Genomic DNA, 54,891 nt, shown 5'->3' with positions numbered 1-54,891 from the left:
ACACCGCCGGCCTGCGCACCACCTACGGCTCGCGGCTGCGCCGGGACTTCGTGCCCGCCGAGGACGCGGTGGCCGTGGAGCGGCTGCGCCGCGCCGGCGCGGTGCTGCTCGGCAAGACCAACGCGCCGGAGTTCGCCCACGACGTCAACACCACCAACGCGCTGTTCGGCACGACGCGCAACCCGTGGCGCCTCGACGCGACCTCCGGAGGGTCGAGCGGCGGGACGGGCGCCGCCGTCGCCGCCGGCATGGCGCCCATCGGCATCGGTACCGACCTCGGCGGCTCGATCCGCGTGCCGGCCGCCTTCAACGGCATCGTCGGCGTCCGCCCGACGCCGGGCCGCGTCCCGGTCTATCCCAACGCCTTCGCCTGGGACACCCTGGTCGAGCATGTCCAGGGCCCGCTGGCCCGCAGCGTCGAGGACGCCGGGCTGATGCTCGCCGCGATGGCAGGGCCGGACGACCGCGATCCCGCTTCGCTGCCCGACGACGGCATGGACCTCGCCGCCGCCGCCCGGCGCACCGACGCCGTGCGCGGCCGGCGGATCCTCTACGTCGAGGATTTCGGCGGGCTGGTGCCCACCGACCCGGAGGTGGCGCGGCTGGCCCGCGCCGCCGCCCTCGCCTTCGAAGACCTCGGCTGCGTCGTCGAGAGCGGCGACCTCGCCGCCGGCTTCGACGTGAGCGGCCTGCGCGAGATCGTCATGGGAACGCGGGCGTTCGGCATGGTCGGGCGCTATGCCGACCTGCTCGACCGCCACCGGGCGGAGATGACGGTGCCGCTGGTCAACCAGATCGAGGACGCGCTCAAACGCTCGGTGCGCGAGGTGGCCGCGGCGGAGCGGCTGCGCGGCGACTACTGGCACCGGGTGCGGCGGGTGCTGGAGCGGTTCGACCACATCATCGCCCCCTCGGTGGGGATCGCGGCGTTCGACCTCGACCGGCCCCTGCCGACCGAGATCGCCGGACGGCCGCTGGAGCGCTTCTACGACGTGTTCCTCGGCACCTACGCCTTCTCCGTCACCGGGCTGCCGGTGGCGGCGGTCCCCTGCGGCTTCACGTCGGCGGGGCTGCCGGTGGGCGTCCAGATCGTCGGCCGGCGCCTGCGCGACGACCGCGCGCTGGAAGCCGCCGCGGCCTTCGCGCAGGCGCGCCCCGAGCATGCCCGCCGTCCGCAGGTGGACACCGCGTGGCGGCCGCCCGAACACGGGGAAACGGGCACGACCGGCTACAAGGTGGCGTGAGGAGGGGACGAACATGGATCTCGACCTGAAAGGCAAGCGCGCGGTGGTCACCGGGGCCAGCAAGGGCATCGGGCGCGCCGTCGCCGAATCCCTTGCCGGGGAAGGCTGCGACCTCACGCTGGTGGCCCGTGGGTCCGCGGAGCTGGAGGAGCTGGCGGCGACGCTGTCCGCGCGCTTCGGCGTCGCGGCGGCGGCGGTGCCCATGGACATGGCCGACGAGCGGGCCCGGCAGGCCCTGGCGGCGGACTGGGCCGGCGCCGACATCCTGGTCAACAACGCCGGCGCCATTCCGGGCGGTGAGATCGGCGAGATCGCCGAGGCGGTGTGGCGCGACGCCTGGGAGCTGAAGGTGTTCGGCTACATCGCGCTGTGCCGGCTGTTCCACGCCGCCATGAGCGAGCGCGGCCGCGGCGTCATCGTCAACGTCATCGGCACCGCCGGCGAACGGCCCAACCCCGCCTACATCGCCGGCACCACCGGCAACGCCGCCCTGATGGCCTTCACCCGCGCGCTCGGCGCGCGGGCGCCGGACGCCGGGCTGCGGGTGGTCGGCGTCAACCCCGGCATGACCGCCACCGACCGCGCCGTGACGATGATGCGGACCTTCAGCGCGCAGAGGCACGGCGACGCCGAGCGCTGGCCGGAGGTGGAGCGCGCCCTCGGCCTGCCGTTCGGACGGATGGGCAGCCCGCGCGAGGTGGCGGACGTGGTGACGTTCCTGGCCTCGCCGCGGGCCGGCTACGTCAGCGGCACCATCGTGACGGTGGACGGGGGGGCCAGCAACCGAAGCGCCTGAACGGAAGCGGACGACGGCGCGGCAGGGCCGCACACAGGGACCGCACACAGGGGCAGCGCCCGAAAAGGGCCAACGAAAAGGGCCGACGAAAATGGGAGGAAGGCACATGCGCACGCTCACGATGACCGGCTTGGCCAGGATGACCGGACTGGCGTCGGTCGCAGCCCTGTCGCTGATGGCGGCGCCGGCCGCCTTGGCCGAGACCGGCGTCACCGCCGACACCATCGTCATCGGCGGCATGGGCGGGCTCACCGGCCCCTCCGCCGGGCTCATCATCCCGCAGCTCAACGGGGTGCAGGCGGTGTTCGAGGAGGTCAACGCCGCCGGCGGCGTCCACGGCCGCAAGATCGTCTACGCCAAGCAGGACGACGAGTGCCTGCCCAGCCGGGGCGTCGGCGCGGTCAAGAAGCTGATCCACGAGGAGAAGCCCTTCATGATCGTCGGCGGCGGCTGCTCCAACGCCGCCATCGCGCAGAAGCCCGAGGTCATCGAGGCGAAGATCCCCTGGGTGATCGTCGCCTCCACCGCCGACTCCCTGACCGAGCCGGTCAATCCGTACGTCTTCACCACCATGTCGGCCGCCTGGATGGAGGTCTACGGCCAGCTCCAGCTCGCCCTCGACCAGGGCAAGACGCGGATCGCCGTGGTCTGGCAGCCGGACGCCTGGGGCAAGGCGCGCCTCGAACCGATGAAGCAGGCCTTCAAGGCCAAGGGCATCGAGCCGGTCTCCATCCAGGAGATCGCCGTCGAGCCGACCGACACCACGCCCACCGTCCTGCAGATCCAGGCCACCAAGCCGGACGCCGTGCTTCTGCTGCTGTTTCCCAAGGCGGCGGTGCCGTTCCTGCGCGACGCCTACAAGGTGGGGCTACAGCCGCTGATGGTCGGCGGCTCGCCGCTCGGCGAGATCGACGTGCTGGCCAAGGGCGTCGGCTCGCCCGATTCCGTGAAGAATCTCCGCGCCGTCACCGCCGCCGGCTACGGCGTCGACGACCCGCAGGTGGCGAAGTGGAAGGGCATCGTCGAAAAGCGGTTCGGCGACCGCTTCAACGTCCTGCACATGTACGGCATCTCGGCCGGGCAGTTCGCGGTCGAGGCGCTCAAGCAGGCCGGCCCCGAGCCGACGCGGGAGAAGATCCTCCAGATCATGTCGAACCTGACGGTGAAGACCGACACCTACGCCGGACCGCTGGAGTGCAAGCCCACCGACCATCAGTGCCACAAGGCGCTGGGCATCTTCGCCTTCCAGGACGGCCGCGTCACCGGCATCGGCGTCACCAGGCCGACCCGCTGATTCCGCATCCCCTGCGCCGGCTTCCCGAGGGGACCGGCGCAGCCCTCCAGAGAAAGGAGCCCGGCGGTGCTGCTCGCCTACGCCTTGTCCTCGGGGATCACCAGCGGCGCGCTCTACGCGCTCGTCGCGGTCGGCCTCGTGCTCTGCTACCGGACCACCGGCCACATCAACTTCTCGCACGGCGAGCTGTTCATGATCGGCGGTTTCCTCGCCTTCACCCTGCATGTGATGTGGGGGTTGCCCTACATCGTGGCGCTGCTGGGCGCGGTGGCCGGCTCGTTCGTGCTGGGCGTGCTCACCGACCGCGTCGTCTACCAGCCGCTGATCAAGGCGCCGCCGATCGCCATGGTCATGGCGACGGTCGGGCTGTCCTTCGTGCTGAAGGGCATCGGCCGCCATTTCTGGGGCGGCCAGGGCGAGGTGGTGCCCTTTCCGCCGCTGGTCAGCCCGGCGCCGGTCCTCATCGGTGGCGTGGCCGTGTTCCCGCAACAGCTCGTGGTCGTCGCCAGCGTGGTGGTGTGCATGCTGCTGCTGACGCTGTTCTTCACCCGGACGCGGGCCGGCAAGATGATGCAGGCCACCGCCGAGAACGCGCACGCCGCCTACCTCGTCGGCATCCGGGTCGAGCGCGTCTACATGCTGACCTGGGGCGTCGGGGCGGCGCTCGCCGGGGTGGCCGCGGTCTTCGTGGCGCCGCTCACCCTGCTCACCCCGGACATCGGGCTCAGCCTGCTGCTGAAGGCGTTCGCCGCCACCATCCTCGGCGGGCTGGGCAGCATGACCGGCGCGGTCATCGGCGGGCTCCTGGTCGGCATCCTCGAAGCGCTCGCCGGCACCTACATCGCCAGCAGCATCCAGGACGTCTCGGCCTTCATCATCATCCTGGCCGTGCTGGTGTTCCGGCCGACCGGCCTGCTGGGCGCGCGCGCCCGACGGGAGGTGTGAAGCGATGGTCACCCTGTCCAACGAGCCCTCGGCGCCCCGCGCCATCAAGCGCCGCAACCTCGGCTGGCTGGTCGGCCGGCGCCCGGCGCTCGCCGTCGGCGTCCTGCTGTTCGCCGTGCTGCCGCTGATGGCCAACCCCTATCAGGTCTATGTCGGCAACCTGGCGCTCATCTACGTGATACTGGCGGTCGGCCTGAACATCCTGCTCGGTCTCGCCGGGCAGCTTTCCTTCGCCAACGGCGCCCTGTTCGGCGTCGGCGCCTACGCCACCGGCCTGCTGCGCCTCGACGCCGGCCTGCCGTTCTGGCTGGCCCTGCCGGTCGGCACCGCCATCACCGTGGCCATCGGGCTGGCGGTCGCGCTGCCGGCGCTGCGCCTGCGCGGGCTCTATCTGGCGCTCGCCACCGTCGCCTTCGCGCAGTTCGCCCTGTGGACCTTCGTGCACTGGGACTCGGTGACCCACGGCACGGCGGGCTTCGTCATGGCGCCGGTCGACTTCACGGCGCTCGGCCTGCGCACCACCACGGGCATCTACTATCTGAGCCTCGTCCTCGCCGTCCTGCTGGTGGCCGCGGCGTATGGCATCATGCGCTCGCGCGTCGGCCGCGCCCTGGTGGCCCTGCGCGAGAGCGAGGTGGCGGCGGAGTCCATCGCCGTGGACATCACCCGCACCAAGATCGTCGCCTACACGCTGACCGCCGTCTACGCCGGGGTGGCGGGCGGCCTGTTCGCCGGCCTGCTGAACGTGGTGGTGCCGGAATCCTTCAACCTGTTCCAGATCGTCCTGCAATTCTGCATGGTCGTCGTCGGCGGCCTGGGTTCGATCGCCGGGTCGGCGATCGCCGCCGTGCTGCTGATCGTCCTGCAGGAGGGGCTGCGCGGCATGCAGGACCTGCAGGAGATCGGCCTCGGCCTGCTGCTGCTGGGCATGCTGCTGTTCGCTCCGGGCGGCCTCGTCCAGGCGCTGCGGCGCTGGCTGCCGGGGTGGACGGAACCGCACAGCCGAGGGGGGGACGAGTGATGGCCGACCTCAGCATCGAACGCCTGTCGCTGTCGTTCGGCGGCCTCGCCGCGCTCAGCGACGTGGACATCGCGGTGCCGGCCGGCGAGATCCGCGGCATCATCGGCCCGAACGGCGCCGGCAAGACGACCCTGCTCAACGTGATCTCCGGGCTGGTGCGTCCGACCGAGGGCGAAATCCGCCTGGACGGCCAACCGCTCACCCGCCTCAAGGCCAGCGAGGTGGCCGCCCGCGGCGTCGGGCGCACCTTCCAGACGTCACTCCTTTTCAAGGGGATGACGGTGCTGGAGAACGTCATGGCGGGGATGCACCAGGGACTGCGCACGTCGGTTCTGGCCGCCGCCGTCGGTCTGCCCGGCGTGCTGCGCGAGGAGCGGCGGGCCCGCGAGCGGGCGCGCGAGGCGCTGGCCTTCGTCGGGATGCTGTCCTTCGCCGAGCGCGACGGCGCGTCGCTGTCGTTCGGCCAGCAACGGCTGGTGGAGATCGCCCGCTCGCTGGTCGCCGAGCCCAAGGTGCTGCTGCTGGACGAGCCGGCGGTCGGCCTCAGCCCGCCGCGCGTCGCCGAGCTGGACGAACTGCTGCGCCGCATCCGCGACAAGCGCGGCATCACCATCATCATGGTGGAGCATGTCATCCGCCTGGTGATGGGCGTGTGCGACCGCATCACCGTTCTGAACTCGGGCCGGAAGATCGCCGACGGCACGCCGGACGTCATCCTCGCCGATCCGTTCGTCAAGGAAGCCTATCTTGGAAAGAGCTCCGATGCTGACCGTGCGTAACCTTAGCGTCTGGTACGGCCTCAGCGAGGTCCTGCGCGACGTCTCCTTCTCGGTCCCGCGCGGCGAGGTCGTCGCGCTGCTCGGCGGCAACGGCGCCGGCAAGACGACACTGCTGAAGACGCTGAGCGGCCTGGTCAAGCCGCGCGGCGGCGCGGTGGAGTTCGACGAGCGGCCGATCGCCGGCCTTCACCCGCACGACATCGTCACCAAGGGCGTGATCCAGGTGCCGCAGGGCCGCTTCGTCTGGCCGAGCATGTCGGTGGCCGACAACCTCGCCCTCGGCGCCGCGGCGCGCCACGACAAGGCCGGCATCGCCGCCGACCTGGAACGCGTCTACGACTTCTTCCCCCGCCTGCGCGAGCGGCGCGGCGTGCCGGCGGGAACCCTGAGCGGCGGCGAGCAGCAGATGGTGGCGATCGGGCGCGCGCTGATGGCGCGGCCGCGCATCCTGCTGATGGACGAACCCTCGCACGGCCTGTCCCCGCGGCTGGTCCAGGAAATGATCGAGGTGATCCGGCGGCTCAACGAGGAGGGCATGACCATCTTCCTCATCGAGCAGAACATCGGTGTCCCGGCGGCGGTCGCCGGCACCACCTACGTGCTCGCCAACGGCGCCATAGCCTTCCAGACCCACGGCTCGAAGGTCGCCGACGACCCGGAGGTGCTGAGCAGCTATCTCGGTGGCGGTCGCCATTGAGCCGCAAGGCTGACCAGGGCTGACGGCCTCGTTGGTGCCAGGTACGCAGGAAGCAAGGTCGTGGAAGTCCGGGCCATATCGGGCCAAGGAGCGGTGGCGGGAGCATGTGCGGGCGTGTCCAACGGGTCGGGACCGCGCCGTACCGGCCCTGGCCGATGAGAGTCAGTCCCGCTTCTTCGCCGGTTGCCGGGAGGCAAGGATCGTCTCGACGGTGACCGGGCGGAAACCCCACACGTCCACACCGACGTCGAATTGCCGGGGCATGCCCTTCAACTGGCCGTGGCTGTGACCGTGCAGGTTCAAAGCGCCCTTGTACATGCCGTTCCAGGTGCGGAAGGCGTAATGGCACAGCACCAGCCGCCGCTCGTCCAGCACAAGTTCCGCGTAGGGCTGCACGCTCGCCCAGCCGGGCAGGGACAGGGTGGCCGGTCCGTCATTGTTGCCGGTGATCAGGTGCTTGGTGCCGCGCAGGCCTTCCAGAAGCGCCGCCATGTCATCCGGCTTGCGGTGCAGGGCGAAGTCGCCGAGGTGCCACACCGCGTCGTCCGGGCCGACCGTGGCGTTCCAGTTGGCCACCATGGCCTCGTCCATGTCCGCGACCGAGGCGAAGGGGCGGCGGAAGCGGCTGATCGCGCCGGCATGGCCGAAATGCGTGTCGCTGGTGAAGAAGACCGCCATCGGGGGTCCTCAACGCGGCGGCGGCGCGGAAGGTTCCCCGCGCCGCCCTGTGCCGCCGTCCGTCAATCGTGCTTGTGCCCGTCCGCCGACGGATCGAGCAGCCGGTGCAGGTGCACGATGAAATAGCGGGTGTGGGCGTCGTCGATGGTCATCCCGGTGGCGCCGCGCCACGCCTTGTAGGCCTCGTCGTAGTTCGGGAAGATGCCCACGATGTGGACCTTCGTCGGGTCGACGAACTGGTCGGAATCGGGGCGGACGAGTTCACCGCCGAAGACGAGGTGGAGAAGCTGCTTGTCGGGCATGGCGCGGGCATCCTTGTGGGACTGGGTGGGACTGGGTTGGGCTGGATTTGATGAAACTCATATCCGCCGTGCCACCGCTTCTTCAAGTGCAATGACAGTGGTGTGGCGTCGCGGCACCGCCCGATGGTCGCTTTTTTTCGGAAATACGGGCAAAAAGCACCGCCTTGAGGCATAGTCTAAGAAAGAACAGAAGAAGCGAGGGGTGATTCATGGTTGTTGGTAATACCACAAATCGGACGAAGGCCCGGCGCGAGGTGACGGTCTGGGACTTGCCGACACGCCTGTTTCATTGGAGCTTGGTCCTTCTGGTGACGGTCGCGGTGGTCTCGGCCAAGACCGACCGCATGACCATCCACATGCTGGCGGGGGAGGCGATCCTGGCGCTCCTGCTGTTCCGGCTCGTCTGGGGGCTGATCGGCAGCCAGACCGCGCGCTTCAGCCATTTCGTGAAGGGGCCGCGGGCCGTTCTCGCCTACGCCTGCGGGATGCTCCGCGCCGGGCGCGGCGGCAACGAGCCGGAGCCGGTCGTCGGGCACAACCCGATGGGCGGGCTGATGGTGCTGGCGCTGCTGGGGGCGCTGGCGCTCCAGGCGGTGGCGGGCCTCTTCACCACCGACGACATCCTGGTGGACGGGCCGCTGGTGGCGCAGGCGTCGGGGGGCGTGGTGGCCGGCTTCAGTACGCTGCACCGCATCCTGGCCGACGGGATCCTGATCCTGATCGGCGTGCATGTGCTGGCCGTTCTGGCCTATCTGGTGGTGAAGCGGGACAATCTGATCCGCCCGATGGTCACGGGGCGGAAGGCGATCCCGACGGACGCGCCGGTCGAGTCGCCGAAGCGCCGTCCGGCGGCGCTGGCCCTGGCGGTGCTGGCCGCGGCGGCCGGGCTGGTGGCGGCGGTGGTGCAGGCGGGCTGAGGGGCGCCGCAAGGGTCCTTCCCCGCAAGCGGCGGGGAAGGACCTGTTTGCGGACCGGCCGGATCAGTCGGCGCGGTAGCGCTCGTGGCAGGCCTTGCAGGCGCCGCCCACGGCGGCGAACTGCTTGGCGGTGGCGGCCTTGTCGCCGGACGCCGCGGCGGCTTCCAGCCCCTTGGCGGCCGCCTCGTAGGCCTGGGCCTTGGCGGTGAAGTCGGCGTTGTTCGCCCAGATGTCGGCCTTGGCCTTGGTGTCGCCCTTGTCGCTGCCCGCCGGGAACAGGGTGGGGATCTGGGCGGCGAAGGCGCTCATGCGCTGGGCGGCCGGGCCGACCTGGGCGACCTTGTCGCTCCCCAGCAGGTCCTTGATCTCGGCCATCGCGTTCTTGCTGGTCTGGAAACCATCCTTGCGCGCCTTGATCGAATCCTGGGCCATCGCCGTGCCGCCGACGAGGAGCAGGGCGGCCGTGGCGGCCAGCGTGACGCGGGTGAGCATGCAGATCCTCCGGATGATGGATATTGATTAGAAAGAGGTAAGATACCCCGTCCGCGGCGCGGGCTGTCAAGCCGGGCCTGTGCGGTGCAGCATCCGGCCTTTGCGCCGTACGATGCGTCCGTCTGCCGGGAAACCGCCCCGCTCGGGGAGTGATCGGCTTGCAAGAGCAATAAGGCGGAAGTAAGGTCCCGCGTCGCGTTCGCGCGGTCATACCAAGTTCTCACCCCAACCTTCCGCCACCTTCGTCATAGGGGCCAGTACGCCATGTCGATCATCGCGTCCCGTCTGTCGCGCATCAAGCCCTCGCCGACCATCGCCGTCACCCAGAAAGCCCGCGAGCTTGCGGCGGCCGGTCGCGACGTCATCGGCCTCGGCGCCGGCGAGCCGGACTTCGACACCCCCGACAACATCAAGGACGCCGCCATCAAGGCCATCCAGGCCGGCGACACCAAGTACACCGCCGTGGACGGCACGCCCGCGCTGAAGAAGGCGATCTCCGCCAAGTTCGAGCGCGAGAACGGCCTGACCTACGCGCCCGACCAGATCACGGTCGGCGTCGGCGGCAAGCAGGTGCTGTACAACGCCCTGATGGCGACGCTGAACCCCGGCGACGAGGTCATCATCCCGGCCCCCTACTGGGTGTCCTACCCGGACATGGTGGAGCTGGCGGAAGGCACGCCGGTCTTCGTCTCCTGCCCGGCCGAGCAGGGCTTCAAGCTGCAGCCCGCCGACCTGGAGAAGGCGATCACGCCGAAGACCAAGTGGCTGATCCTGAACTCCCCGTCCAACCCGTCGGGCGCCGCCTACACGCGCGACGAGATGAAGGCCCTGACCGACGTGCTGGTGAAGCACCCGCAGGTCTGGGTGATGACCGACGACATGTATGAGCACCTGCTCTACGACGGCATCGAGTTCGTGACCCCGGCCCAGGTCGAGCCGGCTCTGTACGACCGCACGCTGACCGTCAACGGCGTGTCGAAGTCCTACGCCATGACCGGCTGGCGCATCGGCTACGCCGGCGGCCCGAAGGCGCTGATCAAGGCGATGGGCGTGATCCAGAGCCAGTCGACCTCCAACCCGACCTCGATCGCCCAGGCCGCCGCCGTCGAGGCGCTGAACGGCCCGCAGGACTTCATCAAGGAGCGCGCGGCGGTGTTCGCCCAGCGCCGCGATCTGGTGGTGTCGATGCTGAACCAGGCCAAGGGCATCTCCTGCCCGAAGCCGGAAGGCGCCTTCTACGTCTACCCGTCCTGCGCCGGCACCATCGGCAAGACGACGCCGGACGGCAAGGTGATCGAGACCGACGAGGATTTCGTCACCTACCTGCTGGAGTCGGAAGGTGTGGCGGTCGTCCAGGGTTCGGCCTTCGGCCTCGCCCCGCATTTCCGCATCTCCTACGCGACCAGCACCGAGGCCCTGGAAGAGGCCTGCAAGCGCATCCAGCGCGCTTGCGGCAATCTGAAGGACTGATCCCCGGCATTTGCGACCGGTGAAAAAGGAAGAGGGGGCCGGAAGGCCCCCTCTTTTCGTTTGTGCGCTTTTGCTTTACGCGCCGCGGTCGACGCCCGCGGCCTGCAGGGCCGGCGCGGCGTCCTTTCCCGACACCAGCCGCAGGACCACGGCGCCCGCCGTCGCCGACAGGATCGAGCCGGCGAAGACGCCCACCTTCACCGCGTCGCCCAGCTCCGGCGAGGTCGGGAAGGCCAGCGCGCCGATGAACAGGCTCATGGTGAAGCCGATGCCGCACAGCAGGGCGACGCCATAGAGCTGCGCGGTGTTGGCGCCGGCCGGCATGTTCGCGAAGCCGAGCCGGATGGTCAGCCAGGCGGTGCCGAACACGCCGACCATCTTGCCGAGGAACAGGCCGAGCGCGATGCCCAGCGGCAGCGAACCGGTGAGGATCGAGGGGCTCATGCCGGCGAAGGACACGCCCGCGTTGGCGAAGCCGAAGACCGGGACGATCAGGAAGGCCACCCAGGGGTGGATGCCGTGCTCCAGCCGCAGCAGCGGCGCGTGCGGGTCCGCCGCTTCGCCGGAGTTGGGGCGCAGCGGGATGGTCAGGGCCAGGGTCACGCCGGCCAGCGTCGCGTGCACGCCGGAGAGCAGGACCGCGCCCCACAGCCCCGCGCCCAGGATCAGATAGGGCAGGAGGCTGCGCACGCCGAACCGGTTCAGCCCGATCAGCGCCGCCAGGATCAGCGCCGCCACGCCGAGCGCGGGCAGGGACAGGTCGGCGGTGTAGAACAGGGCGATGATGATGACCGCGCCCAGATCGTCGATGATCGCCAGGGCCGTCAGGAAGATCTTGAGCGAGACCGGAACGCGCGGCCCGAGCAGCGACAGCACGCCGAGCGCGAAGGCGATGTCGGTCGCCGCCGGGATGGCCCAGCCGTTGACCGTGGCCGGGTTGCCGGCGTTGAAGGCCAGATAGACCAGCGCAGGCACCAGCATGCCGCCCGCCGCGGCGACGCCCGGCAGGATGCGGCACGACCATGTGGAGAGCTGGCCGTCCAGCATCTCCCGCTTGATCTCCAGCCCGACCAGCAGGAAGAAGATCGCCATCAGCCCGTCGTTGATCCAATGGCCGATGCTGAGCCCGAGGATGTAGGTGTGGAGCGTGTCGAAATAGGCGGCGGAGAGGGGGGAGTTCGCCACCACCAGAGCCAGCGCCGCGGCGACCATCAGCAGGATGCCGCCCGACGCCTCGTTGCTCATGAACTCCCGGATGAAGGCTGCCGGGCGCCGGCCGGCGGGTTGCCTGTGAGCATCCATGGCGCTTGTTTCCTTTTCTGGTTTGGTCGGAGGAGCGGGATTGTCGGAAAGTTCGTGAGGGAACAGTTTGTGAAAAGAATGTGGCGTCATGGCGGCTTCGCCATGACGCCAACGCAAGTTTCTTATCCGTCGCGCATCATTTTCAGCCGCGCGTCATCACATGAAGAACTTCGTGATGAGGACGTAGAGCGTCAAGCCGACCAGGCTGATCGTTCCGCCCCAGGCCCAGGCGAACTGGACCTTGCTCGGCAGCAGATCGCGCTCGAAATCGCTGGTGAAGTTGTCCTTGACCGCCTTGATGGTCAGCCAGAACAGGACCGGCGAGAAGACCAGCGCCATGACCGAGGCGAGCTGGACCACGAAGATCGGCTCGGGCAGGCCGTAGACCACCGCGATGCCGGCCACCAGCCACACCACCTGCATGCCGCGGTAGAGCAGCTTGCGGATCGCCGCGGTGTCCCAGTCGCGCTTCAGACGGACCACGCACTCCTCGAACAGGCGGGCCTGACCGTCGAAGTAGGTGAAGACGGTGGAGAACAGAGCGGCCACGCCGCCGGCGATGATGACCGGGAAGATCCACGCGCCGAAGGTGTCGGTGTAGATGCTGGCGATGGTCACGCCCATTTCCGAACCCTTGGGCACCAGACCCTGCGGGTGCAGCACCACAGCGCCGACGATCAGGAAGATCATGCCCGACAGCATCGAGATGATATAGCTGATGTTCATGTCGCGCTTGAACAGGATCAGGCTGTTCTTCATGTAGTTGGGGTCCATGTGCACGGTGTGCCCCTGGGCCCGCATCTCGTTGACCTTCACCATGCCGGCCTTCTTGTCGACGGCCCAGTTCGACTGCATGGGCGCGACTTCCAGCGTGGTCGGGAAATAGCCGAACATGGCGCCGAACAGCATCATCGACCCGATCGGCGGCAAGGTCGGCAGCAGACGCGACAGATACTCGCCCGGCGGCGGGGCCTGGAGCGCGAAGGCCACGAAGCAGGACACGGCGAAGACGATGATGAGGATCTTGCAGATGCCTTCGACCGCCTTGTAGCTGCCCATCCACAGGATGCCGACGGTCAGCAGCAGGATGGCCACCGCCCAGAGCTGCATCGACATGAAGGGGAAGGCCGCCCACATCAGCGCCGCGCAGCCGAGCGCGCGGCCGGCGATGCCCACGGTGTTGGCGAAGCCCTGGAAGATCATGAACCACAGCGGCCAGGTGCCGACGCGGTGGTAGGCGTTGATGATGGATTCGCCCTTCACCATCGTGTAGCGGTGGGCGAACTCGAAGGCGCAGTATTTGATGATGTAGGCGGCCAGGATCACCCACAGCAGATCGTAGCCGTAGAGCGCGCCGGCGGTCGGCGCGTGCATGATGTGGCTGGCGCCGATGCCGGTCATCGCCGCGGCGATGCCGGGGCCCATGGCCTTCCAGGTGTCCATGAAGCCGGTGCCGGGGGCTTCCAACCGGATGACCTTCTTGGCGCTGCCGTCCGCGGCGGCGCCGTATGGGCCATCGGCGTCGATGGCCGCGCTGTTCGTCGAGCTGACGCTCATTCCCGTTCCTCCCTAGGATTGGCCTGTCGATTGGCGTCGGGCCGTTCGCGACATTTTCGGCCCGGTTCCGTCCGGCTCCTTTTCCGATCCGTGCTTTGCTGCAGGGGCTGGTTTCCTGCACGCCATAGTTTGGTATGCCAAATATCAGCGGAACGTAGGAAAAAAAATCTGGGAAGGCGGGGCGTTTTTCAGCCTCAGGAAAAATGCAAAAATCGGGGACTAAAACCGCCACTACCCATATTGGATATGATCGATTCCTGAGTTATGAAAATGAATTCATGATCAAGTTGGTCGGTTGCGCAGGGCAATGGACGCATCCATATGCGGCTTGACTCAGCGATCTTGGGCCGCACGCTGCGTCGCCTCCCCAAAGGCTGTCCCTGTTGAGTCAGGGGCAGCCTTTTCTCGTCTCAGTATTATGAAGGCGAGGATTTTTTGATATCTTCAGGGATGAAAACTGATCGTCGCTTCCACGGATCTCCGCGGCGACGGAGGCGCGGGAGACGCATCAGCTAGGTTTTTAATCCACAGCCTGCACGAATTTTAAAGCCGCGCCGCTCGGCGCGAAGAAACCGCACCGATGTGTGTGGTTTGCCGCTCTGTGAAAAAAGCGGGGGTCCTGAGGAACTGAAAGCACCTATGCTGAAGGGCAAGGCGAGCGGGAAGTCGTGCAACGCGCGCCGGCCAATCTGTTGTCGGGGCGTCGCCTCAGAGGATTGCGCTGCCCGACGCCGGCGCGCGACCAGTTTGTGCGGGAGCTTCCATGGTTCTGGAACCGATCTCACTCGCCGTGGCGCTGTGCCTCGCCACCTTCGCCGCGACCGGCATCGCGTCCATGCTGACCGCGGTGTGGGGAAGCCACCGGGACCCGGGCGCCTTTGTCGCTCCCGTGCGGCCCTGGGGGCGTCCGGCCAACATGAACCGGCCGCCGCGCGGAACCCGCCGTCATCTGTGGATCGCGACGGACACGTCGGATTGACGCCGTATCGGTGTGACGGCGTCGAACGATAGAAAAAGCTTGGATTCACATGGCGCTGGAATCAGAAAGGGCCGCGACTGGATCGCGGCCCTTTCGTCGTCCGGTGTCGTCCGGCTGCCGGCGAGGCATGCTCACAGGACGCCGTACAGACGGGACTTCTCGCACCAGGCTTCCATGAAGGACTTGAAGGCCTGCAGGAAAGTCGAACCCTTCGTGCCGTTCTGGTTGGCATGCAGATGGGTCACAGTCGCGTAGGTCATGATCATCTCCGTCGTTCGATGAAGACACTGTATCCTGGTATACCAAATACCAGAAGCGCAATCGATGCATCGCTCTCTTGTCCTCATCACATGGCGGGTTATGAAAGACTTACTTATTGTTTGGCGTGCTGATTTATTGTTGGGCTGATTTTCTTTCTCCGGTCTTGGGTTCAGACGAGCGCCGTGCGCCACCCGTCCATGAAAAAGGGGCCGGAGGGCGCTCCCCCGGCCCCGCGCCCCCGCACACCGCCAGCTATTGCGCGGCCAGCGTCTCCTTGCGGATCTCCACCGCCTTGTCGGCGGCCTTGCCAGTCAGCTCCTGCAACCGCTCGAAGCTCCAGGTGAAGGTGCCGACGCCGAGCGACAGCGAGCGCAGCTCGACGATCAGGTCGTGCATCTCGGCCTGCGGCAGATAGGCCTTCACCTCGTCCCAGCCCTGCCAGCCGGGGCGCGCGTCGTAGCCGAGGATCTGCCCGCGCCGCCCGCTGACCAGCCGCTGCACCTTCGAGGTGAAGTCGCTGGGCACGGCGATGGAGACGGTCAGGATCGGTTCCAGAAGCACCGGTTCGCAGGCCGGAAGCGCCTCGGCCATCGCCTGCCGCGCCACCGTCTTGAAGGCCATTTCGGAGCTGTCCACGGCGTGGAACTGGCCGCCGGTCAGCCGCACCGCGAAATCGACCACGGGGAAGCCCAGCGGCCCGCGCACCGCGTAGTCGCGCACGCCGGTCTCCACCGCCGGAATGAACTGGCGCGGCACGACGCCGCCGACGACGCCGTCCTCGAACTGGAAGCCGGTGCCGCGGGGCAGCGGCTTGACCTCCACATGGATGTCGGCGAACTGGCCGTGGCCGCCGGTCTGCCGCTTGTAGCGGGCGTGGTGGGACGTGCCCTTGCGGATCGATTCACGATAGGGCACCTGCGGCGGCACGCCCTTGACCGAGACGTTGAACTTGTTGCGCAGCCGGTCCATGGCGATCTGGAGATGGATGTCGCCCTGGCCCCACAGCACCAGCTCGCCGGTGTCGGTGGACTGGTCCAGCCTCAGCGACGGGTCCTCCTCGACCAGCTTCTGGATGGCCGCGGTCAGCTTCACCTCGTCGTTGCGGTTCTGGGCGTGCAGGGCGAGGCCGAAGACGGGCGGCGGCAGCTCCGGCCACGGCGCCGACCGGCCGGCGTTGCCCTTGTCGGTCAGCAGGTCGCCGGTCGCCGCCTTGTCGAGCCGGCCGAGCGCCACCACCTCGCCGGCCGCCGCCTGGGACAGCTTCTCCTGACTGTGGCCCATCATGCGGAAGACGCCCGACACCCGCTCCCCGCCCAGCGTCATGCCGTCGTTGACCGTTCCGCGCCAGACCCGGACGAGGCTGATCTTGCCGGCGTGGGAGCCGTTCAGCGTCTTGAAGACCTGGGCGGCCACCGTGGCGTCCGCCGGGATGCCGGCGCGCTCCGCCGAGGTGGCGACGTCCGGCCCCTCGTGGCGCAGCGCCTTCAGCAGGCGGCGGATGCCGTTGTCGTTCTCCGCCGAGCCGAAGAAGACCGGGACGATCAGGTCGTCGGCCAGCTCGCTGGCCAGCCGGTCGTAGACCTCCTGCGTGTCGGGGGCGACGTCCTCCAGCAGCTTCTCCAGGAGCGCGTCGTCGTAGTCGGCGACCGCCTCCAGCATCTCCTGCCGGGCCTCGTGCTCGCGGTCCTTCAGGCTGTCGGGGATCTGGACGAGGTTGGACGGCTTGTGCGGGTTGAAGTGCCAGGCGCGCTCGCTGACCAGATCGACGAAGCCGGTGATCCTGCCGCCCTCGCGGATCGGCACCTCGCGCAGCACCAGCTTGCGCGCCGACACCGCCTGATAGGCCTGCACCACATCGCGCACCCTGAGGTCGCCCAGGCTGTCCACCTTGTTGATGAACAGCAGGTGGGGGATGCGGTTGTCGTCGAGGAACTTGAACAGGGGGGCGAGCAGCACGGCCTTCTCCGGCGCCGCCTCGGCCACGATCACCGCTACGTCGGCCACCATCAGGGCGCTCTGCGTCTCGCAGGCCAACTCCACCGAGCCGGGGCAGTCGAGCACGCTCCAGCGCTCGCCCAGGAACTCGAAGGAGGCGACGTTGACCTCGACGCTCATCTGCCGGGCCTTGGCCTCGGGGGAGCTGTCGCCGACCGCGTTGCCGTCGCGGACGCTGCCCTTGCGCGTGGTCGCCCCGGCGGCGGACAGCAGGCTTTCCAGAAGCGATGTCTTGCCGCTGAGATAGGGGCCGACCAGCGCGGCGCAGCGGGCCGTCTGGATCTGTGAATGGGGCATGCACACCTCCCGTATGGCGTCTTCCCGTGTGGGCATCGGCCGGAACGCCGGGTGGCCTGGGTGGGCCGGGTGGGACGCTGTGGCCGGAAGCACCGGCGGCGCGCATGGCCCTGACAGGGTGCCGGACTGGTCCGGTGCTTTGAAAACAGTGCCTTTTCAAGGTTATGGTCCACCCGTGGCGGGGGACCTGTCGATGGAAAAAAGGGGCGGCATGACGTCACGCCGCCCCCGCTGGGGTGTCACTCCTTAAGGCGGTCCGTCGGCGTAGGGCGCCAGGGCCGCCGCGATCACCCGGTGGACGGGCGTCGGCACCCCCAGCTCCGATCCCAGCTGGACCACCGCCCCGGACAGCCAGGGCAGCTCCAGCCGTCCGCCCCGCGTCAGGTCGTTCAGCATGGACGAGGTCATGGCGGGCGGCACGCCGTCGAGCAGCGCCTCGACGCGGGCGACGATGCCGGTGCCCAGATCGATGTCGCGGGCGCGGGCGAGCCGGGCGACCTCGGCCACCGCGTCGAGGAACAGGGCGCGGCTTTCCGGAACGCGGCGGATCACCCCGGCGGGCTGTCGGGTCAGGGCGGTGACCCCGCTGAAGGGCGCCAGGAAGGCGAACTTCTCCCACTGGGCGCGCAGGATCGCCGCGGACAGCACCCCCTCGAAGCCGGCCGCCTCGGCCAGCGCGTGGAAGGCGGTCAGCCGGGGGGAGGGACGCCCGTCCAGCTCCCCGTAGGTCAGGCGGGCCAGCGTCCCGGTGTGGCGGATCACGCCGGGGGCGGCGATGGTGGCGCCGATGTGCGCGACGCCGCCCGCCACATGCTCCCGCCCCAGGATCTGGCACAGCGTGTCCATGCCGGTGACGCCGTTCTGCACGGTGACCACCACGGTGCCCGGCTTCACCAGCGGGCGGCAGGCCTCCGCCGCGCGGTCGGTGTCCCACAGCTTGACGGCGAACAGCACGAGGTCCACCGGCCCGATCTCCGCCGGGTCGTCGGTCGCGCGGACATCGGTCAGGTGCAGGGGGGCGGCCTCGCTTTCGATGCGCAGGCCGTCGCGACGGATGGCCTCCAGATGCGCGCCGCGGGCGATGAAATGCACCTCGGCTCCGTGGGTCGCCGCGAGGCGCGCGCCGAAATAGCCGCCGACCGCGCCCGCCCCCATGATTGCGATGCGCATGCGTTGCTCCTCCCAAATGCGGTCCGGGCCGGCGCGCACCGTTGAATGGGGCCGGGGAATCGGCGGTGGCCGGGCGGGCCTTTGGTGCCGGACGCTGGGGACAGTGTGGCCCGCGCGGAACTTTGCGGCAATAGGCCGCAGGATTGCGGATTGCCGGAGGGCGGCTTTCTTTCGACAGTGGGCGGACCGATCGGCGCCCATTTTCCTGCATCGGCCGGTCCAGGGGATTTGCCATGAGCGTCTTCGTCCGAACGCCGCCGCTCCGCGTCTTGTGGGTTTTGCTGGCCGCCCTTCTGGTGGCGCCGGTCCACTTCGCGGGCGCCCGCGCCCAGCCCGCCGATCCGGAGCGGGAGCAGGTCCGCGCCATCGCGCTGAAGGCGGCGGAGCTGATCGCCGTGCGGGGGCTGGACGCGGCCGCGGCGGCGTTCAACCGCGACGGCGAGTTCCGGCACGGCGCGCTCTACGTCACCGTCATCGACTTCGCCGGGGTGTGGAAGGTCTATCCGCCCCGGCCCGCCGGGGTCGGGATGAGCGTGATCAACGTGAAGGACCCGGACGGGCGCGACATCGTCCGCGACATCCTGTCGGTGGCGCGCGATGCCGGCGAGGGCTGGGTGGACTACCGCTGGCTGAACCCGGCCAGCGACCGGATCGAGGCGAAGACCACCTTCGTGAAGCGTGTGCCGGGCCAGGATCTGGTCGCCTATGTCGGCCTGTACCATTGACGCCGCGGGGCCGGGCCTTCGGAGCGCTTGATACGGATGCTGTTGCGGCGCACATCTTGATCCGCACCGGGCGCGGCCAAGCTTGTCGGGGGTGGCCTTCACGGCATGCCGGGGCATGCGGGTTGCGCAGGGCTGCTTTTTAGAAAGTTTCTAAAGTAGGGTCTTTACCCGAGGCGCAGCGGGGCGTAGCCTCGATTGCAGCCAAGAATGGAAGACAACCCCTCGGAGGACAGAGAAACCATGCAGATCGACATCGGGATCGCGGAAGCCGACCGCAAGGCCATTGCCGACGGCCTGAACAACGTGCTCGCCGACACCTTCGCCCTGTACCTGAAGACGCATTCCTTCCACTGGAACGTCACGGGGCCGATGTTCAACACGCTCCACACCATGTTCATGACCCAGTACACGGAGCTGTGGACCGCCCTGGACGAGGTGGCGGAACGCATCCGCGCCCTCGGCTATCCGGCGCCGGGCAGCTTCTCGCAGTTCACCAAGCTCGCCTCGATCAAGGAGGAGCAGGGCGTTCCGAACGCGCAGGAGATGCTGCGCCAGCTCGTCGAGGGGCACGAGGCCGTCGCCCGCACCGCCCGCAAGGTCTTCCCGACCGCCGAGGAGGCCAACGACCAGCCGACCGCCGACCTGCTGACCCAGCGCCTGCAGATCCACGAGAAGACCGCCTGGATGCTGCGTTCCATGCTGGAGTAGTCGTCATCACGGCGGTTCGCGATTCGGCATTGTGATTTGGCGGGGCGCCGTCCTTCGGGGCGGCGCCCCGTCCTTTTTGGGCCGAACAAAACAGCAGGGCGAAACAAGCGGGCGGGGCCGCGCGTTCTCCTTGGATGTCCGATGGACGCGGGAGAGGGCGCCATGGCCTCCTACAATTACGACCGAGCGCGCGGGGCTGACCGTGCGGCGACGGGCGCGCAGGACGCGCTGCTGCTGGCCGCGAGGCTGCTGATCGGGGCGATCTTTGTGCAGAGCGGCTTCGGCAAGCTGATGGACCTCGGCGCCTTCGCCGGGAGCCTGGAAGGGCAAGGGCTGCCCATGCCGATGCTGCTGGCCGCGCTGGGCGGTGCGGTGGAATGCTTCGGCGGTCTGGCCGTGGTGCTGGGGGCCTGGACGCGGCTGGCCGCGGCGGCGGTGGTGCTCTTCACCATCATGGCGACCCTGATCGCCCACCGCTACTGGACCTACCCGCCGGAGGCCCAGGGGATGCAGCGCATCCAGTTCATGAAGAACCTCGCCATCATCGGCGGCTTCCTCGCGCTGATCGCCGCCGGAGCCGGGCGGTTCAGCGTCGACGGGCTGATGAACCGGCGGTAGGCGGGGGCCGGTCGCCCGGCCCCCCGCTAAAACAGACTTACCAGTTGCCCGCCGGGCTCGGCTCGCCCTCGTGGTGGGCCAGCCAGCGCTCGGCCTCCAGGGCGGCCATGCAGCCCATGCCGGCGGCGGTGACGGCCTGCCGGTAGATCTTGTCCTTGACGTCGCCCGCGGCGAAGACGCCCGGCACGTTGGTGGCCGTCGAATCGGGGGCGGTGACGATGTAGCCCTCGGTGTCGGTCTCCACCTTGCCCTGGAAGACGGCGGTGGCCGGGACGTGGCCGATGGCGACGAAGACGCCGGCCACCGGGATCACCCGCTCCTCGCCCGACTTCACGTTCTTCACGCGCACGCCGGTGACGCCGCGCGGGTTGCCCAGCGAGCCGTCGCCCTCGCCGACGATCTCCTCGACGACGCTGTCCCACACCACCTCGATCTTGGGGTTGCGGAACAGCCGGTCCTGCATGATCCGCTCGGCGCGGAAGCTGTCGCGGCGGTGGATGACCGTCACCTTGGAGGCGTGGTTGGTGAGGTACAGCGCCTCCTCCACCGCGGAGTTGCCGCCGCCGATCACCGCGATCTCCTTGCCGCGGAAGAAGAAGCCGTCGCAGGTGGCGCAGGCCGACACGCCGAAGCCGCGGTAGATCTCCTCGCTGGAGATGCCCAGCCAACGGGCCTGCGCGCCGGTGGCGATGATGACGCTGTCGGCGGTGTAGGTGTCGCCCGAGTCGCCCTTGCAGACGAAGGGGCGCTGGCTGAAGTCGACGTCGGTGATCAGGTCGAAGACCATCTTGGTCCCGACATGCTCCGCCTGCTTCTGCATCTGCTCCATCAGCCACGGCCCCTGGATGGGGTCGGCGAAGCCGGGATAATTCTCGACGTCGGTGGTGATCATGAGCTGGCCGCCCGGCTGCATGCCCTGCACCATCAGCGGCTGCAGGTTGGCGCGCGCCGCGTAGATGGCCGCGGTGTAGCCGGCAGGACCGGCGCCGATGATGAGAACCTTGGTGTGGTGGGTGCTGGGCATCGCTCTGTCCGTCACGATCTGGTCTGGTGCGGACCATAGGGCCGCGCCGAACATATGGTCCAGATCCGGCGCGCTGTCATCGGAAAGCCTGCCATGCCGCCCCCTCATGGGGACGATGTTTCACCCCGGCCGCCCGGGAAACGCCCCTCAATACTGCGCCGGAGCGCCCCCGTCCGGTTCTTCAGCCAGGCGCCGACGCGGTGGCGCCATTGCTCGTGCCAGATGTAGACGCTGTTGCGGACCCAGTTCATCTGCACGGCGCGGCGCCGGCCCTCGAAGGAATGGTGCCCGTGCCAGGAGGTGTCGCAGCGGCGGAAGCACAGCAGCGTGCCCTCGTCCGGCGGCACCTCGGCGGCGTAATCCTCCAGGTTCGGGCTGCGCAGGACGCGCAGGCGCCCGCCCGACGCCTCCCAGGGCGGGTTCATGTAGATCAGCACGGTGACGATCTTGCTGGCCGAATCGGGATGGATCTTGCCGTCGGTCGCCCGGCACATGCCGCGGGCGGTGAACATGGTCGGGTAGCGCGACAGGTCCAGCCCGAACTTCTCCGAGAAGGCCTGGCAGACCGCCGCGCCGCGCAACTCCTCGATCAGGGCGTCGAAGGCCGGTCCCTGCGGGAAGACGCCGAGCGGGATCGAGCCGGGCTTGTCCACCTTGGGGTAGTCGCGGTGCAGGGCCTCCAGATGCTCCCGCTTCACGAAGCCGGGGACGCAGAGGAAGTCGAATGGCTCGTGCTGCAGCGGGGTGGCGCGGAAGCGGTCCAGATCCAGCATGGAGGTGGGCGTGGACATGGGGTGGTCTCCAGACGGCAGCAATTCAGGCCACGGCAATTCAGGCGAGGGCAAATCAGGTGACGGGCGTGTCGGGGAAGGCCAGCTCGTGGCGGGCGCGCCATTCCGGGCCGACATAGTTCACGATGATCGACTTGCGCACGCCGCGGATCGGGCGCGGGGCGAAGCCGTGCCACGTGTTCGGCGCGGGCACGAAGACCAGTCCCCCGTTGAAGGCGTAGGGCGCGCGGGTGACGACGGTGCGGGTGTCGTCCAGCACGTCGGTGCCCCAGTCGGCGCAGTCCGGTCCCTTGGAGAGATAGATCAGCATCGTGAACTTCTTGACGCCGATGTCGGTGTGCGGCTCCAGCCAGAAGCCGTCGGTGTCCTGGCAGTACTCGATGCGCAGCGAGGTGCCGGCCAGATCGACGCCGCAGGTGCGCCCGATCGCTTCCGTCACCGCCCGCCGCTGGAAGGCCGTGGCGACCGCGTCGCAGACGGGATGCTCGGCCCGGCTGCGGGCGCAGAAATAGCTGCGGGTGGCGTTGTTGGTGTCCCGCTTGCCCATGGTGTCGCCGACCGGCGGCGGCGCCCAGGGCAGGGCGGCGATGCCGTCCGCGGCCTCGTCGGTGAGAGCGCGCGACAACAGCCAGTGGCGATACGGGTCATCCTTGGTCGGGGCGTTGTCCAGGCAGCGGATGAAGGCGTCCTGGACCGCGTCAGGCGAAACCATGAGAAAAGATCCAATGCGTCCCAGCGGTAAAAGCGAAGTACCACAGGGCTGCACACGCGCTAAATGAAATAACGTTCATGAAGCGTTTGACAGAATTCCTCTCCCTGAACAGCGCAAGCATACGATGATGCGTCGCGGCATTACGGAGCGCTTGGTTCCGCAGATTTCAGGCGCCATGCTTGGCGCGGTGGGCCAGAAGACGATGGCGCAACTCTTCGGCGACTTGCCGGGTGTCGTCCAACGTTGGGTAGCTCCAGTGATCCAGGGCGCCGGTGAAGGGCCGGGTGATGCCTTCTTTGTAGAGTTCTTCGTGGAAGCTGCGGAACTTGGGCGAGCCGCCCTCCAGCTCGATCACGTAGACCGGCTTTCCGGTGGAGCAGGCCTCCGAGGTCATGGACACGCTGTCGCAGGTCACCACCACCGCGTCGGCCAGCCCGAGATAAGCGAAATAGGGGTTCTCGCCGGTGCCGTCCCACACCTCCGCCGGCAGGCCGTTCAGGCGGGCGCGCAGGATCGCCTCGTTGTCGGCGCCGGTGCGGCGCGACGGGGTGACCATCAGCCCGGCCCCCTTGCCGCGGGCCAGTTCCGACAGCTTCTCCGCGACGTCGCCCATGATGGTCGGGGTCAGGGCGTAGACGCCGTTGGTGCCGCCGATCAGAACGGCGACGCGCGGGTGCGGCAGGTCGGCGAGCCGGGGGGCGTGACGCTGCGCGGCCTCGGCCAGCAGCTTGGGCGTCACGCGGTGCAGGGCGCCACGGGTGGCCATGACATTGGGGCCGCGCAGCCGGTCGTGGCGGGGCACCACGACGAGGCCGAAATGGCGCGGGTTGATCTGGGGGTCCTGGATGTAGACGGTGAAGGTCCGCCCGCGCGACTGCGCGCTGGCGGCCAGCAGCGGCGCGATGGCCTGCCGTCCGGAACCGATCATCAGGTCGGGCCAGGGCGCGCGGATGGAATCGCCCTCCGGCCCGGCGGCGAAGCGGTTGCCCAGCCGCAGGAAGGGGCTGAGCTGGCGCCACGGGCTGCGCAGCCGCACACGCTTCACGACGGGGGCGAGGCCCAGCGCCTCGGCGAGGCCGATGCACTGGTTTTCCATGCCGGGCTTGCCGTCCGAGACGACCCAGCAGGTGAGGGAACCGGGAAGGGAGGACTGCATCGTCACACGAATGGTTTTGAGGGTGCGGCGGGTTGTCGCGCCCAGATGGGCGTCGGGGCCGGATGCATCGATAGAAAGTTTTTCCACCGACGCCGATACGGGTTTCTTGCTTGGCGTGGATGGCTGCGCCGTGTAATATCCTTTCTTCAAATCACCCCCGGAGCGACCGAGCAAACCATGCGGCGGGTCAAACTCGACCGAATTGACCGGCGGATTTTGCGCGACCTGCAAAATGACGGCCGGATGACCAACGTAGAACTCGCGAGGCGTGCCGGCATCTCTGCCCCTCCGTGTTTGCGGCGTGTCCGCGCCTTGGAAGAGGCGGGCTTCATCCGCGGCTACCACGCTGACATCAACCCCGACGCGCTCGGGTTCGGTGTCACCGTGTTCGCCCAGGTCGGCCTGTCCAGCCAAGCTGAAGTGGACCTAAAGAAATTCGAGGAACTCGTCAACTCCTGGCCCATGGTGCGTGAATGCAACATGCTGGCGGGCGAATATGATTTCCTGCTGAAGATCGTGGCGGAGGACTGGGACGACTACCAGCGCTTCCTGACGACGAAGCTGACGGCGGCGCCCAACGTGGCGCACGTCAAGTCGGCCCTGTCGATCCGCACGTCGAAGCACACGCCCGGTGTGCCGATCGATGTGGATTCGCCGGACATCCCCGACTCGCTGGAGGATGACGACGAGGAGGACGAGGACGAGTCCTCCACCCGTGTGGCGCGCCGCTGACGCGGCTCCACACCGACGCGAAGCCTTTTCCAGGACAGCCGGCACCGCACCCCGCGCATGGGATGTGGTGCCGGCTGTTCGCGTTTCGGGAGCGCGGCCCTCGTGCAATTTTGTGACGCCGAGCGTTTCCAAAAACGGATTCCTGCCCGTCTTCGCACGTGCGATGCTTTCACACGGCGAAGGTGCTAAACTTGCGCGCAACCGACTTCGCCGATTTTCCCCGTGATGATTTTGCCCGTGACCGGGAGACGATGATGGCCTCACCCCGCCGCCGTGCCCTTCCGCCGCGCCTGTTCCTGCCGACGCTGGCGCTTGCCGCCGCCTTGGCCCTGCCGCCTCTGCTCGGCTCCCCGCCGGCCGTTGCGGCCACGCCGGGCGTCCATGCGGAGGAGATCGTCCGCTTCCCCTCGCTCGACGCCGACCTGACCAGCGGCGCCCCGACAGCCCTGACCGGTCGCTTCCTGCGTCCCAAGGCCGACGGCCCTTATCCCACCGTCGTCCTGCTGCACGGCTGCAGCGGCCTCTACGCCAACACCGGGCGGGTGTCGGCCCGGCACATCGACTGGGCGCTGACGCTGCGCGAGCAGGGCTACGCGGTGCTGATGGTGGACAGCTTCGGCCCGCGCGGCGTGGCGGAGGTCTGCACGGTCAAGGACCGCCCCGTCCGGGCCACCGAGGAGCGCAAGCGCGACGCCTGGGCGGCGCTGGCCTATCTGCGCGCGCGCAGCGACGTGGACAGCGACCGGATCGCCCTGATGGGCTGGTCGCAGGGGGCGGGCACGGTGCTGGCCGCCTATGGGCCGGGCGGGCAGGGGAACGGCTTCCGCGCAGCCATCGCCTTCTACCCCGGTTGCCGGACGCCGCTGGGCGACGCCGATTGGCAGCCGGAGGGTCCGCTGCTGATGCTGCTGGGCGGCAAGGACGAGTGGACCCCGGCGGAGCGCTGCCTGGAACTGGCGAACCGCGAGCCGGTGAAGGAGCGCACCGAGGTGGTGGTCTACCCCGACGCCCATCACGGCTTCGACTCCCCCCATTCGCCGCTGCGCAAGCGCCGCAATCTGGCGACCGCCCCGGCGGGCGAGGCGACGGTCGGCACCGACGAGTCCGCCCGCAAGGACGCCATTGAGCGGGTCACCGCCTTCCTGGCGGAACGGCTGCGGGGGTAGAGCGGATCGCGTAAAATCGGGATCGGTTTGAGGCGTGAATCCGCTTGCTATCAAAAGGCTGGAGTTTCGTGTGTTTCTCAATTAAACGCACGAAACTCACGCTTGGTCGGCCTCATCAGGATCTGCACCCTATGCGCATCAGTCGTCGGAACTTTCTGGCCGGTGCGGCCTTTCCCGTTCTCGCGTCCTGCGCAAGTAACATCATAGAGCTTCGCGAGCGCCCCGTTTCCGCGCTTGCGGAGGAGTTGGACGTCTGCTCTGCAGTCTATGCCACGTTACAGTCCGGCATCCCTGCGGCCCCAGTGGCGCTTTCAGGATGCGGCGAGAACACCACGCGGGCCGACACCGTCTTTCAGGCGGCTTCGCTCACCAAACCCGTCGTCGCGTTTGCGGCGCTGCAACTGGTTCTCGACGGCCGGCTGGACCTCGATGCCCCGGCGTCTCACTACCTGCCCGCTGGGTACAAGCACTTTCACAGCGTGCTGGCCCGATCACCCGGCGACCCCCATGACGTCATGCTCGGAAATGCGCTCAGTCGAATTTCCGTGGCCCAACTGCTCAATCACACCTCCGGCCTTCCGAACTGGTCCAGTGAAACGCTCTCTTTCGAGTCCGAACCGGGTGAGCGTTGGGGGTATTCAGGCGAGGGCTTCGTCATTCTACAGGCTGTGATCGAGGCCATCACGAACACGGAACTCTCAGCCTATCTCGATGAGAACGTGTTCGGGCCGCTTGGCATGGCCAGCACCAGCCTGATCTGGCGCGACGCCTTCGCGGAGCGCGCGGTCGTCGGTACCACGGCCTTCGGCTTCAAGCGGCAAGTCCGGTTCAAAAGCGCCGTGGCCGCCGCATCGCTGTACACCACGGCGGCCGACTATGCGAGGTTCATGTCGGCGCTGCTGACCAATGATCGGCTCTTGTCACTGGTGCTCGCAAAGCCGGTGGAGGTAGACCGCAAGCTTGGACTCGCCTGGGGTCTCGGCTGGGGAATCGAACGCGCACCGGGCGGCCCTTACATCTGGCAATGGGGCAACAACCCTGGATTCCGTGCCTTTGCCATGGCCTCCGTCCTGTCCAAGGACGGATTCGTCATCCTGACGAACAGTGACCACGGCATGCCACTCGCCGCCTCCGTCGCGCGATCGGTCCTGCCTGCGGAGCACAACGCATTCCGGTTCTCCTGGGTTGCCTAGATGTTCAGCTCAAGGGATGAAAACGAAACGCCCCGCACCGGCTGTCGGTGCGGGGCGTTTCGTTTCGCGGTCGGTGGCGGGGCCGATCTTGCGAACCGGCCCCTGAAGCGTGAACCCGCGCTTACTTGAAGGCGACGGTGACGATCTCGTAGACCTTGGAGCCGCCGGGGGTGGAGACCTCCACGCTGTCGCCGACCGACTTGTTGATCAGCGCGCGGGCCAACGGCGCCTGGATCGACAGCATGCCGTTCTTGATGTCGCTCTCGTCCTGGCCGACGATCTGGTAGGTGATCTCCTCGTCGGTGTCCTCGTCCGCGAGCGTGACGGTGGCGCCGAACTTCACCGCACTGCCGGACAGCTTCGTCGGATCGATGACCTCGGCGCGGCTGATCTTGTCCTCCAGCTCCGCGACGCGGCCCTCGATGAAGCTCTGGCGTTCACGCGCGGCGGTGTATTCGGCGTTCTCCGACAAGTCCCCGTGCTCACGCGCCTCGGCGATCGCCTTGATGACGTTGGGCCGTTCGACAGTCTTGAGGTGCTTCAACTCCTCTTGCAGGCGGTTGTATCCCGCCGCAGTCATTGGAACTTTTTCCATCGTTCAATCCATCACCATGCCGACGCAGCGCCCTGGGAAAGCTACGGCGCGGCGGAGGAGGTCCGCCGCGCCGTAAACCGTCCTAATAGGAACCGCTAAGGTACGACTGCAACGGCGCGACTTCAAGGCTGCCGTTCCGGAGTGCGGCAATCGCTTCCACCGCCGCGCGTGCACCGGCCATGGTCGTGTAGTAAGGCAGGTTGTAGGTCAGCGCCGTGCGCCGCAGGCTGAAGCTGTCGGACAGGGCCTGCGCGCCGTCCGTGGTGTTGATCACCAGATGCACCTCGCCGTTGATCATCGCGTCGACGATGTGCGGCTGGCCTTCCACCACCTTGTTGATCGACTCCGCCGGGACGCCGGCCTGGCGCAGCGCCGCCGCGGTGCCGGTGGTCGCCAGGACGCGGAAGCCCATGGCGTGCAGCTTCTGCCCGATCTGCACGGCCGACGGCTTGTCGCGCTCCTTCACCGAGATGAAGACGGTGCCCTGGACCGGCAGGGTGACGCCGGCGCCGAGCTGCGACTTGGCGAAGGCCAGCGCGAAGTTGTGGTCGAGGCCCATCACCTCGCCCGTCGACTTCATCTCCGGGCCGAGCACGATGTCGACGCCGGGGAATCGAGCGAAGGGGAACACGGCCTCCTTCACGGCGGTGTGCGGCGGGGTCGGGCCGTTCAGCGTGAAGTCGGCCAGCTTTTCCCCGGCCATGACGCGGGCGGCGACCTTGGCGATGGCGGTGCCGGTGGCCTTGGCGACGAAGGGCACCGTGCGGCTGGCGCGCGGGTTGACCTCCAGGATGTAGACCGTGCCGTCCTTCACCGCGAACTGGACGTTCATCAGGCCGACGACGTGCAGGGCGCGGGCCAGCGCCTCGCCCTGACGGCCGATCTCGGCGATGGTCTCGGCGGGCAGCGAGTAGGGCGGCAGGGCGCAGGCCGAGTCGCCGGAATGGATGCCGGCCTCCTCGATGTGCTCCATGATGCCGGCGATGTAGACCTGGCCGGTGGCGTCGGCCACCACGTCCACATCCACCTCGATGGCGTCCTGCAGGTAGCTGTCGATCAGCACCGGGTTCTTGCCCGACACCTTCACGGCGGTGCCCATGTAGCGCTTGAGCCCGGCCATGTCGTGGACGATCTCCATGGCGCGGCCGCCCAGCACGTAGGACGGACGGATGACGACGGGGAAGCCGATCCGCGCGGCGACCGTCTCCGCCTCCTCCAGCGACCGGGCGAGGCCGTTGGCCGGCTGGAGCAGGTTGAGCTGGTGCAGCAGCTTCTGGAAGCGCTCACGGTCCTCGGCGAGGTCGATGGCGTCCGGCGAGGTGCCGAGGATCGGGATGCCGGCCTTCTCCAGAGCGTCGGCCAGCTTCAGCGGCGTCTGGCCGCCGAACTGCACGATGCAGCCGAGCACCGTGCCGTTGCGCTGCTCGACGCGGACCAGCTCGATCACGTCCTCGGCGGTCAGCGGCTCGAAATACAGGCGGTCGGCGGTGTCGTAGTCGGTGGACACCGTCTCCGGGTTGCAGTTGACCATGATGGTCTCGATGCCGGCCTCGCGCAGCGCGTAGACGGCGTGGACGCAGCAATAGTCGAACTCGATGCCCTGGCCGATGCGGTTCGGCCCGCCGCCCAGGATGACGACCTTCCGCTGAGCGGTCGGGTCCGATTCGCACTCGGCGGCACCCGTGCCGTCGGTCTCGTAGGTGGAGTACATGTAGGGCGTGCGCGAGGCGAACTCGGCGGCGCAGGTGTCGATGCGCTTGAAGACCGGCGTGACCCCGGCGGCGCGGCGGGCCTCGGCGACCTCGCCCTCGGACTTACCGGCCAGCTCGGCCAGACGGGCGTCGGAGAAGCCCATCTGCTTCAGCGCCTGCCAGCCGGCCTTGTCGGTCGGCAGGCCGCCGCTGCGGATCGCCTGCTCGCGGTCCACCAGCGCCTTGATCTGCTCCAGGAACCACGGGTCGTACTTGGAGACCTGCTGGACCTCGGCGACGGTGAAGCCGTGGCGGAAGGCCTGGGCGATGACCAGCAGGCGGTCCGGCGTCGGCCGGGCCAGGGCGCCGCGGATGGCCGAGGCGTCCGGCGTGTCGCTGTCGCCGATGCGCACCTCGTTGAAGCCGGTCAGGCCGGTCTCCATGGAGCGCAGCGCCTTCTGCACCGACTCCTGGAAGGTGCGGCCGATCGACATGGCCTCGCCCACCGACTTCATCGAGGTGGTCAGCAGCGGCTCGGTGCCGGCGAACTTCTCGAAGGTGAAGCGCGGCATCTTGGTGACGACGTAGTCGATCGTCGGCTCGAAGCTGGCCGGGGTGGTGCCGGTGATGTCGTTGGTCAGCTCGTCCAGCGTGTAGCCGATGGCCAGCTTCGCGGCGATCTTGGCGATCGGGAAGCCGGTGGCCTTCGAGGCCAGCGCGGAGGAGCGCGACACGCGCGGGTTCATCTCGATGACGATCAGGCGGCCGTTCGCCGGGTTCACCGCGAACTGGACGTTGGACCCGCCGGTCTCCACCCCGATCTCGCGCAGCACCGCGATCGAGGCGTTGCGCATGATCTGGTATTCCTTGTCCGTCAGCGTCAGCGACGGGGCGACGGTGATCGAATCGCCGGTGTGGACGCCCATCGGGTCGATGTTCTCGATGGCGCAGACGATGATGCAGTTGTCCGCCTTGTCGCGGACGACCTCCATCTCATACTCCTTCCAGCCCAGCACCGACTCCTCGATCAGCACCTCGCCGACCGGGCTGGCGCGCAGGCCGCCGCGCACGATGTCCTCGAACTCGGCGCGGTTGTAGGCGATGCCGCCGCCGGTGCCGGCCAGCGTGAAGCTGGGGCGGATGATCGCGGGCAGGCCGACGAACTCCAGCGCCTCGGTCGCCTCCTGCATGTTGCGCACGAGGCGCGAGCGCGGCGATTCCAGGCCCAGCTTGTCCATGGCGTCGCGGAACAGGATGCGGTCCTCGGCCTTGGCGATGACGTCGCGCTTGGCGCCGATCATCTCCACGCCCAGCCGTTCGAGGGTGCCGTCGTCGGACAGGGCCATGGCGGTGTTCAGCGCGGTCTGGCCGCCCATGGTCGGCAGCAGGGCGTCGGGGCGCTCCTTCTCCAGGATCTTCGCCACCACGGCCGGGGTGATCGGCTCGATGTAGGTGGCGTCGGCCAGACCCGGATCGGTCATGATGGTGGCCGGGTTGGAGTTGACCAGGATGACGCGGAAGCCTTCCTCGCGCAGCGCCTTGCACGCCTGGACGCCGGAGTAATCGAACTCGCAAGCCTGGCCGATGACGATCGGCCCCGCGCCGATGATGCAGATGGATTTGATATCAGTGCGCTTGGGCATGGGTCCGCTTCTCGACGTTCGTGCAGCAAAAGCCCCCTCGCGCCATTGGCCCCTTTCGGGGCGCGGGTGTGAGAGGGCACGGATCAATATGTCGTTGCGAGGCCCCTTTATAGGGAACAAGGCGGCGCGGGGGAAGGGGTGGGATGATGCGCGGGCCACATGTCTGAAACATCGCCAGCGGGCGGCGAGGCAAGGCTTGAACCCGCGCCGAAAGGGCGTCATCAATCGGGGTGCGCCGGAAACCCGGCGTGTTCCGAATTCGTCCAGCGGGAGAAGCCCGCACACCCGTCCTGACCGCCTCCGGAGTTCGCGTCCAACGATGACCCACGCTTTCGCCAAGGACAGCCGCGCCTGCGCCGCCTGCGTTTCGTGGGGGGGCGACCGCGCCCTGTCGGACGACAACACGCTCGTCCACGTCGACCGCTACAGCGCGGAAGGTGAGTGCCGGACGGCGACCAGCCAGGATTACCGGAAGGTCACGCGCTCCTACCACACCTGCCAGACCTGGGCGCCACTGCCGATGCTGAAGAAGCATGGCGGGCGGCCGGAGCGCCAGCCGGTCTTCGCCAGCCGCCCCGCCGCCGCGAAGCCGGTGCCGGAGGTCGTGGCGGCCGCAGCGCCGGTGCGCGCGGTTGCGGCCGTGGCGCCCGCCGTTCCGCCGCCGCCGCCCGCGCCGCCGGTTTGCCGGTCGGAGCCGCTCGACCTCGACCAGCTTCCGCAGATCGCCAGCCTGCTTTACGTCCACTGGCGGCGCGTCCTGCGCGGACGCCCGATGCCGGAGGCGCGCGACATCGACACCGCGCAGATCCGCGAATGCGTGCCGCGCCTGTGTCTGATGGAGCCGCTGAACGGCGGCGAGGATTTCCTCTACCGCGCCTGCGGGCGGGCGGTGCAGCGGCGGATCGGGCAGCGCGTGGTGCCGCGTCCGGTCCGCGACTGCCATCCCGCCGAAGCGGCGGAACGCTTCAACGCCGACCTGCGCGCCTGCCTGGAGACGGGGGAGCCGCGCGGCCTACTGGTGCGCGACGATCCGATGCTGCCGGGCGCGCGCTTCGTCGAACTGCTGCTGCCGCTGTCCGACGAGGACGGCCGCCCGGCCCGCGTGCTGGCCTTCCGGCACGTGCCGGGGGGCTGACGGAGGCCGCGGTGCCCTGGAGCGCCCAGCCCCCACCTGCGGGACTGTACCCCAAGAGGCCGGAGCCGGTCAGTGCCGTCGACATAGCAGGTGTCTGATTGGCTCCTCTATAGGAGCCCGGGGCAGGTAAGCTGCAGGCCGGTAATTGCGAGGGCAGGGCGACCTGTTTCAGCCGCAAAAAAGAAGTTCGCTAGAGGGTCCTGTTGGCGGCGCTGTTTTCGGCTGTGGCTGCAACACGTCTTTAGTCCTGGCCTGGATGAGCGCCGTCTAAGCATCTTTGCGTCGCATCTTTGCGTTGTCGCATGCCTGCTCGCGCCAAGCGGTGATTATCGCGAACTTTTTCCCTTTTCTGTCCGGAGGTGCGGCGAATTTACGCCTTCCGGTTTTGGTGCTGCCATGTTATGGAGCTCGCGTGGTGAGGATAATGGATTTTTTAACAAATCCCCTCTATTGAAAGGGAGTTCTTATGGCATATCGTCCTGATGAAGATTTGAGCTTTCTTGAAGCTGTTGATTCGAAGGATTTGGATGATCTTGTTTATTGTCTTACTCACGATCGTGACGGAATTGCTCGAATTACCGAAGAGCTGACGACGGCTTCAGAATATAAGGAGCACTATCCCGATCATAAAAAGTATTGGGAACTCATTGCTGCGGAGATTCAATGTTTTGGCGCGAACACCCTTGCGACCATGCTTCGTGGCGGTAAAGGTGTTCTGTATAAGGAAGTGTTAATGGATATCTGCGATAAAATGAAAGTTAATTACAATAAAAACTCTAGCGTAGAGATCATTGAATCCAATCTCTTGATGAAGATTTTATCGGATGCTATTGAAAAAATGAAGCCAGACGAGTTGAAGGAGCTGGCTATTTCTGCGGGCATAAAAAATACCAACAATATTACTCCGCAGGCAATGATCGGTGCTTTTCAAGCTATCTTTCGGGCTGGTGGGTTTACGTCTTATAAGCTGACGGTTATCGTCGTTAATGCTGTGCTGAAGGCGCTGATTGGGCGTGGGCTTAGCTTTGCGGGCGGCGCGGCTCTCACGCGAACCATGGCCATTCTGACTGGTCCTATCGGATGGACCATCACTGGACTGTGGACAGCCATTGATATTGCCAGCCCTGCGTATCGTGTTACGATACCGGCGGTTATTCAAGTTGCCGCTCTTCGCCAGAAGCAGTTATACGCAGGGGAACCCGAAACACTTGCTTTTAGCTAGGGAGGCCCGCGACATCGACACAGCGCAGTTCCGCGAGTTCGTATCCCGTCCGGTCGGCGACTGCCATCCCGCCGAAGCGGCGGAACGCTTCAACGCCGACCTGCGCACCTGCCCGGAGACAGGGGAGCCGCGAGGCCTTCTGGTGCGCGACGACCCGATGCTGCCGGGGGCGCGCTTCGTCGAACTGCTGCTGCCGCTGTCCGACGAGGACGGCCGCCCGGCCCGCGTGCTGGCCTTCCGGCACGTGCCGGGGGGCTGACGGGAGGTCGCGGTGCCCTGGAGCGTGCAGCCCCCGCCGGAGCCCCCACCGGAGCCTCCGATGCCCGCCCCCGGCGGGGCCAAGCCGGCCGGGGGCGCCGACATGGTGGGGGTCTGGCCGTCCGCCGTCTGGATCGTCGTCGGCACGCTCTTCTATCTGGAACACCCGCAGAGCTTCGCCGGCTGGAAGGGCGCGCTCTATTACGTGGTCGGCACCGCCGTCGTGGCGCTGGTGATCGGGCTGGTCAGCCTGAACCTGCGGCGCGCGGTCGCCGGCATGCTCGCCGAGGTGTTTCCGCGCCGCGACCGCGTCTCCGACCTTGTGGGCCTGATGCTGCGGCTGATGCTGGCCACCGCGGAGGGCATGCTGGTGGCTCTGTTCGCCCGCTGGACGCTCGGCGCACTGGGGTAGGGCGCGCGGGGGCAGGGTGACCCTTCGCTAACCAATCGGCGCTACACTGGGCGTCCCGGGACCGCTCGTTCCGGGGAGGGAGCGTCATGCAGAACCTGTCCGCCTACTGGTCACCGGCCGAGTTGGCCGCCAACGGCATCATCCTGCTGCATCTGGTCGGGGCGCTGGGGCTCGGCATTCTGATGGGCTACGAGCGCTCCTTCCACGGACGGGCGGCGGGGATGCGGACCTACGCGCTGGTCTGCCTCGCCGCGACGGCGCTGACCGTCGTCAACGCCTATCCCGGCCTGTGGTACGGCGGCATCGGCGGCGGCACCGGCGGGGGCGGCGACCCGACGCGGGTCGTCCAGGGCATCGTGACCGGCATCGGCTTCCTCGGCGCCGGGGTTATCATGCGGGAGGGCTTTTCCATCCGCGGCCTGTCCACCGCGGCGTCGATCTGGACGGCGGCGGCGATCGGGGTGACCGTCGGGCTGGGCTTCTATGCCGCGGCCATCGGCGCGGCCTTTTTGGTCATCCTGGTGATGAGCGGCTTCCGCAAGCTGGAGGCGGCGCTGCCTCACCACACGGTGGTCCAGGTGATGCTGGTCTTCGAACGCGACCAGGCGCCTCCGGCGGAGGTGCTGCGCGTCAAGGCGCTGGAGCATGGCTATGAGATCGTGTCCTGGGCCTTCCACCTGCGCAACGGCAGCGGCCATCTGGAGTATCAGCTCACGCTCCAGGCCAACGGCACGCCGGACCCGATGGAGCTGATCGACAAGCTCGCCCGCACCAGCCCGGTGGTGGAGTTCCGCCTGTCGCCGTCGCGCATGTGACGCGACGAGGCTTCTTACTTGTCCAACAGAAAATAGGCGAAGTCGATGCTGGGCGCGGCCAGCCCGAACTGCGTCAGCAGGGTGTGCGCCTGACCGCGGTGGTGGGTCTGGTGGTTGAAGACATGGGCCAGCACCGCGGAAAAGGGCATGGTGAAGGCCTGCCCGCCCAGCGAGTGGTAGTGGAGGTCCGTGGCGAAGCGCGCCTCTTCCTGCTCCGCCACGACGCGGATGAGGCGCTCGTCCTCCGCTTCGCGGGCGGCGCGCAGTTCGTCGAAGCCGTCATAAAGGATCTCGTCGAGGGCGAAGGGCGTCGGCCCGTCCCCCGCGATGCGGCGCAGCCAAACCCGGTCGGCCACCAGGATGTGGTTCAGCGTGCCCCGCACCGAGCGGAAGAAGGCGCTGCGGTCCTTGCGGTACTGGGCATCCGACAGCTCGGCCGCCACCGCGTAGAGGCGGCGGTTGGCCCAGCGGTTGTAGCGCGCGAACCGTTCGAAATGCGCCTTCATCGCCCTCTCCCCTGTTCCTAGACCCCGGCGCGCTTGGCCGACAGGCCGGCGGGCGACAGCAGCACCTCGCGCTTGCCCTGGTGGTTGGCCTGGCCGACCACGCGCTCCGTCTCCATCCGCTCGACCAGACGGGCGGCGCGGTTGTAGCCGATCTGGAGCTGGCGCTGGATGAAGCTGACCGACACCTTGCCCTCGCGCACCACGAGGTTGACGGCCTGCATGTAGAGGTCGTCGCCGGAGTTGCCGCCGCCGCTCTCGTCGTCCTCGTCGGCGACCGCCTCGTCCTCTTCCTCGGTGATGGCGGTGACGTAGTTGGGGGCGCCCTGCGACTTGATGAACTGCACGATCTCCTCGACCTCCGAATCGGAGACGAAGGGACCGTGGACGCGGGTGATGCGGCCGCCACCGGCCATGTAGAGCATGTCGCCCTGGCCGAGCAGCTGCTCCGCCCCGGCCTCGCCCAGGATGGTGCGGCTGTCGATCTTGCTGGTGACCTGGAAGCTGATGCGGGTCGGGAAGTTGGCCTTGATGGTGCCGGTGATGACGTCGACCGACGGGCGTTGCGTCGCCATGATGAGGTGGATGCCGGCGGCGCGGGCCATCTGGGCGAGACGCTGGATCGCCGCCTCGATCTCCTTGCCGGCCACCAGCATCAGGTCGGCCATCTCGTCCACGATGACCACGATGTAGGGGAGCGGCGTCGGCTCCTGCGGGGTCAGGTCGAAGACGGCCTCGGCCTCGCCCGGCACATGGCGACGGGGCATCGGCTCGCCGTTGGCGATCATCTCGGCGATGCGGGCGTTGTAGCCCTCGATGTTGCGCACGCCGAGCTTGGACATCGCCTCGTAGCGGCTCTCCATCTCGCGCACCGCCCAGCGCAACGCGATCACCGCCTTCTTCGGGTCGGTGACGACCGGCGTCAGCAGATGCGGGATGCCGTCATAGACCGACAGCTCCAGCATCTTGGGGTCCACCATGATGAAGCGGCAGCGGTCGGGCGGCAGCCGGTAGAGCAGCGACAGGATCATCGTGTTGATCGCCACCGACTTGCCCGACCCGGTGGTGCCGGCGACCAGCAGGTGCGGCATGCGGGCGAGGTCGGCCACCACCGGCTCCCCGCTGATGTCCTTGCCGAGCGCGATGGCGAGATGGGCCTGCGACTCGGCGAAGGCCGTGTGGTCGAACATCTCGCGCAGATAGACCATCTCGCGCACCGGGTTCGGCAGCTCGACGCCGATCACGCTGCGGCCCGGTACGATGGCGATGCGGGCGGTGACCACGCTCATGGAGCGGGCGATGTCGTCGGTCAGGTTGATGACCGTGGCCGACTTGGTGCCCGGCGCCGGCTCGAACTCGTAGAGCGTCACGACGGGGCCGGGGCGCACGTCCATGATTTCGCCGCGGACGCGGAAGTTCCGCAGCACCGTCTCCAGCATCCGGGCGTTGCGGGCCAGGACGGTCTCGTCATGCTGCTGCGGCGGGCGCGGCGGCGGGTTCTGGAGGAGCGTGGTGCCGGGCAGGGCGTAGGGATCGTCCTCGCCGATGGGCGGCGCATCCTCGTCGGATTCGTCGCCATCCTCGTCGCCATCCTCGTCGAGGTCGTCGATGTCCTCCGCATCGCCCCCATGGGCCAGGACGTCGTCCTCGGCCTCCTCCGACTCCGCGTCCTCGGACAGGGCCTCAGGCAGATCCTGGGGCAGATCCTCGGGCAGATCCTCGGCGTCGGGAATGAGGACATCCTCCACCTCCTCCGGCGCGTCCACGGCGGCATCCGACGCCGGGGGCGGGACGGCGGTGTCCGCGGGGCGTGCCTCGTAGGCCCATTCAACGCCGGACAGGAAGGCGAAGCCGGCGACCACCGCCAGCGCCTCGTCACCAAGGTTGGTCGAATAGACCGTGCCGGCGCGCGGGGTTCCGGGGAGCACCTCCACGTCCCACAGCAGCCGCCCGTCCGGGCGCGCGTTGGGGATCAGGTTAAAGGGGCGGCCGTTCAGCGCGCACCACAGATTGAACTCGTCGGCGGTGACGACTCCCGACTGGGTCACGGGCGCGGTCAGGTGGGGCGTGCGCGGCGTCATGCCGGGGCTCCCGGTTTCTGTTCGGTGGATAGGGACTCGCCGTCTTCGTCTTCGGCGTCGTCGGGGGCGTCGCCGTCGGAGACATCGTCGCTCGGATCGTCGTCGATGCCGGCGCCCTCGTCCGCAAGCGACTCGGATTCGCCGTCCGCCGTGTCGTCCGCCTCCGGCCCGTCATCGGCAGGCCCACCATCGGCAGGCCTGTCGTCGACAAGAACGTCCGGAATGTCGATCTCGAACTCCGCCTCATCCTCCGCCGTGTCGGGGGTGAGCGCGGCGCTGGGCGGTTCGTCCGGCGGCAGTTCGTAGGCGGCGACCAGGATCTTGTCGATGGTTTCGCCGTCGCTGGACATCGGCAGCGCCAGCCGCTCCCAAGTCCGCATGACGCCGCTGAAATCGGCGGTGTAGACGCGGGCGACCGGCAGCCGTTCGCGCAGGAGCGAGGCGTATTCGGGGCGCAGGATGGCCCGCTGCTCCTCCGGCAGATCGTCCAGCGTGGCGCCCAGGCGCGAATGCCCGAAGGCCGCGGCGAGCGACTGGCCGTAATAGGAATAAACGAAGTCGTCGTCGCCGATGACCTCGAAAATCACAATATTATCCTTCCACGGCCTTAAGTCGGCCGGGGCGATGCTGCTGGACACCGGCGGCTTCCCGCCGATGCATTTGGTGAGCCAGAAGTCAAGCAGGCCGCTCAGGTGCGGCGTCGCCAGCTCGGTTCTTTCCTTGATCATGGATTGGGCGCGGAATTCTCGGGCGGCGCCCCGCGGGGCTACCCCCTGGAGCTTTCATGGACCGCCGGAACCATACCCGCAAGGGACGGGCAGGCGCAACCGCAAGGGACCGCCCCGTTCAAGCCGGCTTAACCCTGTCGCCCGGATGCCGCACCCGGAAGCCGCAGTGGGGGGCGGGAACCGTCTCCATGGTTCAGCCCCGCACCGCAAGAGCGCGTCACGCCGCGCAGGTCACCCCGGTCCCGCCCAGCCCGCAATAGCCCGCGGGATTCTTGGACAGATACTGCTGGTGATAGTCCTCGGCGTAGTAGAAGGGCGGGGCCTCGCGCAGCTCCGTCGTCACCGGGCCGAACCCCGCCTGCTCCAGGCGGTCCTGATAGGATGTGCGGCTGGCCTCGGCGGCGGCGCGCTGGGCGTCGGTGTGGGTGTAGATGGCCGAGCGGTACTGGGTGCCGACATCGTTGCCCTGGCGCATGCCCTGGGTCGGGTCGTGCGCCTCCCAGAAGACGCGCAGCAGCTCCTCGAACCCGACCTTGGCCGGGTCGTAGACGACGCGCACCACCTCGGTGTGGCCGGTGCGGCCGGAGCAGACCTCCTCATAGGTCGGGTTGGGGGTGTGGCCGCCCTGATAGCCGACCATGGTCGACCAGACGCCCGGCACTTTCCAGAACTTGCGCTCCGCCCCCCAGAAGCAGCCGAGCCCGAAGTCGGCGACCTCCAGCCCCTCCGGGTAGGGCGGAGTCAGCGGGTTGCCGTTGACATGGTGGCGCGGCGGCACGGGAACCGGCGTGTCGCGTCCGGGCAGCGCCTCCGCCGCGCTGGGCAGCGCCAGGGGCTTGCGCATGAACATTCCGAGCATCTCGGCCTCTCCGATGGCGTAAGAGTTGGGTATGGGGAGTTGGGGATTATGTCGGGTCGCCCCGCCCCGGAGGCAAGTCGCCGCCTTTGCACGGGAGCCTTCGGCCGTCCCGCCTGTTTACCCTTCGGAATGTTCAGTCCAAGGTGGAACCGCGGGAGAATACGATGACGATCGACGACGCCACCCTCCAGCGCCTGATCGGCAAGGGGCGCACGCACGGCAACCGGCTCAGCGTCGAGCAGCTCGGCCAGGACGTGCCGGTGGAGACCATGACCCCGGAGGAGGTCGCCGTGGTGGTGGAGCGACTGGAGGCCGCGGGAATCGATGTGGAGCTGACCGACGCACGGCTGAAGCGCCCGCGCGGCAATGGCGACTACGAGCGCGGGGCCGGGGTGGTCACCATCGCCAGCCCGGCGGCCCCCGCCGTGTCCGCTCCCGGCGCCCGCCCGTCCGTCCATGGCTGGGCCGACGAGGGGATGGGCCATGCCCACGGTGGGCAACACGGCTCGCGCCGGGCGCCGACCTGGGACCGCGACGGTGTGGACATGCTGCCCATCGTCTCGGTCCTGGTCGTGGCGCTGGTGCTGATCTTCGCCCTGGGCGGCTGAACCTGAGCGTTTATCCCGGCTTGGCGAGCGCGTGGATGAGGATGGCCGCGGTCGCCGCGACGTTCAGCGACTGGACGCGGCCGGTGCCGGGCAGGGTCAGGATGTCCTCGCAGGCGGCGAGGGTGGCGGGGGGAAGCCCGTCCTCCTCGTTGCCCAGCACGACGGCGGCCGGCCGATCCCCCATGGCGAGGACCGCCGGGTCGGTGACCACCGCCCGGCCGCGGCCCAGCGCCGTTCCGGCCACCCGGTGGGACTCGCGCAGCCGCTTCAGCACCGCCGGCAGGTTGGCCGCCCGGTACAGCTCCACCCATTCGAACCCGCCCTCGGCGACGCGGTAGGCGGATTCCGACGGCAGGGCCTGTCCGGGATGGTCCGACACCACGACGCGCCGCAGGCCGAAAAAGGCGGCGGTGCGCAGGATGGCGCCCAGATTGTGCGGGTTGCCGACCCCATCCAGGATCAGCAGCGGCTGCCCGTCCACTGCCCAGCGCTTCGCCGCCTCGACGTCGAAGGCGGGGACCGGGCGCGGCGCGATCAGAGCGACCACTCCGCCGTGCAGCACCGTCCCGGCGACCTTGGCCAGCTCGTCGGCCTCGACCATGCGGTAGGGTTTGCGCGCCGCCGCCATCGCCTTGCAGAAATCGCCGGTCTTCGCCTTCAGCCGCTCCTCGAAGAACAGCCGCTCCACCCGCGCCGGGTCGTGGGCGAACAGGGCGGAGACGGCGGACAGGCCGGCGACGCGGAACAGCTTTCCCGGTTCCTCCCGCACGTCCTCCCGGCGGACGTCCTTGCCGGCCTGGGCCGGACGCGGACGGGGGGAGCGGGCAGGGGACGGGACGGGCGGACGGCCGCGCGGGGTCGTCGGCTTCGGCATGATGGACTCGGGGGCTTGGGGGAACGGGCCGGCATTCTGGACCAACCCACTCCCGAACTCAAAGCCCTCAGTGGTTTTCCTGGAGCCATCGCTTGGCAAGCTGCGCCACGTGATTGTGAAACAAGATCGACACGGATTTCACGGACCTGGGCACGGATTTCACGGAGTCTTCGATCCGGGCCGGATGTCGGGCGTATCGCAGGAGCCCTTCCGTGAAATCCGTGTTTGATCCGTGAAATCCGTGTCGATCGTTGCCCGCGTTTCCTGCGCTGCCTTGGTAAGGACCGCGCTCAATCTCCGCCGTTCCTGCTCCGCGCGTAGCCGGCATAGGCCGCCGCCGCGGCGGCCGCGACCCCGGCGACGAGCAGGGGCGACACCCAGCCGGGCGGCGGGGTGCGGAAGCCGCCGGTGACGCCGCGGCCCCGCTCCACCGGGGTGAACAGGTTGCCGTCGCTCGGCGCGGCGGGCGGGGTGCGGCTGAAATGACGGTGGGCGCCGTGGCCGGCGATCGTCTCCATCAGGCGCGGCGCCACCGCGTGCCCCAGCCGGGTCAGCGGCGTCATCGCCCCGACCATGGCCTGGGCACGAGGACGCAGGGCCACGGACAGGATGGTGTCCGCCACGTCCTGCGGGTCGCCGTAGAAGGGGCTTTCCGCGTCCAGTTGGTGGCCGGTGTAATTGGCGCCGTGGGACATGCCCGGCGTGTCGGTGAAGAAGGGATAGACGCCGCAGACATGGACGCCGGGCGCGTCGACCAGCTCCGCCCGCAGGCTTTCCAGAAGCCCCTCCAGCCCGAACTTGCTGGCCGCGTAGGCGGCGGCGTAGGGGGCGGGCGCCCAGGCCCCGACCGACACCGTGTTGATGAGCACCCCGTGGCCCTGCCGGCGGAACAGCGGCAGCACGGCGTGCGCGGCGTGCAAGGGGCCGAACAGGTTGGTCTCGACGACACGGCGGTGCGCCTCCAGCGGCGTGTCCTCGAACCGCCCGACGGCGCCGACCCCGGCGTTGCTCACCCAGACGTCGATGCCGCCGTACAGCTGCATCGCCCGGTTGGCCAGCCGGAGGACCGCCTGGGCGTCGGTGACGTCGGTGGGCACCGCCTCGGCCTCGCCGCCCAGCTCCCGGCATTCCTCGGCGACCTCGCCGAGCAGGGACTCCCGCCGGGCGGCCAGAACCAGCCGGGCGCCCTCCCGCGCGAAGGTCAGGGCGGTGGCCCGCCCGATCCCGCTCGACGCGCCGGTGATGACCACCACGGCCCCGCGTGCGCTGTCCATCCATCCTCTCCCGTCAATGCCTCGCTGCGGCATCAACAGGACAGGACGGCCCGGCGTCGCGGTGCCGTGATTGGGTTGCCGTGGATCAGATCAGCTTGATCGCCAGGAAACCGCCGATCAGCGCGACGGCGAAGGCGGTGGTGACCAGCGTCAGCCGCTTTTCGATGAAGGCGCGCACCGGCTCGCCGAACCAGTAGAGCAGGGCGGCGACCAGATAGAAGCGGATGGCCCGCGACAGGATCGAGGCGCCAATGAACACCCAGATGTTCAGCTTCGCGACACCCGCGGTGATGGTCAGCAGCTTGTAGGGGATGGGCGTCATGCCCTTGATGATGAGGATCTCCGCGCCGTATTCGACGAAGGTATGGCGCAGCGTCTCGAACTGGGCTTCCAGGTGATAGAAGTCGATGACCGCCTTGCCGATGGCCTCGTACAGGAAGTAGCCGATCATGTAGCCGGCGACGCCGCCCACCACCGAGGCCAGCGTGCAGATCGTCGCGATCCGCCATGCGGCCTGCCGGTTGGCGAGCACCATCGGCACCATCAGGATGTCCGGCGGGATCGGGAAGAATGAGCTTTCCGCGAAGGAAACCCCCGCCAGCCAGGTGGTGGCGTTCTTCGAGGCCGCCTTGGCCATCGTCCAGTCGTAAAGGCGCTTCAGCATGCCGGTCGCAGCCTGTGTTGTGCCGGTGAGGAAGCCCCTGTTTTAGCGGGGGACCGGGCCAGCGGCTACGACCAATTCGGGGCGGCCCCGGAAAGGCTAAGCCATCGGCCTAGCGGGGCGCGGGCTTGCCTCCGGACTCGGCGGTGTCCGCCTCCGCCTTATCGGGATCGGCGCGCGCCACCGGATCGCAGTCGCCGTCGCGCGCCCCGCCGGGATGGCCGCCCGGCATGCCGCGGTAGCGCGTGTCCGGGTTGGACCCGCCGCCGCCGCTCTGCTCGTCGCACAGCCGCCCGATGTCGGTCTTGTGGATGTCCTTGGGTTCGGCGCCCTTGCGCCCTGCGGCGTCGTCGGTCATGGCCGGTCTCCGGTTGCGGGAGTGGAAACCGGGCAACAGGCTGATCGCCATCCCGGTTCCCGTCCCGCTGACGCTCACTTGGTCGCGGCTTCCAGATAGGCGATCAGGTCGGCCCGGTCCTCCGGCTTCGCCACCCCGGCGAAGGCCATGCGGCTGTCGGCGATGACCGCCTTCGGGTTGGCGAGGTACGGGTCGAGCGTCTTGGCGTCCCACGCGATGCCCGACGCCTTCAAGCCTTCGGAATAGTTGGCGTAGCTCTCCACGGTGCCGGCCTTGCGCCCGAACAGCCCGTGCAGCGTCGGGCCGACACGGTTCTTCCCCGCTTCCACCGTGTGGCAGGCCTTGCACTGGCGGAACAGCTTCTCGCCGTTCGCGGGATCGCCGTCGGCCAGGGCCGGGAGCGGCGCCGCGGCGAGAAGGACCAGGGCGGCCAAGGCTGTACGGGCGGCTGCGGGGGCGGCGGAGCGGGCGGCGGTGCGCATGGGGCGGGGGTCTCCTTCGTTTCGCCGCGGCGGAAGGTCGCGGCGTCGAGGGGAGACTTTACGGATCGCCGGAGTCCGGGCCATTGGACTTTGGATCAGCGGAGTCCGCGCCTTTTTCGGACGCCGCCTCCGGTTTCAGCGCCTCGTCAAGCCAAGCGAGGTGGGGGGCGGCGGCGCGGCGGGCCTCCTCCTCCATGCGGCGGTAGCGGGCGATCACCTCCTGCCCGAAGGCGGTCAGGCCGGTCCCGCCGCCCTCCCGCCCGCCGACGTTGGTGCGCACCACCGGCTCGCGGAAGGCGGAGTTCATGGTCTCCACCAGGAACCACGCGCGGCGGAAGGACATGCCGAGCGCCCGCGCCGCCGCGGAGATCGAGCCGGTGCGGTCGATCTCCTCCAGCAGGGACACCTTGCCGGGTCCGATGGCGCCGGAGGGGTGGAGGAAGCGCAGCCGGATGTCGGTCGTCATGTCCTGAAGTCTCGCCGGGAAACGGATGGATCTCCGCCCAAGGTATCATCGGACGGGCATCGGTCAGTCCCGAATCTGGGGGGCGCGGCGTCTGCAACCAAAGTCGAATTTACCGGCCTTCCCCGAAACCGCGATAACGACGGGGCGCTGTGACGGATACCGATCATCGGTCGAACGGACACAGGGCGCACAACCCCGCCAAACGTCATTCCACGACTTTCAGTTTGGGCAATCCGCTTCGGGAGGAAACCGCCGTGATCCATCAGGCCCTGGAAACGCTCAGCAAGCAGGTCGCCATCCGGCCGCGCTACGACAACTTCATCGGCGGCCAGTGGGTTCCGCCGACGAAGGGCCAGTATTTCACCAACCTGACCCCGATCACCGGCAAAGTGCTGTGCGAGGTCGCCCGCTCCACCGCGGAAGACATCGAGAAGGCGCTGGACGCCGCCCACAAGGCCAAGGACGCCTGGGGCCGCACCTCCCCGGCGGAGCGCGCGCGCATCCTCAACAAGATCGCCGACCGCATGGAGGAGCGTCTGGACGTCCTGGCGCTGGCCGAGACGCTGGACAACGGCAAGCCGATCCGCGAGACGACCCACGCCGACCTGCCGCTCGCCATCGACCATTTCCGCTACTTCGCCGGTTGCGTCCGCGCCCAGGAAGGCACCATCGCGGAAATCGACCACACCACCTACGCCTATCATTTCCATGAGCCGCTGGGCGTCGTCGGCCAGATCATTCCGTGGAACTTCCCGCTGCTGATGGCCGTGTGGAAGCTGGCCCCGGCGCTGGCCGCCGGCAACTGCGTCGTGCTGAAGCCCGCCGAGCAGACCCCGATGGCCATCATGGTGCTGATGGAGATCATCGGTGACCTGCTGCCCGACGGCGTCCTCAACGTCGTCAACGGCTTCGGCATCGAGGCCGGCAAGCCGCTGGCCCAGAGCCCGCGCATCGCCAAGATCGCCTTCACCGGCGAGACGACGACCGGCCGCCTGATCATGCAGTACGCGGCGGAGAACATCATTCCGGTCACGCTGGAGCTGGGCGGCAAGTCGCCGAACATCTTCTTCAACGACGTGATGGCCGACGACGACGAGTTCCTGGACAAGGCGCTGGAAGGCTTCGCCATGTTCGCGCTGAACCAGGGCGAGGTCTGCACCTGCCCGTCGCGCGTCCTGGTGCAGGAGAAGATCTACGACAAGTTCATGGAGAAGGCCGTCGCCCGCGTCGCCGCCGTCAAGCAGGGCAGCCCGCTCGACCCTGCGACGATGATCGGCGCCCAGGCGTCCATCGACCAGCTCGAGAAGATCCTCTCCTACATCGACATCGGCAAGGCCGAGGGCGCCAAGGTGCTGATCGGCGGCGAGCGCGCCCATCTCGGCGGCGAGCTGGAGAGCGGCTACTACGTCCAGCCGACGGTCTTCGAAGGCCACAACAAGATGCGCGTCTTCCAGGAGGAGATCTTCGGGCCGGTCGTGTCCGTGACGACCTTCAAGACCGAGGAGGAGGCGCTCGCCATCGCCAACGACACGCTCTACGGCCTGGGCGCCGGCGTGTGGAGCCGCGACGGCAACCGCGCCTTCCGCATGGGCCGGGCGATCCAGGCCGGCCGCGTGTGGACCAACTGCTACCACCTCTACCCGGCCCACGCGGCCTTCGGCGGCTACAAGCAGTCGGGCATCGGTCGCGAGACCCACAAGATGATGCTCGACCACTACCAGCAGACCAAGAACCTGCTGGTCAGCTACAGCCCGAAGGCCCTGGGCTTCTTCTAAGCGTTTTGTCTCCTCCCTGACGACCTTGGGCCGGCGGCCATTCGGCCTCCGGCCCTTTTTCTCATCCGACGGGCCATTCACTCGGGAGTGTCCGCCCATGGTCGAACGAGTCGTCGCCACACCGGCGGCCCTGGCGCTGATCGAAAAGCTGCGCGGGCTCTACGGGCCGCTGTTCTTCCACCAGTCCGGCGGCTGCTGCGACGGCAGCGCGCCGATGTGCTTCATGGACGGGGAGTTCCGCCCCGGCGGGCAGGACGTCCGGCTGGGGGAGATCGGCGGCTGTCCCTTCTACATGGGGGCGGCGCAGTTCGAATACTGGTCGCACACCCAGCTCATCATCGACGTGGTGCCGGGCCGCGGCGCCAGTTTCTCGCTGGAGGCGCCGGAGGGCGTGCGCTTCCTCACCCGCTCCCGCCTGTTCTCCGATGGCGAAGTGGAGGCGCTGCGCTCCGATCCCAGCGATATGACGAAAAAGACATAGCGCTGTTCCGTGGAATGCGGTATTCAGAATTCGACTTTGGGACTTTCCCAGTCGGCACGGCCTCCGGGCGGTCTGATCCGTGTTCAGACCGGCTCCCCCGCGTGGTGGTGCATATGGAACCGAACTCAGGCGCCTTCCGCGACGGCGGAAGGCGCCTTTTTCGTTGGGTGGGAGATTCGGGGTAGGAGGGAAGCGGCCCGGCGGACCTCAGCCGCGCTTCCAGCTCGTGCCCTGCGGGCCGTCCTCCAGGACGATGCCCAGCTCGGCCAGCTCCTTGCGGATGCGGTCGGCCTCCGCGTAGTTCTTGGCCTTGCGGGCGGCCAGACGGTCCTCGATGCGCTGCTGGATGTCGGCGTCGGACAGGGCGGCGGCCCCCTTCGGCGCCCAGCGGAACCACGCCTCCGGGTCCTGCTGGAGCAGGCCCAGCGCCTCGCCGGCGGCGCGCAGCGCGCCCTTGGCGGCGGCCTTCCCGGCGTCCCCCGCCGCCTTGTTCACCGCGGACGCCAGCTCGTGCAGGTGGGAGATGGCGAGCGGGCTGTTGAGGTCGTCCTCCAGAGCGGCCAAGACATCGAACGGCAGTTCGGCGTCGGCCGGGGCGGGCTCGCCGCGCAGCGCCTGGTACCAGCGGTCGAGCGTCGCCTTGGACTGCTTCAGCCCCTCGCGGGTGAAGTCCAGCGGCTGGCGGTAATGGGCGCTCATCAGCGTCAGGCGGATGGCCTCGCCGGGGAACTCGTCGAGCAGCTCGTGCACGGTGAAGAAGTTGCCCAGCGACTTGGACATCTTCTCGCCCTCGACGGTCACGAAGCCGTTGTGGACCCAGTAGCGGGCCAGCGGCTCGCCGCCGTGGGCGCAGCGGCTCTGGGCGATCTCGTTCTCATGGTGCGGGAAGATCAGGTCCAGCCCGCCGCCGTGGATGTCGAAGGTGACGCCCAGATGCTCCTTGGCCATGGCCGAGCATTCGATGTGCCAGCCCGGCCGGCCGCGGCCCCACGGGCTGTCCCAGCCGGGCTGGTCGGCGGCGCTCGGCTTCCACAGCACGAAGTCGGAGGAGTCGCGCTTATAGGGGGCGACCTCGACCCGTGCGCCGGCGATCATCTCGTCCAGCGAGCGGCGGGAGAGCTGCCCGTACTCCGCCATCGACGGCACGGAGAACAGCACATGCCCTTCCGCGGCGTAGGCGTGGCCGCGCTCGATCAGCAGGCCGATCAGGGCGACCATGTGGGAGATGTGGTGCGTGGCGCGCGGCTCGATGGTCGGGCGCAGCGCGTTCAGCGCGTCCATGTCGGCGTGGTAGAGGTCGGCGGTGCGCTTGGTCAGCGCCTCGATCGGCTCGCCGCTGTCGCGCGAGCGGTCGATGATCTTGTCGTCGACGTCGGTGATGTTGCGGACGTAGGTCACCGCCGGGTACAGCCGCCGCAGCAGCCGGAACAGCAGGTCGAACACCACCACCGGACGGGCGTTGCCGATGTGCGCGGTGTCGTAGACCGTGGGTCCACACACATACATGCCCACCCGGTCCGGACTCATCGGCTCGAAGCGTTCCTTGCGGCGGGTCAGCGTGTTGTAGAGGTCCAGCGGCACGGCGCCCTATCTCCTGTGAAAGGTTCATCCCCCTCCCCCGCCCAGCGGGGGAGGGCCGGGGTGGGGGAAAGGACTCTAGGCCGTCTCTCCCGCGAGGCGTTTTTGCGCGCGGGTTCGGCCGATCAGGGGTAGCAGGTTCTTCAATTCCGGTCCATGGTCCCGCCCGGTGAGGGCGCGGCGCAGGGGGAGGAACAAATCCTTGCCCTTCCGACCCGTCTTCGCCTTCACCGCACCCGTCCAGGTGCCCCAGGTGGAGAGGTCCCACGGCTCCTCCGGCAGCAGGGCCGCCGCCTCGGCCAGGAAGGCGGGATCGTCCGCCGCCGGGACGACCGGGGCGTGGGTCACCGCCCACCAGTCGCGGGCCTCGGCGACGCGCGACAGGTTGGGGCGCACCGCCTCCCAGAAGGCGGCGTCGGCATCATCCAGACCGAGCGCGGCCAGTTCCCCGGCGACCCGCTCGAAGGGCAGCAGATGGAGGATGCGCGCGTTCAGCCGCAGCAGCTCCTCCGGGTCGAATTTCGGGGTGCCGCGGGACACCTTGGCGATGTCGAACTCGGCCACCAGCTCGTCCAGCGTCAGCCGCGGCTCGATGGCGTCGGAGGTGCCGAGCTTGGCGAGCAGGCTGGCCAACGCCATCGGCTCGATCCCCTCCTCCTCGCGCAAGGACGCCACGGACAGGCTGCCCAGCCGCTTGGACAGGCCCTGTCCCGCCGCGTCGGTCAGCAGCGGCAGATGGGCGAAGACCGGCACCGCCCCGCCACCCTCAATATTCGTGAGCGCTTCAAAAATTTGGATCTGCACCGCCGTGTTGGCGACGTGGTCCTCGCCGCGGATGACGTGGGTGATGGCGAGGTCGGCGTCGTCCACCACGCTGGTCAGCGTGTAGAGCGGCCGCCCATCCTCGCGGATCAGCACGGGGTCGCTGAGAGCCGACCCTTCGAAATGCACCGGGCCGCGCACGAGGTCGGTCCATTCGACCGGCGTGTGCTCCAGCTTGAAGCGCCAGTGCGGCTTGCGCCCCTCCGATTCGAGGCGGGCGCGGTCGGCGTCGGTCAGGCGGAGCGCCGCGCGGTCGTAGATCGGCGGGCGGCCCTGCGAGACGAGGCTGGCGCGCTTGAGGTTCAGCTCCTCCGGCGTCTCGTAGCAGGGATAGAGCCGGCCGCTGGCCTTCAGCGCCGCGGCCACCTCGTCATAGCGGCCGTAACGGTCGCTTTCCCGCGCGAAGCGGTCCCAGGTCAGGCCGAGCCAGGTCAGGTCCCGCTCGATCCCCTCCGCGTATTCCGGCTTGGAGCGCTCCTCGTCCGTGTCGTCGAGGCGCAGCAGGAAAGTGCCGCCGGCCTTGCGCGCGAACAGCCAGTTGACGAGCGCGAGGCGCACATTGCCGACATGGAGGAGACCGGTCGGGCTGGGGGCGAAGCGGACGGCGACGGACATGCGGGCATCATTCGAAAGTCGGGAACAGGGCGGCAGTCGTAGCACGCCGCGCGCCCGTCCGAAAGACGCCCATCGGGCGCCAAGGCGGACGCCGTGGGGCCTATCGCGTTCGGCATTGAATCCCTCTCCCGCCCCGGGAGAGGGGGCCTGCGAAGCAGGCGGGTGAGGGTCGGGCGAGGATCAAGCCACCGATCCTTGGCGGCACCCTCACCCTTCCCACGCTGCGCGCGGGCCCCTCCCCTCTCCCGGGGCGGGAGAGGGGTTTTTAATTGCCACTCCCACCCCTCCACAATTTCCGGCGCATATGAATTGTTTCGAATGAAACAATTCTTGCGCGGAGCGGAGGCGGAGGCGATGCTGTCCCCCTGTGCGGGTTTTCGGCCCGCGAAACCAATTGGAACGGGAGAGCGGCCATGAAGCTGGCCGAAGCCCTGCTGCGCGCGCTGAAGGATCGCGGCGCACAGGCCATGTTCGGGATTCCGGGCGATTTCGCCTTGCCCTTCTTCAAGGTGGCGGAGGAAACGCAAATCCTGCCGCTCCACACGCTGAGCCACGAGCCGGCGGTGGGCTTCGCGGCGGACGCGGCGGCGCGCTACAGTTCGACGCTGGGGGTGGCGGCGGTCACCTACGGGGCGGGCGCCTTCAACATGGTGAACGCGGTGGCCGGCGCCTACGCCGAGAAGTCGCCGGTCGTCGTCATCTCCGGCGCGCCGGGCACGACGGAGGGCAACGCCGGCCTGCTGCTGCACCACCAGGGCCGCACGCTGGACACGCAGTTCCAGGTGTTCAAGGAGATCACCGTCGCCCAGGCCCGGCTGGACGATCCGGCCAAGGCCCCGGCGGAGATCGCCCGCGTGCTGGGGGCCGCCCGCGCCCTGTCGCGCCCGGTCTATCTGGAAATCCCCCGCAACATGGTCAACGCCGAGGTCGAGCCGGTGGGCGACGACCCCGCCTGGCCGGTGGACCGCGACGCGCTGGCCGCCTGCGCGGACGAGGTGCTGGCGGCCATGCGCTCGGCCACATCGCCGGTGCTGATGGTCTGCGTCGAGGTCCGCCGCTACGGGCTGGAGGCCAAGGTGGCGGAACTGGCGCAGCGGCTGGGCGTGCCGGTGGTGACCACCTTCATGGGGCGCGGCCTGCTGGCCGACGCGCCGACCCCGCCGCTCGGCACCTACATCGGCGTCGCCGGCGACGCGGAGATCACCCGGCTGGTCGAGGAGTCGGACGGGCTGTTCCTGCTCGGCGCGATCCTCAGCGACACCAACTTCGCGGTGTCCCAGCGCAAGATCGACCTGCGCAAGACCATCCACGCCTTCGACCGGGCGGTGACGCTGGGCTATCACACCTACGCCGACATCCCGCTGGACGGGCTGGTCGACGCGCTGCTGGAGCGGCTGCCGCCGTCCGACCGGACGACGCGCGGCAAGGAGCCCCACGCCTATCCGACCGGCCTTCAGGCGGACGGCGAGCCGATCGCCCCGATGGACATCGCCCGCGCCGTCAACGACCGCGTCCGCGCCGGGCAGGAGCCGCTGCTGATCGCGGCGGACATGGGCGATTGCCTGTTCACCGCCATGGACATGATCGACGCCGGGCTGATGGCGCCGGGCTATTACGCGGGCATGGGCTTCGGCGTGCCGGCGGGCATCGGGGCGCAGTGCGTGTCGGGCGGCAAGCGCATCCTGACCGTGGTCGGCGACGGCGCCTTCCAGATGACCGGGTGGGAGCTTGGCAACTGCCGACGGCTGGGCATCGATCCCATCGTGATCCTGTTCAACAACGCCAGTTGGGAGATGCTGCGCACCTTCCAGCCCGAATCCGCCTTCAACAACCTGGACGACTGGCGCTTCGCCGAGATGGCGGCGGGCATGGGCGGCGACGGCGTGCGCGTGCGCACGCGGGCGGAGCTGAAGGCGGCGCTGGACAAGGCCTTCGCCACGCGCGGGCGATTCCAGCTGATCGAGGCGATGATCCCGCGCGGCGTGCTGTCCGACACGCTGGCCCGCTTCGTCCAGGGGCAGAAGCGCCTGCACGCCGCGCGCTGATGGGACTGCTCCGCTAAGCTCTTGTCGCGCCTGCGCTAAGGGCGGTGCTGCCGAAGCGGGATACCCCCTTCGGCAGCACCGCCGCGCAACAATTCGTTAACCATAAAAGCCCACCCTGTCCCTGCTTTCGGGCGAAATTTATTCAGGGACGAGGACGGCGATGACCTGCATTGTTGGCTTGGTGGACGGCGATCGTGTGTGGATGGGCGGTGACAGCGCGGGCGTGAACGGCCTCGACATCACCGTGCGCGCGGACACCAAGGTGTTCCGCAACGCCGACCTGCTGATCGGCTTCACCAGCAGCTTCCGCATGGGCCAGCTTCTGCATTACCGGCTGGAGCCGCCGCACCGCGACCCCGAGGCCGACGTCTTCCGCTACATGGTCGTCGATTTCGTGGACGCCGTGCGCGGCTGCCTGAAGGACGGCGGCTATGCCCACCGCTCCAACGACGTGGAGACCGGCGGCACCTTCATGGTCGGCTACGAGGGGCGTCTCTTCTCCATCCAGTCCGACTATCAGGTGGGCGAGGCGGTGCGCGGCTATCACGCCATCGGCTGCGGGTCCGACTACGCGCTGGGCTCGCTCGCCTCCACGGTCGGCCTGCCGGCGGAGGAGCGGGTGCTGAAGGCGCTGGAATGCGCCGAGCTGTTCAGCGGCGGCGTGCGCGCCCCCTTCACCATCCAGTCGATGGTCCGCCGCCCGCATCTGGCGCTGACCGAAGCGGCGTAAAGCCACAATAAAATTCAGGACTTCTCGCGCCGTTTTCGCCATCCGGCAAGACGGCGCGAAGTCGTGTCCGCGCCACGGCAAGCTGTGTTATAGAGGCTGCGCTCCATCTTCCAGTGATGGAGAAGAAAAAGACCATAAATGCAGTGGGTGCTAGAGAATGGTGGATCAAACTGTTGGTGATGCGGATCGTTTGATTGGCGAAGAGTCGCGTGATGTCTCGGATCGGGTCTCGGGCCGGGTGCATGGCCTGCCGGCTTACTGCAATTCGCCTTATTTCGTGTTCCCGGCGCTGATCCTTCTGCTGATCATGCCGTTGTCGATCCTTTTCCACCCGTCCTGGATCGTTCCGCTGGCCGAGCTGTACGCGGTCGGCATGATGGTGACGATCATCCGTCTGACGCGCTGAGTCTCCGGGTCTTTCGCCACCCCGGCCCTTCGCTTCCGCTTCCCGGGGAGCGGCCGGGGTGGGGCCCCATCGCGTCCCCTTACGCCAGCAGGCCCGTCATCACCGCGCGCAGCTGGGCCGGGCGCACCGGCTTGTTCAGCACATGGCAGCCCCTGGCCTGCGCCTCCTCGACCACTTCGGCGGTGCGGTTGGCGGTGATGAGGACCGACGGCAGGTCCGCCCCGCAGCGTTCGCGCACCCGCGCGATCTCGGTGAAGCCGATCACCCCGTCGTCCAGATGGTAGTCGGCGAACAGCACGTCCGGCGCCACCGCCCCCAGCCCGGCCAGCGCCTCGTCGCCCGACGCCGCCGTGGCGACGCTGCACCCCCAGCCTTCCAGAAGCGCGCGCATCCCGGCCAGCACCGCCGGCTCGTTGTCGATCACCAGCACCCGCGTGCCGGCCAGCCGGTTCGAGGCGGTCTGCACCGGCGCCTCCAGAGCGCGCACCGGGCGGGCGTAGCGGCCGAAGGGCACCGTCACCGCGAAGACCGACCCCCGCCCCGGCTGCGAGCGCACGGTGATCGGGTGGTCGAGCATCCGCGCCACCCGCTCCACGATGGCGAGGCCGAGGCCCATGCCGCGCACCCGCTCGTTGGCGCAGGGGGTATCGAGGCGGCGGAACTCCTGGAAAATCTCGTCCAGCTTGTCGGCGGGCACGCCGGGGCCGGTGTCCCACACCTCGATCCGCAAGCCTTCGGGCGTCCGCCGGCAGCCGACCAGGACACGCCCCGCGCCGCCCTTCGTCGCCCTTTTTGCTTGTGTGTAGCGCAGGGCGTTGGACAGGAAGTTCTGCAAAATCCGGCGGAGCAGGCGGATGTCGCTGCGCACCACGGCGTGGCTGGGAACGACGCTCAGCTCCAGCCCGCGCTCCTTCGCCACCGCCGCGTATTCGGTGGCCAGCGCGCCGAACAGGCTCTTGATCGGGAAATCGGCGATCTCCGGCCGCACCGCCCCGGCGTCCAGCTTGGAGATGTCCAGCAGTGCCGACAGCAGGTCCTCCACCGAGGCCAGGGCGACGTCGATGTTGTCGACCAGCCCGCGGTTCGGCTCCGGCTGCTCCAGATCGCCCAGCGCCGAGACGAACAGCCGTGCGGCGTTCAGCGGCTGAAGCAGGTCGTGGCTCGCCGCCGCCAGGAAGCGCGTCTTGGACAGGTTGGCCTGCTCCGCCTCCGCCTTGGCCAGCCGCAGCGCCTCCTCCGCGGCGATGCGCTCGGCGATCTCCTGCTGGAGCTGGCTGTTGAGCCGGGTCAGCTCGGCGGTGCGCTCGACGACGCGGCGCTCCAGGCTGTCCTTGGCGTCGGCCAGCGCCTCCGCCGCCATGCGCCGCTCGGTGATGTCGTGGATCAGGCCGAAATAGCCCAGAACCTCCGGCTTGCCGCCGCCGCGCCGCTCGCCGAAATGCGGGATGTAGGTGGCGACGGCGTAGCGCGGCGCGCCGTTCTCGCCGGGCAGCTCCAGGTCGAAGGTTACCTCCTCGCCGGCCAGTGCCCGCAGCACGTAGGAGCGCCGCACCTCGTAATAGAGGTCGCCCAGCGCCGCCCACATGGGCTGGCCCTCGATCTCCTCGCGCTTGCGGTTGAACCAGCCCTCGTAGGCCTTGTTGACGAAGCGGAAGCGCTGCTCGGCGTCGACATAGGCGATCAGCGCCGGCACGGCGTCGGTGACCAGCCGGATGCGCTCCTCGCTGTCGCGCAGGGCCTGCTCGGCGCGCTTGCGCTCGGTGATGTCGGTGAAGGTCAGGACGAAGCCGCCGCCCGGCATGGGGTTGCGGCTGATCTCCAGCACCGTGCCGTCCAGCCAGGGCTGCTCGACGAGTCCGCTCGGCATCATCAGCGCCTTCAGCGACAGGCCACGCTCGCCCAGCGCCGCGTGGTGCAGCACGAAGTCGGCGAAGCCCGCCCCGCGCTCCGCCACCTTGGCGGGCAGGCGCAGCAGGCCGGTGAAGCGCTCGTTCCAGGCGACCAGCCGCTGGTCGCGGTCGTACACCCCGACTCCCTGGGCGATGTTGTCCAGCGTCGCCTGGAGGAGCGCCGACTTCTCGGCCAGCTCGCGCTCGCGGCGGCGGGTCTCATGCTCCTTGATGTCGGTGATGTCGGTGTAGACGCCGACCACCCCGCCGTCGCGGGTCCGCCGTTCGTTCACCTGGACCCAGCGCCCATCGGCCAGCCGGTAGACGTAGGGGCCCTTCAGCGCCCGGTGCTGGGCCAGCCGTTCCGACAGCCAGCGGTCGGGCCGCGGGTAGGCGTCGGCGATGGTGCGCGAGGAGGCGGCCAGCTCGGCGATCTCCTGGAAACGGATGCCCGGCAGGATGCGGTCGCGGATCTCCGGCCACAGGGCCAGATACTTGCTGTTGCACAGCACCAGCCGGTCGTCGGCGTCGAAGATGGCGAAACCCTCGTTGACCGACTCGATGGCCTCCGACAGGCGGCCGCGCATGGTGTCGGCCAGCTCCTTGGCGCGGGCGAGCGCGCGGTGGCTGTCCTCCAGCTCGCGCAGGGCGCGCTCCAGCTCCAGCGTGCGCTCGCGCACCTTCTGCTCCAGGACGATGGCGGTCTGGAACAGGGAGAAGGCGCCCCCCTGCACGTCCATCGACCGCTCCACCCGGTCCATCAGCACCTGGTTGATGCGGCGGAGCTTGGCGTTCTCGCGCTCCAGCGCCTCCAGCCGCTTGTCCCGGTCGGCAGCCGGAGGGGGGGGCGGGAGGGTGGCGGAC

General features: G+C 68.5%; 54 protein-coding genes (1 of these 54 only partly in view). 27 read left to right on the top strand and 27 right to left on the bottom strand.

Translation table 11 applies throughout. From position 1 onward, the window contains the following. The 7 genes from DXK32_RS15410 to DXK32_RS15380 form a co-directional block, all read left to right on the top strand. Positions 1-1,244, top strand: the 3' portion of a protein-coding gene (locus DXK32_RS15410; protein ID WP_114859312.1) for an amidase. The gene continues 247 nt to the left of window position 1, outside the view; 1,244 of the gene's 1,491 nt are visible here — the last part of the coding sequence; the start codon falls outside the window, past its left edge; its stop codon occupies positions 1,242-1,244. Between the two features lie 13 nt (positions 1,245-1,257). Then, positions 1,258-2,040: a short-chain dehydrogenase/reductase gene (locus DXK32_RS15405; RefSeq protein WP_114859311.1), complete on the top strand. Its 783-nt coding sequence runs from the start codon at positions 1,258-1,260 to the stop codon at positions 2,038-2,040. A 106-nt stretch (positions 2,041-2,146) separates the two neighbouring features. Next, positions 2,147-3,334: an ABC transporter substrate-binding protein gene (locus DXK32_RS15400; RefSeq protein WP_162801188.1), complete on the top strand. Its 1,188-nt coding sequence runs from the start codon at positions 2,147-2,149 to the stop codon at positions 3,332-3,334. A 66-nt stretch (positions 3,335-3,400) separates the two neighbouring features. Further along, entirely contained in the window at positions 3,401-4,279 is an 879-nt protein-coding gene (locus DXK32_RS15395) for a branched-chain amino acid ABC transporter permease (RefSeq protein WP_162801187.1), read from the top strand. A 4-nt stretch (positions 4,280-4,283) separates the two neighbouring features. Further along, positions 4,284-5,300, top strand: coding sequence for a branched-chain amino acid ABC transporter permease (locus DXK32_RS15390; protein WP_114859308.1), 1,017 nt, complete (start codon positions 4,284-4,286; stop codon positions 5,298-5,300). Beyond that, positions 5,300-6,079 (top strand): ABC transporter ATP-binding protein, encoded by a 780-nt coding sequence (locus tag DXK32_RS15385; protein WP_114859307.1) that lies wholly within the window; start codon positions 5,300-5,302, stop codon positions 6,077-6,079. The genes DXK32_RS15390 and DXK32_RS15385 overlap by 1 nt, the downstream gene beginning before the upstream one ends. After that, the gene (locus DXK32_RS15380; protein WP_114859306.1) at positions 6,063-6,776 is read left to right on the top strand and encodes an ABC transporter ATP-binding protein; all 714 of its coding nucleotides are present in this window, start codon (positions 6,063-6,065) and stop codon (positions 6,774-6,776) included. Before DXK32_RS15385 ends, DXK32_RS15380 begins: the two co-directional genes overlap by 17 nt. A gap of 162 nt (positions 6,777-6,938) precedes the next feature. On the opposite strand, the gene DXK32_RS15375 is transcribed toward DXK32_RS15380, so the two are convergent. Together DXK32_RS15375 and DXK32_RS15370 are read right to left on the bottom strand one after the other, a co-directional pair. After that, positions 6,939-7,454, bottom strand: coding sequence for a metallophosphoesterase family protein (locus DXK32_RS15375; protein ID WP_114859305.1), 516 nt, complete (start codon positions 7,452-7,454; stop codon positions 6,939-6,941). Between the two features lie 62 nt (positions 7,455-7,516). Then, on the bottom strand, positions 7,517-7,756 hold the full coding sequence (locus DXK32_RS15370) for a DUF4170 domain-containing protein (RefSeq protein ID WP_035675610.1): 240 nt from the start codon (positions 7,754-7,756) through the stop codon (positions 7,517-7,519). Between the two features lie 209 nt (positions 7,757-7,965). On the opposite strand from DXK32_RS15370, the gene DXK32_RS15365 reads away from it, so the two are divergent. Further along, positions 7,966-8,673, top strand: coding sequence for a cytochrome b/b6 domain-containing protein (locus tag DXK32_RS15365; RefSeq protein WP_114859304.1), 708 nt, complete (start codon positions 7,966-7,968; stop codon positions 8,671-8,673). Between the two features lie 63 nt (positions 8,674-8,736). On the opposite strand, the gene DXK32_RS15360 is transcribed toward DXK32_RS15365, so the two are convergent. Then, positions 8,737-9,165, bottom strand: coding sequence for a c-type cytochrome (locus DXK32_RS15360; RefSeq protein WP_038529411.1), 429 nt, complete (start codon positions 9,163-9,165; stop codon positions 8,737-8,739). Between the two features lie 264 nt (positions 9,166-9,429). Here DXK32_RS15360 and DXK32_RS15355 point away from each other — a divergent pair, with 264 nt between their 5' ends. After that, entirely contained in the window at positions 9,430-10,635 is a 1,206-nt protein-coding gene (locus DXK32_RS15355) for a pyridoxal phosphate-dependent aminotransferase (RefSeq protein ID WP_114859303.1), read from the top strand. 75 nt (positions 10,636-10,710) lie between these two features. On the opposite strand, the gene nhaA is transcribed toward DXK32_RS15355, so the two are convergent. Together nhaA and DXK32_RS15345 are read right to left on the bottom strand one after the other, a co-directional pair. Then, the gene (nhaA, locus tag DXK32_RS15350; RefSeq protein WP_114859302.1) at positions 10,711-11,937 is read right to left on the bottom strand and encodes a Na+/H+ antiporter NhaA; all 1,227 of its coding nucleotides are present in this window, start codon (positions 11,935-11,937) and stop codon (positions 10,711-10,713) included. 156 nt (positions 11,938-12,093) lie between these two features. Then, complete coding sequence (locus DXK32_RS15345) at positions 12,094-13,494, bottom strand: Nramp family divalent metal transporter (protein WP_114859301.1); 1,401 nt, start codon at positions 13,492-13,494, stop codon at positions 12,094-12,096. A 763-nt stretch (positions 13,495-14,257) separates the two neighbouring features. On the opposite strand from DXK32_RS15345, the gene DXK32_RS15340 reads away from it, so the two are divergent. Then, positions 14,258-14,473 (top strand): hypothetical protein, encoded by a 216-nt coding sequence (locus DXK32_RS15340; protein ID WP_114859300.1) that lies wholly within the window; start codon positions 14,258-14,260, stop codon positions 14,471-14,473. Positions 14,474-14,604: 131 nt separating this feature from the next. On the opposite strand, the gene DXK32_RS33495 is transcribed toward DXK32_RS15340, so the two are convergent. From DXK32_RS33495 to DXK32_RS15330, 3 genes are all read right to left on the bottom strand, one after another. After that, complete coding sequence (locus tag DXK32_RS33495) at positions 14,605-14,733, bottom strand: hypothetical protein (protein WP_257722158.1); 129 nt, start codon at positions 14,731-14,733, stop codon at positions 14,605-14,607. Positions 14,734-14,986: 253 nt separating this feature from the next. After that, positions 14,987-17,026, bottom strand: a complete 2,040-nt coding sequence (locus tag DXK32_RS15335; RefSeq protein WP_114859299.1) for an elongation factor G — start codon at positions 17,024-17,026, stop codon at positions 14,987-14,989. A gap of 246 nt (positions 17,027-17,272) precedes the next feature. Then, entirely contained in the window at positions 17,273-18,196 is a 924-nt protein-coding gene (locus DXK32_RS15330) for a ketopantoate reductase family protein (protein ID WP_114859298.1), read from the bottom strand. Between the two features lie 233 nt (positions 18,197-18,429). Here DXK32_RS15330 and DXK32_RS15325 point away from each other — a divergent pair, with 233 nt between their 5' ends. From DXK32_RS15325 to DXK32_RS15315, 3 genes are all read left to right on the top strand, one after another. After that, positions 18,430-18,921 (top strand): cache domain-containing protein, encoded by a 492-nt coding sequence (locus DXK32_RS15325; protein WP_114859297.1) that lies wholly within the window; start codon positions 18,430-18,432, stop codon positions 18,919-18,921. A 240-nt stretch (positions 18,922-19,161) separates the two neighbouring features. Then, complete coding sequence (locus DXK32_RS15320) at positions 19,162-19,629, top strand: Dps family protein (protein ID WP_114859296.1); 468 nt, start codon at positions 19,162-19,164, stop codon at positions 19,627-19,629. A gap of 162 nt (positions 19,630-19,791) precedes the next feature. Next, complete coding sequence (locus DXK32_RS15315; protein WP_114859295.1) at positions 19,792-20,247, top strand: DoxX family protein; 456 nt, start codon at positions 19,792-19,794, stop codon at positions 20,245-20,247. Between the two features lie 37 nt (positions 20,248-20,284). Here the strand turns inward: DXK32_RS15315 and trxB are convergent, their stop codons facing one another. The 4 genes from trxB to DXK32_RS15295 form a co-directional block, all read right to left on the bottom strand. Continuing rightward, positions 20,285-21,271, bottom strand: coding sequence for a thioredoxin-disulfide reductase (gene trxB / locus DXK32_RS15310; RefSeq protein ID WP_205215723.1), 987 nt, complete (start codon positions 21,269-21,271; stop codon positions 20,285-20,287). A 104-nt stretch (positions 21,272-21,375) separates the two neighbouring features. Then, positions 21,376-22,062, bottom strand: a complete 687-nt coding sequence (locus DXK32_RS15305) for a 2OG-Fe(II) oxygenase (protein WP_247877173.1) — start codon at positions 22,060-22,062, stop codon at positions 21,376-21,378. Between the two features lie 55 nt (positions 22,063-22,117). Continuing rightward, entirely contained in the window at positions 22,118-22,774 is a 657-nt protein-coding gene (locus DXK32_RS15300) for a 2OG-Fe(II) oxygenase (RefSeq protein WP_114859293.1), read from the bottom strand. Between the two features lie 166 nt (positions 22,775-22,940). Continuing rightward, complete coding sequence (locus DXK32_RS15295; RefSeq protein WP_114859292.1) at positions 22,941-23,930, bottom strand: mitochondrial fission ELM1 family protein; 990 nt, start codon at positions 23,928-23,930, stop codon at positions 22,941-22,943. Positions 23,931-24,107: 177 nt separating this feature from the next. Between DXK32_RS15295 and DXK32_RS15290 the strand changes: the two genes are divergently transcribed. From DXK32_RS15290 to DXK32_RS15280, 3 genes are all read left to right on the top strand, one after another. Continuing rightward, positions 24,108-24,662: an Lrp/AsnC family transcriptional regulator gene (locus DXK32_RS15290; RefSeq protein ID WP_109072413.1), complete on the top strand. Its 555-nt coding sequence runs from the start codon at positions 24,108-24,110 to the stop codon at positions 24,660-24,662. A 251-nt stretch (positions 24,663-24,913) separates the two neighbouring features. Next, positions 24,914-25,828: a dienelactone hydrolase family protein gene (locus DXK32_RS15285; RefSeq protein WP_247877172.1), complete on the top strand. Its 915-nt coding sequence runs from the start codon at positions 24,914-24,916 to the stop codon at positions 25,826-25,828. 131 nt (positions 25,829-25,959) lie between these two features. Continuing rightward, positions 25,960-27,021: a serine hydrolase domain-containing protein gene (locus tag DXK32_RS15280; protein ID WP_114859291.1), complete on the top strand. Its 1,062-nt coding sequence runs from the start codon at positions 25,960-25,962 to the stop codon at positions 27,019-27,021. Between the two features lie 121 nt (positions 27,022-27,142). On the opposite strand, the gene greA is transcribed toward DXK32_RS15280, so the two are convergent. Together greA and carB are read right to left on the bottom strand one after the other, a co-directional pair. After that, positions 27,143-27,616: a transcription elongation factor GreA gene (gene greA / locus DXK32_RS15275; protein ID WP_081862970.1), complete on the bottom strand. Its 474-nt coding sequence runs from the start codon at positions 27,614-27,616 to the stop codon at positions 27,143-27,145. 82 nt (positions 27,617-27,698) lie between these two features. Continuing rightward, positions 27,699-30,950, bottom strand: coding sequence for a carbamoyl-phosphate synthase large subunit (carB, locus tag DXK32_RS15270; protein ID WP_114859290.1), 3,252 nt, complete (start codon positions 30,948-30,950; stop codon positions 27,699-27,701). A 319-nt stretch (positions 30,951-31,269) separates the two neighbouring features. On the opposite strand from carB, the gene DXK32_RS15265 reads away from it, so the two are divergent. From DXK32_RS15265 to DXK32_RS15245, 5 genes are all read left to right on the top strand, one after another. Next, entirely contained in the window at positions 31,270-32,085 is an 816-nt protein-coding gene (locus DXK32_RS15265) for a hypothetical protein (RefSeq protein WP_114859289.1), read from the top strand. A gap of 466 nt (positions 32,086-32,551) precedes the next feature. Then, positions 32,552-33,307, top strand: a complete 756-nt coding sequence (locus tag DXK32_RS15260) for a DUF3944 domain-containing protein (RefSeq protein WP_114859288.1) — start codon at positions 32,552-32,554, stop codon at positions 33,305-33,307. Continuing rightward, on the top strand, positions 33,294-33,566 hold the full coding sequence (locus DXK32_RS15255; RefSeq protein WP_247877171.1) for a hypothetical protein: 273 nt from the start codon (positions 33,294-33,296) through the stop codon (positions 33,564-33,566). The genes DXK32_RS15260 and DXK32_RS15255 overlap by 14 nt, the downstream gene beginning before the upstream one ends. 60 nt (positions 33,567-33,626) lie before the next feature. Then, a complete protein-coding gene (locus tag DXK32_RS15250) occupies positions 33,627-33,977 on the top strand; it encodes a hypothetical protein (protein ID WP_114859287.1) in 351 nt (116 codons plus the stop codon). An 86-nt stretch (positions 33,978-34,063) separates the two neighbouring features. After that, the gene (locus DXK32_RS15245) at positions 34,064-34,792 is read left to right on the top strand and encodes an MgtC/SapB family protein (protein WP_114859286.1); all 729 of its coding nucleotides are present in this window, start codon (positions 34,064-34,066) and stop codon (positions 34,790-34,792) included. A 14-nt stretch (positions 34,793-34,806) separates the two neighbouring features. Here DXK32_RS15245 and DXK32_RS15240 read toward each other — a convergent pair whose 3' ends face one another. The 4 genes from DXK32_RS15240 to msrA form a co-directional block, all read right to left on the bottom strand. Continuing rightward, complete coding sequence (locus tag DXK32_RS15240; RefSeq protein ID WP_114859285.1) at positions 34,807-35,298, bottom strand: DinB family protein; 492 nt, start codon at positions 35,296-35,298, stop codon at positions 34,807-34,809. 17 nt (positions 35,299-35,315) lie between these two features. Further along, the gene (locus DXK32_RS15235; RefSeq protein WP_114859284.1) at positions 35,316-37,376 is read right to left on the bottom strand and encodes a DNA translocase FtsK; all 2,061 of its coding nucleotides are present in this window, start codon (positions 37,374-37,376) and stop codon (positions 35,316-35,318) included. Continuing rightward, the gene (locus DXK32_RS15230) at positions 37,373-38,104 is read right to left on the bottom strand and encodes a PAS domain-containing protein (RefSeq protein WP_114859283.1); all 732 of its coding nucleotides are present in this window, start codon (positions 38,102-38,104) and stop codon (positions 37,373-37,375) included. The genes DXK32_RS15235 and DXK32_RS15230 overlap by 4 nt, the downstream gene beginning before the upstream one ends. Positions 38,105-38,321: 217 nt before the next feature. After that, positions 38,322-38,963: a peptide-methionine (S)-S-oxide reductase MsrA gene (gene msrA, locus DXK32_RS15225; RefSeq protein ID WP_114859282.1), complete on the bottom strand. Its 642-nt coding sequence runs from the start codon at positions 38,961-38,963 to the stop codon at positions 38,322-38,324. Positions 38,964-39,127: 164 nt separating this feature from the next. Between msrA and DXK32_RS15220 the strand changes: the two genes are divergently transcribed. Then, a complete protein-coding gene (locus DXK32_RS15220) occupies positions 39,128-39,571 on the top strand; it encodes a hypothetical protein (RefSeq protein WP_114859281.1) in 444 nt (147 codons plus the stop codon). A gap of 10 nt (positions 39,572-39,581) precedes the next feature. Here the strand turns inward: DXK32_RS15220 and DXK32_RS15215 are convergent, their stop codons facing one another. From DXK32_RS15215 to DXK32_RS15190, 6 genes are all read right to left on the bottom strand, one after another. Continuing rightward, positions 39,582-40,445, bottom strand: coding sequence for a TrmH family RNA methyltransferase (locus DXK32_RS15215; protein WP_247877170.1), 864 nt, complete (start codon positions 40,443-40,445; stop codon positions 39,582-39,584). A gap of 290 nt (positions 40,446-40,735) precedes the next feature. Further along, positions 40,736-41,719 (bottom strand): SDR family oxidoreductase, encoded by a 984-nt coding sequence (locus DXK32_RS15210; RefSeq protein WP_114859279.1) that lies wholly within the window; start codon positions 41,717-41,719, stop codon positions 40,736-40,738. Positions 41,720-41,804: 85 nt separating this feature from the next. Beyond that, positions 41,805-42,383, bottom strand: coding sequence for a YqaA family protein (locus DXK32_RS15205; protein WP_014241343.1), 579 nt, complete (start codon positions 42,381-42,383; stop codon positions 41,805-41,807). A 109-nt stretch (positions 42,384-42,492) separates the two neighbouring features. Next, a complete protein-coding gene (locus DXK32_RS15200; protein WP_114859278.1) occupies positions 42,493-42,738 on the bottom strand; it encodes a hypothetical protein in 246 nt (81 codons plus the stop codon). Positions 42,739-42,812: 74 nt separating this feature from the next. Continuing rightward, positions 42,813-43,220, bottom strand: coding sequence for a c-type cytochrome (locus DXK32_RS15195; RefSeq protein WP_114859277.1), 408 nt, complete (start codon positions 43,218-43,220; stop codon positions 42,813-42,815). 58 nt (positions 43,221-43,278) lie between these two features. Beyond that, entirely contained in the window at positions 43,279-43,686 is a 408-nt protein-coding gene (locus tag DXK32_RS15190; RefSeq protein WP_114859276.1) for a winged helix-turn-helix domain-containing protein, read from the bottom strand. A gap of 254 nt (positions 43,687-43,940) precedes the next feature. Here DXK32_RS15190 and adh point away from each other — a divergent pair, with 254 nt between their 5' ends. Next, on the top strand, positions 43,941-45,461 hold the full coding sequence (adh, locus tag DXK32_RS15185; RefSeq protein ID WP_114859326.1) for an aldehyde dehydrogenase: 1,521 nt from the start codon (positions 43,941-43,943) through the stop codon (positions 45,459-45,461). Between the two features lie 97 nt (positions 45,462-45,558). Beyond that, the gene (locus tag DXK32_RS15180; protein ID WP_114859275.1) at positions 45,559-45,942 is read left to right on the top strand and encodes a DUF779 domain-containing protein; all 384 of its coding nucleotides are present in this window, start codon (positions 45,559-45,561) and stop codon (positions 45,940-45,942) included. A 207-nt stretch (positions 45,943-46,149) separates the two neighbouring features. Here the strand turns inward: DXK32_RS15180 and cysS are convergent, their stop codons facing one another. After that, on the bottom strand, positions 46,150-47,523 hold the full coding sequence (gene cysS / locus DXK32_RS15175; RefSeq protein WP_114859274.1) for a cysteine--tRNA ligase: 1,374 nt from the start codon (positions 47,521-47,523) through the stop codon (positions 46,150-46,152). 75 nt (positions 47,524-47,598) lie between these two features. Beyond that, on the bottom strand, positions 47,599-48,957 hold the full coding sequence (gltX, locus tag DXK32_RS15170) for a glutamate--tRNA ligase (RefSeq protein WP_114859273.1): 1,359 nt from the start codon (positions 48,955-48,957) through the stop codon (positions 47,599-47,601). Positions 48,958-49,370: 413 nt separating this feature from the next. Here gltX and ipdC point away from each other — a divergent pair, with 413 nt between their 5' ends. The 3 genes from ipdC (at position 49,371) to DXK32_RS32180 (ending at position 52,138) form a co-directional block, all read left to right on the top strand. Next, positions 49,371-51,002 (top strand): indolepyruvate/phenylpyruvate decarboxylase, encoded by a 1,632-nt coding sequence (gene ipdC, locus DXK32_RS15165; protein ID WP_114859272.1) that lies wholly within the window; start codon positions 49,371-49,373, stop codon positions 51,000-51,002. Positions 51,003-51,162: 160 nt separating this feature from the next. Beyond that, positions 51,163-51,732: a hypothetical protein gene (locus tag DXK32_RS15160; RefSeq protein WP_014239485.1), complete on the top strand. Its 570-nt coding sequence runs from the start codon at positions 51,163-51,165 to the stop codon at positions 51,730-51,732. Positions 51,733-51,889: 157 nt separating this feature from the next. After that, positions 51,890-52,138 carry a hypothetical protein gene (locus DXK32_RS32180; RefSeq protein WP_145682275.1) on the top strand — a complete coding sequence of 83 codons (249 nt, stop codon included), beginning with the start codon at positions 51,890-51,892 and terminating at the stop codon, positions 52,136-52,138. A 79-nt stretch (positions 52,139-52,217) separates the two neighbouring features. Here DXK32_RS32180 and DXK32_RS33110 read toward each other — a convergent pair. Beyond that, on the bottom strand, positions 52,218-54,891 hold a 2,674-nt coding region (locus DXK32_RS33110; protein WP_247877169.1), incomplete at its 5' end, for a NahK/ErcS family hybrid sensor histidine kinase/response regulator.

This window comes from Azospirillum brasilense (assembly GCF_003349955.1).
Classification (GTDB): domain Bacteria; phylum Pseudomonadota; class Alphaproteobacteria; order Azospirillales; family Azospirillaceae; genus Azospirillum; species Azospirillum brasilense_B.
The sequence above is the reverse complement of the archived record's forward strand: the minus strand, read 5'-3'. Positions and strand labels throughout refer to the sequence as shown.

What these genes read in the sequence shown, in the direction of transcription:
- DXK32_RS15405 (WP_114859311.1), top strand. Translation starts at nt 1,258, where the DNA reads ATGGATCTCGACCTGAAAGGCAAGCGCGCGGTGGTCACCGGGGCCAGC.
- DXK32_RS15400 (WP_162801188.1), top strand. Translation starts at nt 2,147, where the DNA reads ATGCGCACGCTCACGATGACCGGCTTGGCCAGGATGACCGGACTGGCG.
- DXK32_RS15390 (WP_114859308.1), top strand. Translation starts at nt 4,284, where the DNA reads ATGGTCACCCTGTCCAACGAGCCCTCGGCGCCCCGCGCCATCAAGCGC.
- DXK32_RS15385 (WP_114859307.1), top strand. Translation starts at nt 5,300, where the DNA reads ATGGCCGACCTCAGCATCGAACGCCTGTCGCTGTCGTTCGGCGGCCTC.
- DXK32_RS15380 (WP_114859306.1), top strand. Translation starts at nt 6,063, where the DNA reads ATGCTGACCGTGCGTAACCTTAGCGTCTGGTACGGCCTCAGCGAGGTC.
- DXK32_RS15375 (WP_114859305.1), bottom strand. Translation starts at nt 7,454, where the DNA reads ATGGCGGTCTTCTTCACCAGCGACACGCATTTCGGCCATGCCGGCGCG.
- DXK32_RS15370 (WP_035675610.1), bottom strand. Translation starts at nt 7,756, where the DNA reads ATGCCCGACAAGCAGCTTCTCCACCTCGTCTTCGGCGGTGAACTCGTC.
- DXK32_RS15365 (WP_114859304.1), top strand. Translation starts at nt 7,966, where the DNA reads ATGGTTGTTGGTAATACCACAAATCGGACGAAGGCCCGGCGCGAGGTG.
- DXK32_RS15360 (WP_038529411.1), bottom strand. Translation starts at nt 9,165, where the DNA reads ATGCTCACCCGCGTCACGCTGGCCGCCACGGCCGCCCTGCTCCTCGTC.
- DXK32_RS15355 (WP_114859303.1), top strand. Translation starts at nt 9,430, where the DNA reads ATGTCGATCATCGCGTCCCGTCTGTCGCGCATCAAGCCCTCGCCGACC.
- nhaA (WP_114859302.1), bottom strand. Translation starts at nt 11,937, where the DNA reads ATGGATGCTCACAGGCAACCCGCCGGCCGGCGCCCGGCAGCCTTCATC.
- DXK32_RS15345 (WP_114859301.1), bottom strand. Translation starts at nt 13,494, where the DNA reads ATGAGCGTCAGCTCGACGAACAGCGCGGCCATCGACGCCGATGGCCCA.
- DXK32_RS15340 (WP_114859300.1), top strand. Translation starts at nt 14,258, where the DNA reads ATGGTTCTGGAACCGATCTCACTCGCCGTGGCGCTGTGCCTCGCCACC.
- DXK32_RS33495 (WP_257722158.1), bottom strand. Translation starts at nt 14,733, where the DNA reads ATGACCTACGCGACTGTGACCCATCTGCATGCCAACCAGAACGGCACG.
- DXK32_RS15335 (WP_114859299.1), bottom strand. Translation starts at nt 17,026, where the DNA reads ATGCCCCATTCACAGATCCAGACGGCCCGCTGCGCCGCGCTGGTCGGC.
- DXK32_RS15330 (WP_114859298.1), bottom strand. Translation starts at nt 18,196, where the DNA reads ATGCGCATCGCAATCATGGGGGCGGGCGCGGTCGGCGGCTATTTCGGC.
- DXK32_RS15325 (WP_114859297.1), top strand. Translation starts at nt 18,430, where the DNA reads ATGAGCGTCTTCGTCCGAACGCCGCCGCTCCGCGTCTTGTGGGTTTTG.
- DXK32_RS15320 (WP_114859296.1), top strand. Translation starts at nt 19,162, where the DNA reads ATGCAGATCGACATCGGGATCGCGGAAGCCGACCGCAAGGCCATTGCC.
- DXK32_RS15315 (WP_114859295.1), top strand. Translation starts at nt 19,792, where the DNA reads ATGGCCTCCTACAATTACGACCGAGCGCGCGGGGCTGACCGTGCGGCG.
- trxB (WP_205215723.1), bottom strand. Translation starts at nt 21,271, where the DNA reads ATGCCCAGCACCCACCACACCAAGGTTCTCATCATCGGCGCCGGTCCT.
- DXK32_RS15305 (WP_247877173.1), bottom strand. Translation starts at nt 22,062, where the DNA reads ATGTCCACGCCCACCTCCATGCTGGATCTGGACCGCTTCCGCGCCACC.
- DXK32_RS15300 (WP_114859293.1), bottom strand. Translation starts at nt 22,774, where the DNA reads ATGGTTTCGCCTGACGCGGTCCAGGACGCCTTCATCCGCTGCCTGGAC.
- DXK32_RS15295 (WP_114859292.1), bottom strand. Translation starts at nt 23,930, where the DNA reads ATGCAGTCCTCCCTTCCCGGTTCCCTCACCTGCTGGGTCGTCTCGGAC.
- DXK32_RS15290 (WP_109072413.1), top strand. Translation starts at nt 24,108, where the DNA reads ATGCGGCGGGTCAAACTCGACCGAATTGACCGGCGGATTTTGCGCGAC.
- DXK32_RS15285 (WP_247877172.1), top strand. Translation starts at nt 24,914, where the DNA reads ATGATGGCCTCACCCCGCCGCCGTGCCCTTCCGCCGCGCCTGTTCCTG.
- DXK32_RS15280 (WP_114859291.1), top strand. Translation starts at nt 25,960, where the DNA reads ATGCGCATCAGTCGTCGGAACTTTCTGGCCGGTGCGGCCTTTCCCGTT.
- greA (WP_081862970.1), bottom strand. Translation starts at nt 27,616, where the DNA reads ATGGAAAAAGTTCCAATGACTGCGGCGGGATACAACCGCCTGCAAGAG.
- carB (WP_114859290.1), bottom strand. Translation starts at nt 30,950, where the DNA reads ATGCCCAAGCGCACTGATATCAAATCCATCTGCATCATCGGCGCGGGG.
- DXK32_RS15265 (WP_114859289.1), top strand. Translation starts at nt 31,270, where the DNA reads ATGACCCACGCTTTCGCCAAGGACAGCCGCGCCTGCGCCGCCTGCGTT.
- DXK32_RS15260 (WP_114859288.1), top strand. Translation starts at nt 32,552, where the DNA reads ATGGCATATCGTCCTGATGAAGATTTGAGCTTTCTTGAAGCTGTTGAT.
- DXK32_RS15250 (WP_114859287.1), top strand. Translation starts at nt 33,627, where the DNA reads ATGCCCGCCCCCGGCGGGGCCAAGCCGGCCGGGGGCGCCGACATGGTG.
- DXK32_RS15245 (WP_114859286.1), top strand. Translation starts at nt 34,064, where the DNA reads ATGCAGAACCTGTCCGCCTACTGGTCACCGGCCGAGTTGGCCGCCAAC.
- DXK32_RS15240 (WP_114859285.1), bottom strand. Translation starts at nt 35,298, where the DNA reads ATGAAGGCGCATTTCGAACGGTTCGCGCGCTACAACCGCTGGGCCAAC.
- DXK32_RS15235 (WP_114859284.1), bottom strand. Translation starts at nt 37,376, where the DNA reads ATGACGCCGCGCACGCCCCACCTGACCGCGCCCGTGACCCAGTCGGGA.
- DXK32_RS15230 (WP_114859283.1), bottom strand. Translation starts at nt 38,104, where the DNA reads ATGATCAAGGAAAGAACCGAGCTGGCGACGCCGCACCTGAGCGGCCTG.
- msrA (WP_114859282.1), bottom strand. Translation starts at nt 38,963, where the DNA reads ATGCTCGGAATGTTCATGCGCAAGCCCCTGGCGCTGCCCAGCGCGGCG.
- DXK32_RS15220 (WP_114859281.1), top strand. Translation starts at nt 39,128, where the DNA reads ATGACGATCGACGACGCCACCCTCCAGCGCCTGATCGGCAAGGGGCGC.
- DXK32_RS15215 (WP_247877170.1), bottom strand. Translation starts at nt 40,445, where the DNA reads ATGCCGAAGCCGACGACCCCGCGCGGCCGTCCGCCCGTCCCGTCCCCT.
- DXK32_RS15210 (WP_114859279.1), bottom strand. Translation starts at nt 41,719, where the DNA reads ATGGACAGCGCACGCGGGGCCGTGGTGGTCATCACCGGCGCGTCGAGC.
- DXK32_RS15205 (WP_014241343.1), bottom strand. Translation starts at nt 42,383, where the DNA reads ATGCTGAAGCGCCTTTACGACTGGACGATGGCCAAGGCGGCCTCGAAG.
- DXK32_RS15200 (WP_114859278.1), bottom strand. Translation starts at nt 42,738, where the DNA reads ATGACCGACGACGCCGCAGGGCGCAAGGGCGCCGAACCCAAGGACATC.
- DXK32_RS15195 (WP_114859277.1), bottom strand. Translation starts at nt 43,220, where the DNA reads ATGCGCACCGCCGCCCGCTCCGCCGCCCCCGCAGCCGCCCGTACAGCC.
- DXK32_RS15190 (WP_114859276.1), bottom strand. Translation starts at nt 43,686, where the DNA reads ATGACGACCGACATCCGGCTGCGCTTCCTCCACCCCTCCGGCGCCATC.
- DXK32_RS15180 (WP_114859275.1), top strand. Translation starts at nt 45,559, where the DNA reads ATGGTCGAACGAGTCGTCGCCACACCGGCGGCCCTGGCGCTGATCGAA.
- gltX (WP_114859273.1), bottom strand. Translation starts at nt 48,957, where the DNA reads ATGTCCGTCGCCGTCCGCTTCGCCCCCAGCCCGACCGGTCTCCTCCAT.
- ipdC (WP_114859272.1), top strand. Translation starts at nt 49,371, where the DNA reads ATGAAGCTGGCCGAAGCCCTGCTGCGCGCGCTGAAGGATCGCGGCGCA.
- DXK32_RS15160 (WP_014239485.1), top strand. Translation starts at nt 51,163, where the DNA reads ATGACCTGCATTGTTGGCTTGGTGGACGGCGATCGTGTGTGGATGGGC.
- DXK32_RS32180 (WP_145682275.1), top strand. Translation starts at nt 51,890, where the DNA reads ATGGTGGATCAAACTGTTGGTGATGCGGATCGTTTGATTGGCGAAGAG.